The sequence below is a fragment of the Ralstonia mannitolilytica genome, assembly GCF_000954135.1.
GTDB lineage: Bacteria > Pseudomonadota > Gammaproteobacteria > Burkholderiales > Burkholderiaceae > Ralstonia > Ralstonia mannitolilytica.
The window spans coordinates 393,950-450,988 of sequence record NZ_CP010800.1 but is presented as its reverse complement, the minus strand read 5'-3'; the positions used below and the strand labels follow the sequence as shown (position 1 = coordinate 450,988).

Here is a 57,039-nt window from a genome sequence, read left to right as displayed (position 1 = left end):
GGTGACATCGTGGCGCAGCACCTCGAAGCGCGGGTGACCGAGCAGGTGCGCGATGTTGCGTTTGGTGCCGGTATAGAAGTTGTCGACGCACAGCACGTCATGCCCGTCGCGCAGCAGGCGGTCGCACAGGTGCGAGCCGAGGAACCCCGCGCCGCCGGTCACCAGCACGCGACGCTGGTCGCGCCAGTGGTGATGGGGCTCGGGATGGCCGGGATGGTGCGGGTCACCGTGGTGTCTCATGCTGCCTCCTGGCGGTTCGCCATGACCGCATCGAACGCATCGAGCCAGTCCGCCACGAAGCGGTCGATGCCGAAGCGCTGGCGTGCGGTGTCGCGTGCGGCGTCGCCCCAGCGGCGGGCGAGAGCCGGATCGTGCAGCAGCGTGTGCATGGCGTCGGCCAGCGCATCGAGGCGCGTGTCGACATAGCCGTTGTGGCCGCTGTCGATGACGGTGCTCATCTCGGTGGTGGCCAGGCCCACGATGGGCATGCCGATGGTCATGGCCTCCACCACGGCCAGCCCCAGGCTGGTGTAGCGGATGGGGTTGAAGAAGAAGCGGTAGCGCGCGCAGAACGCGGGCAGATGCAGGTTGCCGACCTCGCCGATGCCGCCGGCGTCTTCGGCGCCCATGCCCACCAGGTCGAGCGGCACCTGGCGGCGCAGCGTGTCGAACACGTCGGCGCCGAGCCGGCGCCCGCGCCTGGCCAGGTGGTTGACGACCACGATGCCGCGCGCCAGGTCGCCGCTGTAGCGCGCCGGCACGGGCAGGTGCACGCCGTGCTCGATCACCCGCGTGGGCGTGATGCCGCTGTCCCACATCAGCGCGTTGAACGGCGTCACGTGCACCAGCAGCACGTTCGGATCCTGCACCCAGTGGCGCGTGTTGGTGGGGTGCTCCTGCGGCGGATCGTGTTCGAGATAGATCGTCGGCAGGGCGCGCTGCGCGGGGCTCAGCACCGTGAGGCGGTCCTGCTCCCAGTGCACCCGCGACTGGAACAGCACGGCATCGAACCGCTCGCCCGCCACGGCATCGAACGGCACCTCATGAACGTTGTCGCCCCACGGCAGCGCGCCCACCTTGCCGGCATAACCGGGCGGCACGCAGCCCGATGCGTCAGGCGGACGCGTGACGAGGTAGAAATCGTGCGGCACCTGCGAGAGGTAATACAGGTAGTTGCCGTGCACATGCCACGTCAGAATGCGCAGGCGTCGTGCGGTGGACCGCTTCATGGCGTGGTGCTCCCGAATGTCTTGGATGCGGAGGGCGGGATGGGTGCCGACGCGGCGCGTGTGGGTGCCGGCGGCGACGTGCGCAGTTCCAGCTCGGGGTCGAACAGCGCGCCATAGGCGGCGTCGAGCACCTGCCGCACGCTCACATCGCGCGCGCATTCATGTTGGGTCGGGCACGTCCAGTGCATGCACGGCCGGCACGGCGGCGCGGCCGCCAGCACGCGATGCAGGATGCGGTCTGCCGGGGCCCAGCGCGCCACATCGCTGCCGCACGCGACCACGATGCTCGGCGCGCGCACGGCCGCCGCCACGTGCGAGACGCCCGTATCGTTGCAGATGAGCAGCCGGGCCAGCCGCAGCAACGCCGCCAAGCCGCCCAGCGACGTCTGCCCCACGACCGATGCCGCGCGCTGGCGCATGCGGCTGCGCACGGCGTCCACCAGCTCGGCTTCGGACGGCGCGCCGGTCATCACCACGTGAAACCCGCTGACGATCAAGGTGTCTGCCACCGCGGCAAAGCGCTCGGGCCACCAGCGGCGTGACGGCATGCGGGCGCCGGCATGCAGGCAGACGAGGCGGTCGCGGTCGAGCGCGCGATGGCGCAGCAGCGCAAGCGCCTCGGCGTAGTCCTCGCGCCGCAGGGGAAAGTCCGGGATGGCCGGTACCGCAGGGGCGCCCAGGTAGGTCAGCAACGCCAGCAGGCGCTCGGCCTCGGGCAACTGCGTCGGCCACGGCAGCAGTGCCGGATCGGCCTGGCGCGCGGTCGCCGCATCGGGCTGAAAGCCGAAGACCTGCCGTGCGCCGAAGCGCCGGACGACTTCCGTCGATTGCGGGCCGCTGCCGTGCAGCTGGATGGCCACGTCCAGCCGGCGCGCCTGCATGTCGGCGTAGAACGCCTGCGTGGCATCGGTGTCGGCGGGGCCGGCTTCAGGAAACGCGTTGCCGCCGGGGAAGGGCACGAAGTCGTCCAGCAGATCGGCATATCGCTGCTGGAACTGCCGCGCCCACGGCAGGCCGACGAGCGTGATGTGCGCGTGCGGCGCAGCGGCCCGCAACGCGCGCAGCGCGGGCACCGCGCACAGCATGTCGCCAAGCTGCAAGGCCCGGAACACGGCGATGCGGCGTGCGCCGCGCAGGAGTTCGACAGGCGGCGTCATAGGAACCACACCCGAAAGTGCCACGCACCGCGCAGGCGCCAGTACAGCGCGAGCGGCGGGATGGCGATCGATGTCCACAGCATTTCCAGCACGTGCCGCGGCGAATGCGTGGTGCCCCGCAGGCGCATGGCTGCAAAGCGCAGCGTGAGCGCCAGCCAGAGCAGCGCAGCCCCCGCCGCCACCCACGGCCGTCCCAGCGCGAGCGCCGCAACGGCCACCACCACCGCGGCGCCCATGCCGTAGTAGTGCCATGGCGGCACGGGCCGGATGCGCGTGCGGTAGCGCTGCGGATGCTTCTTGTAGAGCAGCGCGTCGTAGAACACCTTGCGCTGCTGCGACACGCTCACGCCCCACGGCGCCGGCCGCACCGGGTGGTGCATCAGCGCGTTCGGCGCCTGTGCGATGTGCCCGCCCGCATCGAGGATGCGGAACTGCAGGTCGGAGTCTTCGCGCCAGGCCAGCCGGAAGCGTTCGTCAAAGCCACCGATGCGCTCGAGCATCGCGCGCCGCACGAAGCAGTTGGCGGTGACGAACTCGGCGCGCGTGAGGCCGCTGGCGTCGCGTTCGTAATCGGTCGGCTGCGCGGGCAGCGGCATGCGGATGGCGCCCGTGGCGGCATCGGGCGCGGTGCCGCCGTCGGCCGCCGTCATGACGCGCCAGCCTTCGGCCAGCCACGTAGGCGCCGGGATGGTGTCGTCGTCGGTGAAGGCGATGATGTCGCCGCTGGCGGCCTGCCAGCCGCGATTGCGCGCTGCGGCGGGGCCCTGCGTTTCGCGCACGGGCACGTAGTGCACGCGCCAGGCCGGCGCGGCGGCGGCAAAGGCCTCGACGACCGCGCGCGTTTCGTCGTCCGGCCCGTCGTCGGCAACCACGAGCTCCAGCTGGTGCGCATCAAAGGTCTGGGCCAGCAGGCCATCGAGGCAGCGCTGCAGCATCTGCGGTCGCCGCCATGTCGCAATGACGACCGACACGGCGGGCGCACGCCGCCGCAAGGGCACCTGCGACACATCAAACGGCAACGGCTGGTTCATGCGACCCCCGCCAGGCCGGGCACGCGCCGCACGCCGGTAGTGGCGCGGGCCGCGCCGTCCTGCTCTGCGCCGCCTGCGCGCGGTGTCTTGCGCAGCAGGAACGGGCCGATCACCAGCGCATCGAGCGGCGACGTCCAGAACGATTCCACCGCATCGCGCGGGCTGCAGACCATCGGCTCGCCGCGCGTGTTGAACGACGTGTTGACGAGGATCGGCACGCCGGTGCGCTTTTCGAAGGCGGCGAGCAGGTCGTAATACAGCGGATGCTGCCGGCGGTTCACCGTCTGCACGCGCGCGGTGCCATCGACGTGGCGCACGGCCGGGATCTGGGCGGCGCGGTCTTCGCGCACGTCAAAGACGAACAGCATGAAGGGCGCGGGCTGCTGGGCACCGACAAACCAGTCGGCAGCGCGCTCTTCCATCACCACGGGGGCGACAGGGCGGAAGTCTTCACGGTCCTTGATCTCGTTCAGGCGTGCCTGCATGTCGGGCGGGATGGGCGAGGCGAGGATGGAGCGCGCCCCCAGCGCACGCGGGCCGAACTCCATGCGGCCCTGGAACCAGCCGATCACCTGGCCCTGCGCGAGCAGCTCCGCGGTCTGTTCCGCGATGTTGTCCAGGCGCTCGAACGGCAGCTTGGACCACGTGAGGAACTGTTCGATCTCCTCGTCGCTGTAGGCGGGGCCGAGGTAGGCGTGGTCCATCTTCCAGAGCCGCCGCTTGTTGCCGCGCGCCTGGTAGTCGGTCCAGAGCGCCGCACCCAGCGACGTGCCCGCGTCGCCGGCGGCGGGTTGCACCCATACCTGCTCGAACGGGCCGCGGTCACGCACACGCGCATTCATCACGCAGTTGAGCGCCACGCCGCCCGCCATGGCGAGGTTGCGCGCGCCGGTGGCCTGATGCAGCCACTGGGTCATCGTCAGCACGGTTTCTTCCAGCACCTGCTGCAGCGAGCGTGCGATGTCGAAGTGCCGTGCCTCCATCGGGCCGCCACGCTGGCGCGGCGGGCCGAAGCGCGCTTCCAGCCGCAGCGGCGCGACGGTGTAGCGGCCGTCGCCGCTGATCGTCACCATCTCGCGGAAGGCATCGACGTAGCGCGGCTGCCCGTACGAGGCCAGCGCCATCACCTTGTATTCGTCGGACGAGCGCAGGAAGCCGAGGTAGTCCGTCACCTCTTCATAGAGCAGACCGAGCGAGTGCGGCAGGTCCACCTGCTGCAGGCGCGTGTACTCGCCGTTGCGGAACAGGCCGTACGACGTGGTGGCGCGCTCGCCGCGGCCGTCCATGGTGAGCACCGCGCAGTCGTCAAACGGCGCGGCCAGGAAGGCGCTTGCCTCGTGCGCGAGATGGTGCTCGACATACGACCAGCGGAACGGCCCGTCATGCCTGACATTGGCGAAGCGTGCGCGCAGGTGGTGCGGTGCTCCGCCTGCCAGCTGGCGCGGCGCGTTCACCACGTACGACAGGAACAGCGCGTCCCACGGCGCGGTCCCGGGCGCCAGGTCGGTCTGTGCCGACGGCTGCAGCGGCAGGGCGATGTGCGTCTGCCCCTGCAGATCGGCCAGCAGTGCCGGGTCCAGCGAGTAGGCGACGTGGTCGACACGGGCCAGATCGATGCCGGCTTCGGCCAGGCAATAGTCGATGGCGTGATACGGCAGCTGCCAGGTGGAAAACGGCACCGGCCGCTTGGCGTGCTTGACGTGCGTGAAGCGTTCGTCTTCGGCCGCGGCGATCACCACGCCGTCACGCACGAGCGTGGCCGACGAGTCGTGATACGCCGCGTTGATGCCGAGGGTATAGAGCGGTTTGGCTTCCATGCAGGGCTCCGGCAATCGGTGGTGGGACAAGGTAAAGGGCTCAGGCAACCGGTGTGGGTGCGGCCAAGCCCGGTGAGGCAAGTGCGGACCACAAGGCCTGCGCCACGCGCGTCGGCTGCCACAGCGCGTGCGTTGCCGCGATGACTTCGTCTTCCGTCACGCCGGTCAGGCACGCCTGATGGCCGAGCGGGCAGACGCTGCGGTAGCAGTAGCGGCACGGCACGTCGTGCGAGAGCACCGCGTGCGGCACGGCCCACGGCGTGTGCTGCGGGTTGGTGAGGGCGTAGAGGTCGACCACCGGCGTCTGCGTGGCGGCGGCCAGGTGCACCGGCCCGCTGTTGTTGGACACCAGCAGCGCCGCGCCTTCGATGAGCGCCGCCAGCTCGCCGAGCACCAGCGCACCGGCCAGGTTGATCACGCGCCGCCCAGCGGCCTGGCCCGGTGCGCATACCTGCGCCACGAGCTCGGCCTCGCCCGGCGCGCCGGTCACGAGCACCGGGCAGTCGTAGCGCTGCGCCAGCACATTGGCGATGCGGGCAAAGCGTTCGGGCGGATACCGCCGCGATGCCGCGGTCGCCCCGGGATGCAGCACGATCCACGGCGACCGCGGGCCGATGCCATGGGCGGCAAGCTTGGCGCGCACCGCATCGCGGTCGGCCGCACGCACGGTAAAGCGCAGGCGCTGCGGCAGGTGCGCGTGCGTATCGACGACCTGCGCCACGAGGTCCAGCTGGCGGCGCACTTCATGGCGCACGTCGCCGGGGGCCGTGGCGGCGATGCGCGCATCGGCGTCGGCAATCCAGTCGGTCAGCAGGGCATACGGGTTCTCGCGGCAGTGCGCCAGGCGCAGCGGAATGCCCGCCAGGAAGCACAGCATCGCGGCCGGCAGCGGGTTCTGCGTGTGGACCGTAAAGATGACGGCCGCGTCGAACGCACCGTCGCGCAGCGTGCGGATGAGCGAGGTCGTCTGCTCGGCATCGGCGGCGTTGGCATGCTTGGCCCACGGCACGTCGCAGGCGATCACGTCGTCGATGTCGCTCAGGTGCGGCTGGGCGATGGCCCCGGCGTGCGAGGTCAGCAGCGTGAGGTGCCGGTCGGCCGGGCCGCTCGTCTTGAGCGCGTGAAAGGCCGGCGTGGTCATCACCACGTCGCCGAGGTTGTCGGGGCGCACGCACAGGATGCGGGCGGCGTTGGCCCACACGGCGCGGCGCTCGGGGATGCCGGCCACGTTCATGCAACGGCCTCCGCGTGGCGCGCGTGCTGGGCGATGACAATGGCGGCGGCCTCGTCGAAGCGCCCGACGATGTAGTCGGGCACGCGCATCGGCCCGGGCAGCCAGTGCGTTTCGTTGCCGTTGGCGATGAGGATGGTGCGGCAGCCCGCGCGGCGGCCGGCCTCTACGTCGTTGAGGATGTCGCCGATCATCCACGAGTGTTCGAGCGTCACGCCGTGCGAATCGGCAGCCTGCCGCAGCAGCCCGTCGTGCGGCTTGCGGCATGCGCAGCCGGCGCTGCCATCGGGCAGCGGCGCGTGCGGGCAGAAGTAGAAGCCGCCAAGCGTGGCGCCGTGCTGCGCAAACAGCTCGGCCAGGCGTTGCGCCACGGCCTCCAGCGCTTCGATCTGGAAGTAGCCCAGCGCGACGCCGGGCTGGTTGCTGACCACGATCAGCGGCAGGCCGGTGCGGGCCAGCATGCGCAGCCCGTCGCCTGCGCCCGGTGCCAGCGCAATGCGGGCGGGGTCGACGTTGTAGGGCACGTCCTGCAGCAGCGTGCCGTCCTTGTCCAGGAAGACCGCCGCACCCGATGCAGGCAACGTCCGCCGCGCTGGCGCCAGCATCACGGCCATGACGTCTCCCGCATCGGCAGCACCATCACTTCCGGGATCACCGTTTCAGCCGGCTGCAGCAGCACGAAGCGCACGGCCGCCGCCACGTTGGCCGGGTCCTGCAGGTTGTTGACGTCGATGTCGGGAAAGCGGTCCAGCAGGAACGGCGTGCGCATGCCGCCGGCAATCACGGCCGACACCTTGATACCGTGCGGGCGCAGTTCGGCGTGCAGAGCGTGCGACAGCCCGAGCAGCCCCCACTTGGTGGCGTGATAGACCGACGCATTGGGCCACGCGCGGCGTGAGGCGGTGGACGCAATGTTGACGATGGCCCCGCCGGCGCGCTTGCGCATCAGCGCGCTGGCGTGCTTGGCGAGCAGGAAGGGGCCGCGCAGGTTGGTGCGCACCACGCGGTCCCAGTCTTCGACGTTCAGTTCATCGATGGGCAGCGTGATGTCGATGGCCGCGTTGTTGATGACCGCGTCGATACGCCCGAAGCGATCGACCACGTCATCCAGTGCGCCGCGCACGGCCGCTTCGTCGCCCACATCCAGGGCAATGGCGTGCGACTGGCCGCCCTCGGCGATGAGCTCGGTGGCGGTGCGCTCGGCATTGGCGGCGTCCAGGTCGGTGGCCACTACGGTGGCGCCGTCGGCAGACAGCACGCGGCTGATGGCGGCGCCCAGCCCGCGTCCGGCGCCGGTGACGACGATGACGTGGTTGCGCAGCGTGGGCCGTGTATTGGCGTTGGTATTCAAGTCGGTCTGGGTCATGGGAGCGTGTTGCGAAGTGCGAGGAATTGCGAAGTGCGAGGAAGGCGGTTCAGGCGGCAAGCCCCGCCAGCGCCGAGGCATTGGCGACCGAAGGCGTGCCGTTCATCCGGGCGTTGGCGCGGGCGCGCATGTCGATGGCCTTCAGGTAGGCCTTCTCCAGTTGCCCGGCCACCCCGAGCCACGTGTAGAGCATGCGGGCGCGCACCAGGCCGGCCTGGCCGAACTCACGGCACAGCTCGGGCTGTTCCATCAGTTGCAGCAGCCGCGCGGCCAGTGCCTGCGGGTCTTTAGGGGGGACGAGGAAGCCAGTTCGGCCATGGCGCACCGTCGAACGGATGCCGCCCACGTCGGCGCCGATCACCGCGCGGCCGCACGCCATGGCTTCCACCGGCGTGATGCCGAACGGCTCGTACCACGGCGTGCTCACGAAGACATCGCAGGCGCTGTACCACGCGCGCAGGTCGGCACGGCCGCGCTTGCCGACGAATACCGTCTGCTCGGTCACGCCGGCTGCGGCGGCCACGGCCTGCAGCCGGCCGAGTTCCGGCGTGGCGGCCACGTCGGGCGTGACGGTGTTGCCACCCACCACGTACAGGCGCACGCGCTTGCGCGCATCGGGCGGCAGCTTGCCGATGGCCTCGATGACGTTGTCCACGCCCTTGCGCGCCACCATGCGGCCGAGCTGCAGGACGACGAACGCGTCGGCCGGCACGCCGAGCTGGTGCCGGGCCTGAGCGCGGTCGATGGGCGCAAACTCGGCCGCATCGAAGCCGCACGGCACCACGTCGATCCGCTCGGGCCGTGCGTGGTAGAGCGTTTCCAGGTCGGTCTGGTCCTGCGGGCACTCGGCGATGATGCGCTCGGCGCGCTGCACGAGCGTGTCTTCGATCTTGAAGCGCGCATCCGGGAACCCGTCCGCGCTGCCCTGGTGCAGCCGGCGCACGCGGCCCAGCGCGTGGAACGTCATCACGAGCGGCAGCCGCAGCCGCGCCGCGGCGGCCAGCGACGCAAGCCCCGACATGAAGAAGTTGGCATGGATCACGTCATAGCCGTTGCCGGCCGCGTGGGCGCGTGCGCACTGATTCAGCAGGTAGCGGCCAAACGCGTGCATGTGCGGCAGCAGCGCTTCCTTGGGCAGGACGGCGGCGGGGCCGGCCGGCACGTGGATGACGCGGCATCCCGCGTCGAACGGCACGATCTCGGGCTCCGAAGGCCGTTCGCGCCGTGTGAAGACGTCGACCTGGTGGCCCAGCCGGCCCAGCTGCCGCGCCACGTGGCGCACATAGACGTTCTGTCCGCCGCAGTCCACGCCGCCCAGATCGGCGAGTGGCGAAGCGTGTTCACTGACCATGGCGATACGCATGTCGGTTCTCCTCATGTCGTGGCGATGTGGGGGCGATCTGGTGGTCCAGGCCACGTGCGATGCCCTCAGCAGCCCGCGTGCCACGGTCGCCACCTTGTGCTGGTGCGTGCATCGATGCCGGAAGGGAACGGCGAGGAGGAGAACCGCTTTTCGCTTGTCCGGACAAGCGTTTGCAGCGTGCCCCGCGGCGCCGCAGGGGCACGGGCGCGACGCACCGCTGCGGTGTTTGACGCGTGGGGCCGGCGCGCGGTGCTCGTAATTCTTACGCGGCCGACAAGGAGAATCGCAGCGGCGACGGCATCACGCTTGCCAGGTGCAGGGGGGGCTCACGCGAGGCGCAGTGTGCCGGCCGAGGCCGCGGCAGCCTGCTTGGCGATGGCGCGCAGGCACGCGGCCACCACATGCGCGAACGCTTCGTCATAGAACGGCAACGCGCCGCTCACCCCCACCACGATGCCGTCGAGCACCGCGCTGCCCCACAGGTTGGTGTCACCGGCGCGCAGCACATGCGGGCGCAGCGCCTGCAGGGCGTGCGTGCTCATGCCGTGCTGCCACGCCAGGCGCGCCTTGGCCCGCGCGTATGCAGCGTAGTCCGCATCCCAGCGGGTGCGGTCGCCCACCGAGTGTTCGTGCAGCACCGCCTCGTCGAACCTGCAATCGGCGGGCGAGCGTGCCGGGTCCATCACCACGATGTGCAGGAAGCCGCTGTCGCCCACTTCCTGCGGCCGTGTCATGGCCTGCGTGATGAGCGGCAGCGCCATCTCCACGGCGCGGCGTGCCGCGTCGGGTCCGGCAAAGTAAGACGTCTGCGGCTGGGCGCCGGCTGGGGCATCGGCCCGGGTGCCGGAAGCGGTGGAAGGATCAAAATCGGCCAGCATGCTCATGAAGACTCCTGCGTACGATGGGATGAGATGGGGGCATGCGCCACACGCGCGGGTGCGCGGCGCGCACGGACGACACTGAGGATGGCGGTGACCAGTTCGCCGCGCTCCGTCGGCTTGGCCAGGTGAAGCTGGAAGCCGGCCAGCAGCGCGCGCGTGCGGTCTTCGGGCCGCGCATAGCCGGACAGCGCGACGGCAGGCAGCCGTGCATCGAGCGGCATGTCGCGCTGGGTTTCGAGCAGGCGCACCTCGCGCAGCAGGGTGTAGCCGTCCTCGTCGTCGCCCAGGGCGATGTCGGAGACGAGCACGTCGGGCCACGAACTGCTCGGCGCCGCGCGCAGGGCGGAGAGTGCCAGCCTTGCGCTGCCATAAGCGGTGACGGTGGCGCCGTAATCTTCCAGCAGCAGCTGCAGCATCTCGCGCGCGTCTTCCTGGTCGTCGACGATCAGCACGTGCACGCCGGCCAGCGCGTCGGTCGACGGCAGCGGCGCATGTGCGGGCTCGGGCGGGCGCTCCAGCCCCGGTATGACTTCGGCTTCGTCGGGCAGGGCAGGCAGCGGCGCAACGGCGCGGATCGGGAAATCCATCACGTATGTCGTGCCACCGCCATGCGAAAGCGGCACCACCGCAAACCGCCCGCCGTGCTGTTCCACCACCGAGCGAATCCACAGCGGGTCGAGCGTGGGGGTGGCCGTCTTGACGGTGGCTTCGCCGGGTTCGGTGTCGAACGGGCTGGCGGGCTGCCGCAGCGGCGCGAGCGGCTCGACGGGGTCCAGCATGTCGAAGGGCTCGGGGGTGGGCGCAGCGGGCCCGCCCAGGGCGACGCGCGCAGTTTCGGGCTCCGGCACTTCGGGTGGCCCGGGCTGGGACGCGCTCGGGATGGCTGCCTGCGCCGCCGCCGGGACGGGGATCGTGTCGGTCACGCGCAGTTGCGCCATGGCCTCCACGCGTTCGAGCACGATTTCCACACGGCTGCCCGGCTGGCTGGCGAGCACCGCGTGGGTCAGCACATCGCCCACGATGCCCTGCAGCCGGCTCGGGTCGCCGGTGATGCTTGGCGTCTCCGACCGGATGACCGAATACACGGTGATGCGGCGCGCGTCGATGGCTTCGCGCAGCCCGTCGAGCACGCTGACGACCAGCGCCACCAGGTTGATCGGCTGCTGCGCGAGCCGGTGCTGCGCCTGTTCGAGGTCGGACTGTTGGCGCTGCAGCGTCCAGAGCTGCGCGTAGACGCCGCCCGCGGCGAGCAGGTCGGTGTGGCGGCCGCGTTCCACGATGCGGCCCTTCTCGAGCACCACGATCTCGTGCGCGTCCACCACGGTCGACAGCCGGTGCGCGATCACCAGCGTCGTGCGGTGCGCAGACAGCCGGTCGAGCTCGCGCTGGATGGCCCGCTCTGAGCGCGTGTCCAGCGCAGAGGTGGCCTCGTCGAAGATCAGGATCGACGGGTTCTTCAAGAGCGCGCGCGCAATGGCGATGCGCTGCTTTTCACCGCCCGAGAGCTTGAGTCCGCGCTCCCCGACCATGGTCTGGTAGCCCTCGGGCAGCGCGGCGATGAAGTCGTGCACGTAAGCGGCCCGTGCCGCCTCGATCACCTCGGCCATGGTGGCGCCTTCGCGGCCGTAGGCAATGTTGTAGGCGATGGTGTCGTTGAAGAGGATGGTGTCCTGGGGGACGATGCCGATGGCGCGGCGCACGCTCTCCTGCGTGACCACGCGCAGGTCCTGCCCGTCGATCGACACGCGGCCGGACCATGGGTCGTAGAAGCGCAGCAGCAGCCGCGCGAGTGTCGATTTGCCCGAGCCGCTGCCGCCCACCACTGCGACCGTGCGGCCGGCCGGGATGTGCAGCGACAGGTCGTGCAGGATCGGCCGGGCGGCCTCGTAGCCGAATTCCACGTGCTCGAAGTGCACGTCGCCATGCGTCACGCGCAAGGGGGCGGCGTTCGGCATGTCGGCCACGTCGGGGCGCTGGTCGAGCAGGTGGAACAGGCGCTCGGCGTTGATGGCGGCGTCCTTCGCCTCGCGGAACATGAACCCGAGCGCATTGAGCGGCAGGCAGACCTGGATGATGTACGCGTTGATCAGCACGAGGTCGCCCACGGAGAGCACGCCGCGCGTCACGTCCTGCCCGGCGAGCAGCATCACGGTGGCCACCCCGCCCGCGATCACGCCGCTCTGCGATACGTGCAGCAAGGACAGCGCGCGCTGGTTGGCCACGGCCGTGTCGATGCGCTTGCGCAGGATGTCGCGGTAGCGGCGGGCCTCGAAGCGCTCGCTGGTATACACCTTGACCGCCTCGTGGTTGAGCATGCTGTCGAGCAGGCGGCTGCCGGCCATCGAGTCGAACTCGTTCATCTGCCGCTGCAGCCGCACGCGCCGGCGTGTGAGGAGCACGGTGGCGGTGCAGTAGGCCGCGAAGGTCACCAGGATGGTGACGAGGTACCACCCGCTGTAGCGGCTCATCATGATGATGAGCACGGAGCCGATTTCCACCAGCGTGGGCAGGATGGTAAAAAGCGCCACGCCGAGCAGGAATTCAATGCCGGTGGTGCCGCGCTCCACGTCGCGGATCAGCCCGCCGGTCTGCCGGCTCGCATGAAAGCGCGGTCCGAGCTGGTGCAGGTGCTCGAACGCCTGCGCCATGAAGCCCGCCACCGTGGGCTGCGCCACCCGCGAGAAGACCATGTCGCGCAACTCGCCGAACAGCGTGCCGCCAAAGCGCAGCACCGCATAGGCGAGCAGCAGGAAGGCGGGAAACACCCGCGCGCGCGTGGCGTCGCTAAAGCCGTCGACGATCCACTTGAGCACGATGGGCACGCCCACCGCGCAGAGCTTGGCCAGCACCAGCAGCGCCACCGCCGCGAGCACGCGCTTGCGGTAGCGCCAGATGGACCGCCACAGGGCGCCGAAAATGCGCTGCTGCAGGCTGGCGCTCGGCAGGGAGGGGGGCGATGCATTCGTCACCAGTCGTGAGTCTCCGGACACTCTTGCAACGCGAGCGTGCGACGCAAGCCACGTTCCACGCCGCGAGGCCCCGGCGCCCCAGGTGGCCCCCGATTCGCGCGATAATGTCCGACTTTCCGCCTTTTCTGCCGTTTCCTGCTGCCCCCGCCATGACCGGACTGACCACCGCCCTCCTGCACGCCGACCGCGAAGCCGGCGTCGAGCACTACGCCGTCCACAAGCCGCTGCACACGTCGACGACGTACGGCTACTCCACCACGCAAGAGCTGATCGAGGTGTTCCAGGGCAAGCCCGGCTATACCTACGCGCGCCAGGGCAACCCGACCACCGCCGCCCTCGAGGCGAAGATCACGCTGATGGAAGAGGGCCTGGCCACCGCCTGCTTTGCCACCGGCATGGCGGCCATCGCGGCGGTGTTCTCGACGCTGCTGCGCGCGGGCGACCACGTGGTGTCCAGCGCCTTCCTGTTCGGCAACACCAACAGCGTGTTCGAGACATTGCGGAACCTGGGCGTGCAAGTCACGTTTGTCGATGCCACGTCTGCCCAGGCCGTGGCCGACGCCGTGCAACCGAACACGCGCCTCGTCTTCGTGGAAACCATCGCCAACCCGCGCACGCAGGTGGCCGACCTCAAGGGCATCGGCGCGCTCTGCAAGGAGCGGGGTCTGCTGTATGTGGTGGACAGCACGATGACCTCGCCGTGGCTGTTCCGCGGGCGCGATGTGCACGCGAGCCTCGTTGTGCATTCGCTGTCGAAGTACATCGGCGGACACGGCAACGCGCTGGGCGGCGCGGTGGTCGATACGGGGCTGTTCGACTGGGCGGCGTATCCGAACATCTTCCCGGCGTATCGCAAGGTCAAGCCCGAGATGCAGGGCATCCAGCAGATCCGCAAGAAGGGCCTGCGCGACCAGGGCGCCACGCTGATTGCCGATGCGGCGCACCGCATTGCCGTGGGCGCCGAAACGATGGCCCTGCGCGTGGACCGCACCTGCAGCAACGCGCTGGCGTTGGCACGCACGCTGGCGGCCCATCCGAAGGTGGCGCGCGTCTACTACCCCGGCCTGCCTGAGCACCCGGAGCACACCCGCGCCACCGAACTGTTCCGCCGCTATGGCGGCCTGCTCAGCTTCGAACTCGTGGACGGCGCGGATTACATCGACATGCTCAACCGTCTTCGCTATGCCGTGCGCGCCACGCACCTCGGCGATACGCGCACGCTGGTGATCCCCGTGGCGCCGACGATCTACTGGGAAATGGGCGCCGAGCGTCGCGCCTCGATGGGCATTGCCGATTCGCTCGTGCGCGTGTCGGTCGGCATCGAAGACGAGGCCGACCTGCTGGCCGACTTCACGCAGGCGCTGGACGCGACCTCCATCGCCTGACGGCGCCCCGGCTCAGTGGAAGAACAGCAGGCGCGTGCCGAAGGTGTGGCCGGCTTCCGCGGCCATCAGCACCATCAGCACCAGCAGCGCCAGGGGCGGCAGCAGGATGGCGTACACCAGCGCCAGCCGCTCCCACATCATGTGCATGAACACCGAGACGATCAGCCCCGCCTTGGCGATCATCAGCACGACGATGAGCACCCAGCGCGTGAGCCCTGCCACGCGAAAGTAGTCGACCAGGTACGACAGCGTGCTGAGCACGAACAGCAGCCCCCAGATCTTGAGGTACACCCCGATGGAATGATGCTGGCCGTGCGGGGCGTGGGTGCCAGCGGGTTCGGTGTGGTCCATGACATGCCTCACCACAGATAGAACAGCGCAAAGATGAACACCCAGACGAGATCGACGAAGTGCCAGTACAGGCCGGCGATCTCGACGATCTGGAAGTTGCCGTGTTCGGTGAAGCCGGGTTGCACGATCTTGCGCGCAATCACCAGCAGGTAGATCACGCCGCAGGTCACGTGAAAGCCGTGGAAGCCCGTGATCATGAAAAAGCACGCGCCAAACTGCGCCGCGCCAAGCGGGTTGCCCCACGGGCGGATGCCCTCGTGCACGATCAACTTGGTCCATTCGAACGCCTGCATCGACACGAACATCGCGCCCATCAACGCGGTCGCCAGGATCAGCAGGGCGGCCCGCCGCGCGTCGCGCCGGTAGCCGAAGTTCACCGCCATGGCCATCGTGCCGCTGCTGCTGATGAGTACGAACGTCATGATGGCGATCAGCAGCAGCGGCACCTCCACACCGCCCACCGACAGGCCGAACACCTTGGACGGGTCGGGCCACGGCACGGTGGTCGACATGCGCACCGTCATGTAGCCGATCAGGAAGCTGCTGAAGACGAAGGTGTCCGACAGCAGGAAGATCCACATCATGGCCTTGCCCCACGGCACCTTGAAGGCTTCGCGGTCGGCGGACCAGTCGGCGACGATGCCGCGCCAGCCTTGCGGGGCGGCGTCGGCTGAATCGGTGGGGAGCGTGGGCATGCTCATGGCGCGGCTCCATACAGCGGCCCGCAGATCGCGGCGACGAATGCGGGGGTGATCCACCACATCGCTGCGAGCAGCACGAGCCAGACGGCCAGCAGGAAGTGCCAGTACGTGGCACACAGCGTGACGGCGCGGTGGGCGCGCACGCGATGTGCATTCAGGCGCGCGACCGTGATGGCCCATGCGACGAGCCCCCCCAGCACGTGCGCTGCATGCAGGCCGGTGAAGACGTAGAGGAAGCTGCTGGACGGGTTGGCCGTCACGCCTGCGCCATGGGCGGACAGTTGCTGCCACGCCATCCATTGCCCGAAGACGAACAGTGACGCGAGCGCACCGCCGGCCAGCAGCCAGGCGGCCTGGCGGGCCCCGGTGCGCCGCGCCTGCGCCATCGCCAGGCTCGCCAGCACCAGCGCGCCGGTGTTCCACCACAGCAGCATCGGGTGGGGCACGGGCATCCAATCCGGCTCGCGCATGCGCATCGCATAGGCCAGGATCAGCAACGAAAACAACGCCGTCGCCACGGCCATGAAGACGCACAAGCCCACGCGGCCGGCGTTGGGCAGAGCCGGCCCGGTGTCGGGAACGAAGTGGCGGGGCAGGGTCGTCATGCGCGCACCTCATTGCCGTGGGCGACGTCGGCTTCCGTGGGCGGCGCATCGGGCGTACGGGAAGGCGGCTCGTTCTGCGGCACGAAATCATCGCTGCGGCCGGGCGGGCTGTACTCGTAGGCCCAGCGGTGGACCACCGGCAGCACCGGCCCCCAGTTGCCGTGACCGGGCGGCGTCTGCGGCGTCTGCCATTCGAGCGTGGTGGCGCGCCACGGGTTGCTGCCGGCCTGTCTGCCGCGCACGAGGCTCCATGCGAGGTTGAAGAGAAACAGCAGCTGCGCCACCCCCACGATGATGGCGACGGCGGTGATGAACGCATTGAGCGTCTGCGCGGACGGCGGGATGAAGCTGTAGCCCTCGTACGCGTAATACCGGCGCGGCATGCCGAGCACGCCCAGGTAGTGCATCGGAAAGTAGATCAGGTATGTGCCGATGAAGGTGATCCAGAAATGCGCGCGGCCCAGCGTGTCGTTCAGCATGCGGCCCGTCACCTTGGGGTACCAGTGATAGATGCCGCCGAACACCACGAGGATCGGCGACACCCCCATCACCATGTGGAAGTGCGCAACCACGAAGTACGTGTTGGACAGCGGGATGTCCACGCTCACGTTGCCGAGAAAGAGCCCCGTCAGCCCGCCGATGACGAAGGTGCTGATGAACCCGATGGCGAACAGCATCGGCACGCTCAGGTGGATGTCGCCGCGCCACAGCGTGAGCACCCAGTTGTAGACCTTCAGCGCCGTCGGGATGGCGATGATGAGCGTGGTGGTGGCAAAGAAGAACCCGAAGTACGGGTTCATGCCGGCGACGAACATGTGGTGGGCCCACACCACGAAGCTCAGCGCGCCGATGATGAGGATGGCCCACACCATCATCCGGTAGCCGAAGATGTTCTTGCGCGCGTGCGTGCTGATGAGGTCGGACACGATGCCAAAGGCAGGCAGCGCGACGATGTACACCTCCGGGTGGCCGAAGAACCAGAACAGGTGCTGGAACAGCAGCGGGCTGCCGCCGGCGTGCTTGAGCTGCTGCCCCATCGAAACCACGGCCGGCATGAAGAAGCTCGTGCCGAGCGTCTTGTCGAGCAACATCATGAGCGCCGACACGAACAGCGCGGGAAAGGCCAGCAACGCCAGCACCGTGGCCGTGAAGATGCCCCACACGGTGAGCGGCATGCGCATGAGCGTCATGCCGCGCGTGCGCGCCTGCAGCGTGGTGGTCACGTAGTTGAGGCCGCCCATGGTGGCCGCGACGATGAAGATCGCCAGCGACACCAGCATCAGCACGATGCCCCAGTCGGTGCCCGGTGTGCCGGGCAGGATGGCCTGCGGCGGATACAGCGTCCAGCCCGCGCCTGTCGGCCCGCCCGGTACGAAGAAGCTCGCCACCAGCACCAGCACGGCCAGCAGGTAGACCCAGTAGCTGAGCATGTTCAGGAACGGAAACACCATGTCGCGCGCGCCCAGCATCAGCGGGATCAGGTAGTTGCCGAAGCCGCCGAGGAACAGCGCCGTGAGCAGGTAGATCACCATGATCATTCCGTGCATGGTGACGAACTGGTAGTAGTGGTTGGCGTCGATGAAGGCGAACCGGCCCGGAAAGCCGAGCTGCAGCCGCATCAGGTTCGACAGCATGAGGCCCACCAGCCCGATGGCGATGGCCGTGAGCGAATACTGCACCGCGATGACCTTGTGGTCCTGGCTCCAGACGTAGCGCGTCCAGAAGCTTTGCGGTGCATGGCTGGGATCGCCGTGGTGATTGTTGCCGTAGGACATGGCGTCTCCTCGCTACGGTTTCGCCGTGGTGGCTGCGGGCGCGCCGCCTTGCGCCTGGATGTACGCCACCAGTGCGGAGAGCTCCTGCTCGCTGAGGTCGAAGCTCGGCATGATCGGCGCGAAGCCTTTCACCACGCGTGCCTTCGGGTCGCGAATGAATGCCCGCAGGTAGGCCTCGTCGACATGCGCGGTGCTGCCGTCGGCCATGGTTTCGGTCTTGCCGTACAGGCCCTTCCACGTGGGGCCGACGCCGGGGCTGCCGTCCACGCTGTGGCATGCGACGCAGCCCTTGGCCTGCGCCAGCGTCCTGCCCTGCTCGGCCAACGCCTGCGACGGGCCGCCGGCCGATGCCGAAGCGGCCTGGGCCTTGGCTTTCTGGCGTTGCTCGAAGGTGGTCTGCTGTGCCAGCCAGCGGGCGAACGCGGCCTCGTCTTCCACCACGACCACGCCGCGCATGTTGGCGTGGCCGATGCCGCAGAGCTGCGCGCACAGGATGTCGTATCGCCCCGCCTTGGTCGGCGTGAACCAGAAGGTGGTGACCATGCCGGGCACCATGTTCATGCGCGCACGAAATGGCGGCACATAGAAGTCGTGCAGCACATCGCGCGAGCGTGCCAGTACCTGGATCGGGCGGTTGATCGGCAGGTGCAGCTCCGGCGTGTCGATCAGGTAGTTGTCGCGGCCGTTCGGGTCAGCCGGGTTCATGCCGAACGGGTTGTCGTTCGTCATGTAGCGCACGTCGGTCGTGCCGAGCTTGCCGCCGGGGCCGGCAAAGCGGAAGCGCCATTGCCACTGCTGGCCGAGCACCTCCATCTGCAGCGCGTTGGGCGGCGGGCGCACGTAATCGGCATAGACGAAGAGGCCCGGCGCGAGCAGTGCGGCCACGCCCACGGTGGTGACGCCGATCAGCCACCATTCCAGGCGCCTGTTGTGCGGTTCGTAACTGGCGCGGTGGCCGTCCTTGTGCCGGTAGCGCAGCAGCGCGGCCACCACGAAAAGGTTGATGGCGACAAACAGCACCCCGGTGATGACGATGGTGATCGTCAGCGTGTCGTCCATGCGGCCCCAGTTGGACGCGACTGGCGTGATCCACCAGGGGCTGGCAACGTGAAACCCCACCGCCAGCACGACGATCAGAACGAGCGCAATCGCAAGGGCCATGGGCACCTCCCGCGCAGGGACTCCTTCGACCCTAGGCTAGTTCGCGCACCGGGTTCGTGCAAGGCAACGTAAGGACGAGGCGCACCGGGCATGCGGATCGCCTCGATGCGCGCGCAGCCTGTTGCGCTGCAATGCAAAACGGCCGCCTTCGGCACACGTTGCCGCAGGCGGCCGTCTCCTGGTGGTGCCGCTCGACTTGCGGCGCCGCAGGAAAAATGCGGTGCGTCAGCGCATCGTTTCCGGCCCGCGCCGTTCCAGCATGCCGTACGCGATGGCGGCGACCACGCCAAAGAGCAGGTTCGCCAGCAGCGGCCCCGACCCGCGCTCCGACACGAACCACGGGAAGACCGCCGTCATGCCGTAGAAATTGACCACGTACGCGACGATCCCGAACGCCACCCCGATGACCGCGAGCATGCCCGGGCTCGAATCGAAGTGGAACGGCGCGATGATGGCCGCCAGCATCATCCCCATGAGGGCGCCGAGCACGAAGTGCAGCACGAGCGCCACGCCGACGATGCTGAAGCTGAACAGCGCCATGTCTTCCAGCGCCCCGCGGCCCATCACCATGGCCGCGATCTTGTGTGTCGGGCGCCACGGGCTTTCATTGAGCACCATGGTCGACCAGAAGAACTCCAGCACGATGACGAGTGCGCCGCCCACGATCCCTGCCGCGCTCGCGGCGAGCCAGTCGGGCATGCGGCGCTCCCAATGATGCGATTGCATGTGCAGTTCCATACGAACCTCCTGCGGTGTATCAACGTCAGCACTTATGGATCGCACGCGCCACTTTGCGTGCAAGTGCAAATCGTATGGAATTCAGAATGGCAGATACGGGTGCCAACGCAAGGTACAAAAACCCTGCGCATCGCACAGCACCACGGCGTTCTGCTCGAACGTCAGCATCAGCGTGTCGGCGACGGCGGGGTCGTCGATGAACAGCAGCAGGCTCGGCTCCGGCGCCCATGCGTGCGCGGGCATGTCGTCCGGCGGGCCGCCCTCGCCGGGCAGCCAGGCCATGCCGCGTGCGATCACCCAGGCGAGCAGTTCGGCCTGGCGGGCGGTGTTTTCCTCGGCGGACACCGGGCGCGAGAACGGCTGGTGCGCCGTCACGAACACCGCCCACGGCGCGTCGGCCTGCGCGAGCAGCCCCGCAACGCACGGGTTGACGGCATCCAGGCGCAGCAGCACGTCGCCTTGCGGCCCGCGCACGCGATAGCGCGCACGCTGGTAGGCGGCAATGAGTTCAGGCGTGGGTGTGGGTGGAGACCGATGCATTGTTGTGCCGCGCGAACACGGCCATCTGATCTGGCGCAACGAAAAAGGGCTGCCGATGTCACAGAATAGCCTGGGGGCGGACGCTGCTCCAGCGCCGTTCCGACAACCACTCTCCTGCGAGGCTTGAACCATGTACAAGAAGATCCTGGTCGCCGTTGATGGCAGCGACACGAGCAAGCTGGCCCTGGCCGAAGCCATCCGCCTGGCCAAGGCGTTCCAGAGCATCGTGCGCGCCGTCTACATCGTCGACAGCCCGGCGATGCTGTTCGACGTCGGCTATTACGACCCGACGGAGCTGCGCAAGTCGTTCATCGAAGCCGGCACGCTGCTGTTGAAGGAGACCGCGGACGCGCTGGCCGCGGCGGGCCTCGCAAACGAAACCACGCTGGTGGAAACCGAAGGCGTGGGCGAGGATGTGGCCGGTGCCCTGCAGCGCGAAGCCCTGCAGAGCGGCGCCGATGTGGTCGTGATGGGCACGCACGGCCGCCGCGGCCTGGCGCACGCCATGCTGGGCAGCGTGGCCGAAAAGTTCGTCCGCCTGGCGACCACGCCGGTGCTGCTGGTGCGCGGTCCGGCCAAGGGCTGAGCAGCGGTGGTTGCGCGCGCAGGCCGGGTTTGCCCCTGCGCGTGACGGATATCATGTGGGCATCTCGGGTCGCGGGCTGGCAGGCTCGCGGCTTGTTTGCCACAACAGTCTCCGTCGCCACCGCCATGAACGCCAATCCGGACGCCCAGTCACGTCCCCCCATCCGCGCCATCCGGGCGCTCACCGCTCTCGAGGGCCGCGTGCTCGGCGTCCTGGTCGAGAAGCAGCACACGGTGCCCGACACCTATCCGCTCACACTCAACGCGCTGGTTGCCGGCTGCAACCAGAAGACCGCACGCGCGCCGGTGATGAACGTTACTGAAGCGGAAATCCTCACCGCCATCGACGGATTGAAATCGCTGAGCCTCGTGATGGAAGGCAGCAGCAGCCGCGTGCCGCGCTTCGAGCACAACATGGGCCGCGTGCTCGGCGTGCCGAGCCAGTCCGTGGCGCTTCTCACCGCGCTGCTGTTGCGCGGTCCGCAAACGGCCGCCGAGCTGCGCCTGAACGCCGCGCGGTTGCACGCGTTTGCAGACATCTCGTCCGTTGAAGCGTTTCTGGAAGAACTGGCCGAGAACGACCCGCCTTACGTCGTGAAGCTGCCGCGCGCGGCCGGCGAGCGAGAAAGCCGCTGGACGCACCGGCTCTGCGGTGAAGTGGCCCTGAGCGACGTGCGGCCGCGTGATGCGGATGCGCCCGACGAAGCCATTCCGCCTTCCGAATTCGAAGCCCTGAAGGCCGAGCACAAGCAGTTGGCCGACAAGGTGGCAAGGCTTCAGGCGCTGGTCGAGCAGATGGCCGGCGAGCTCGGCATCCCGGTCGACAAGTCCGTGCTGTAAACGCGGCCGGCCTCAGCAGCGAAGACGGCCGCATCGTCATCCGCCTACGCGCCCGGCGACACGAACAGCGTGCAGGCGCCTTCCTCGGCGGCAGACACATTGCGGCGGAAGCCCGAGAACAGGTCGCGCCCGACGCCCGCGTGATAGTGCGAAAGATCCGGCGTGCTGACCTTGCGGGCGTTCCACTCCGCCTCCGGTACGCGCACGGACAGCGTGCCCGCCTCAGCATCCAGCACGACGATGTCGCCATCGCGCACGCGCGCCAGCGGCCCGCCGTTGAGCGCTTCCGGCGTGACGTGGATCGCCGCCGGCACCTTGCCCGATGCCCCCGACATGCGGCCGTCCGTCACGAGCGCCACCTTGAAGCCGCGCTCCTGCAGCACCGACAGCGTCGGCGTGAGCTTGTGGAGCTCGGGCATGCCGTTGGCGGCGGGGCCCTGGTACGGCAGCACGGCGACGAAGTCGCGCTCCAGCTCGCCGGCCTTGAAAGCGTCGATCAGGTCGTCCTGCGCATGGAAGACGCGCGCCGGGGCTTCCACGAAGCGATGCTCCGGCTTGACCGCCGACACCTTGATGACCGAGCGTCCGAGGTTGCCCTCGAGCACGCGCAGGCCGCCGTCCGGCGAGAACGGCTCGGCCACGCCGCGCACGATGTTCGTGTCGAGCGACGCAGCTATGCCGTCGCGCCACACCAGCTTGTCGCCTTCCAGGAAAGGCTCCTGGGTATGGCGGCGCAGGCCCTTGCCCATGATCGTCGTCACGTCCTCGTGCAGCAGGCCGGCGTCGAGCAGTTCGCGGATCACGATCGACAGGCCGCCGGCGGCCTGGAACTCGTTCACGTCGGCCTTGCCGTTCGGGTACACACGCGCCAGCAGCGGAATCACGCCCGACAGGTCGTTGAAGTCGTCCCACGTGAGCAGGATGCCCGCCGCACGCGCCATCGCGATGAGGTGCAGCGTGTGGTTGGTCGAGCCGCCCGTGGCCAGCAGGCCGACGATGCCGTTGACGAACGCGCGCTCGTCGAGCACATCGGCGATGGGCGTGTACTGGTTGCCGCTGTAGACGAGCTTGAGCACCTGGCGCGCGGCCTCGCGCGTGAGCGCCTCGCGCAGCGGCGTGCCCGGGTTGATGAAAGCGGTGCCCGGCAGGTGCAGGCCCATGATCTCCATCAGCATCTGGTTGGAGTTGGCCGTGCCGTAGAACGTGCAGGTGCCGGGGCCGTGGTACGACTTCGATTCGGCTTCGAGCAGGTCGGCGCGCGAGAGCTTGCCTTCGGCGTAGAGCTGGCGCGTGCGGGCCTTCTCGTCGTTGCTGATGCCGGTGGTCATGGGGCCGGCCGGCACGAACACGGCCGGCAGGTGGCCGAACGACAGCGCCCCGATCACCAGCCCCGGCACGATCTTGTCGCACACGCCGAGGTACAGCGCCGCGTCGAACATCTGGTGCGACAGCGCCACGGCCGTCGACAGCGCAATGGTGTCGCGCGAGAAGAGCGACAGCTCCATGCCGTCCTGCCCCTGCGTCACGCCATCGCACATGGCCGGCACGCCGCCGGCAAACTGCGCGGTGCCGCCGGCTTCGAGCGCAGCCTGCTTGATCCACGCCGGAAATGCCTCCAGCGGCTGGTGGGCCGAGAGCATGTCGTTGTACGCCGACACGATGCCGATGTTCGGCCGCTCCAGTGCCTTGAGCCGGATCTTGGTCTCGCCCTCCATGGCCGCGAAGCCGTGGGCGAGGTTCGTGCACGAGAGCAGCGTGCGCTCGACCTTGCGGCCGGCGTTCTTGCGGGTGACGTCCAGATAGGCTTGGCGCGGGCCGCGGCTGCGGTCGATGATGCGCTGGGTGACGTCGGCCACGACGTCATGCAGGCGGTGCTGGGCCATGCGGGTTCTCCAGGAAGTGGGGTCCGGGGTGGGAGGTGTGCTGTAATTTTCCTACAAACACGCCCGTTGTGGGACAGGGTTTTCCACAAGGATGCGTCGTCTCGCAACGGCGTGCACGCGAATTGCGTGCCAGAAGGCGCGCCAGGAGCCACGATCCGCGTCGCAAGTCGGGCAGGAAACCCCTGCTCGGGCAGCGTTGCAGCACCTTGCTCGCGATGTAGTAATACTACAAAATGAGGCCAAAACAGGTGCTGGCCGGACCTGTCGTCCAATCGAGCGGGCGCGCGTTGCCCTGAGCCGGGCCTCTGGGCCGCAACGACGCCATGCGAGCTCAGTGCCCCCTGGCGCATGCCCGTTTCATTGGATGACAGGCTCCAGTCAGCTAGGCTAGCCTAATCGATGGCTCACACACAGGAGATGACGATGTCGGTGCCCGCATTCGACATGGTGTTGTTTGGCGGTACGGGCGATCTGGCCCGCCGCAAGCTGATCCCGGCCTTGTTCGATGCGCACCAGGGCGGCGAACTGCACCCGCGCGGGCGCATCTTCGCCATCGGCACGCAGCCGCTGGAAACCGCCGGTTATCTCGCGCTGCTGGAGCGCGAGACGCGCCCGACCATGCGTCTGTACTCAGGCGCGCCGGTCTCCGATGACGCGTGGGCCTCGTTTGCCGAGCGCATCGTCTATCAGCAGGTCGATGCCCGCAAACCCGAGCAGTTCGATGCGCTGGCCGCGGCCCTCGGCGAAGACCGCGCCCCCGTGACGGTGTGCTACCTCGCCACCGCACCGGGCATCTTTGTCGACATCTGCAAGCAACTGGCCCGTGTCGGGCTGAACACGCCGAACGTGCGCCTCGTGCTGGAAAAGCCGCTGGGCACGGACCTCGCCTCCAACGAGCGCATCAACTCCGCCGTGGCGGAGTACTTTGCCGAAGACCAGATCTACCGCATCGACCACTACCTCGGGAAGGAGTCGGTGCAGAACCTGATGGCGATCCGCTTCGGCAACGCGCTGTTCGAGCCGTTGTGGCGCCGCGAGTGGATCAAGGACGTGCAGATCACCATCGCAGAGCAGCTCGGCGTGGAAAAGCGCGGCGATTTCTACGACGGCGTCGGCGCGCTGCGGGACATGGTGCAGAACCACCTGCTGCAGCTGCTGTGCATCGTGGCCATGGAGCCGCCGTCGAGCCTGTCGCAGGACGCCATCCGCGACGAGAAGCTGAAGATCCTCAAGGCGCTCAAGCCGATCCCGCTGCAGGAGGTGCCCGACAAGACCGTGCGCGGGCAGTACCAGGAGGGCGCCATCGCGGGCCAGCCGGTGCAGGGCTATCTGCAGGAGCAGGGCATTCCGCCGGACAGCCGCACCGAGACCTTCGTCGCCATCAAGGCCGAGATTGCCAACTGGCGCTGGGCCGGCGTGCCGTTCTACCTGCGCACCGGCAAGCGCATGCCGCAGCGGCTGGCGGAGATCGTGGTGCGCTTCCATGACGTGCCACACGCGCTGTTCCCGAAGCCGCTGATCCAGTTTCCGGAGAACAGGCTCGTCATCCGACTGCAGCCGGAAGAGAGCATCCGCCTGCAGTTCCTGACCAAGACGCCGGGCGCGGCGCTGGGCCTGCAGCCGTCCACGCTCGATCTGGATTTCACCGACCACGGCGGCGTGCGCCATGCCGGCGCGTATGAGCGCCTGCTGATGGATGCGGTCAACGGCAAGCTTGGCCTGTTCGTACGCCGCGATGAGCAGGCCGAAGCGTGGCGCTGGGTCGAGCCCATCATCGAAGCGTGGAACGAGGCACGTACGCCGCCCAAGGGGTATACGGCAGGCAGCTGGGGCCCCGCGGCATCGAGCGCCTTGCTCTCGCGCGACAACGCCGCCTGGCACGAGGAGATGTAATGGCAACCCGCTGGCACGCAGCCACCGACGCGGCGGCGCAGGTTCAGGCGCTCGCCACATCCATCGCCAGTACGCTCGCGCATGTGATCGAAGACCAGGGCACCGCGTGCCTGGCGGTGTCGGGCGGGCGATCGCCGATTGCCCTGTTTGCGGCGTTGCGCGTGCTGCCCCTGCGCTGGGCCGATGTGTCGATCACGCTCGTCGACGAACGCGCGGTGCCGCCTGACCATGCCGACAGCAACGCGCGCCTGGTCCGCGAACACCTGCTGCAGGACGCAGCCGCCGCGGCGCGATTCTTTCCGCTTGTGCTGCCGCTGCATGTGCATGGCGGCTCGGTGGACGTCGATGCCTGCGTCGCTACGGCCAACGCGCCGTTCCAGCAGCCCGACGTCGTGATCCTCGGCATGGGCGACGACGGGCACACGGCCTCGCTGTTTCCCGATGCGCCCGAGTTGCCGGACGGCGTGGACCGCACGAAGCCGCCCGGCTACCTGCCCGTGCGGCCGGGCACCGCACCGCACCGGCGCATCAGCCTCAACCTCTCGGCGCTGTGCGCGGCGCGGCGGCTGTTCCTGTCGATCGCGGGGCCGGTCAAGCGCGCGGTGTTCGACACGGCGGCGCAGGACGTGGCACAGCCCGCGCTACCCGTGGGTTATGTCATTCATCAGCGGGAGGTACCGCTCGATGTCTATTGGACTGCATGAAGTGAGCGCGGGCACCGTGGCCGATGTGACGGCCTATCCGCGCCTGGTGGCCGACGTGGGCGGCACCAACGTGCGTTTTGCACTCGAGATGGCGCCCATGCGCCTTGCGCACATCGGCGTCCTCGCCGGCGACGATTACCCCTCGCTCGAGGCGGCCATGCGGGCGTACCTGGCTTCGCTGCCGCCCGAGATTGCCGCAGCGGGTGTGCGCCACGCGGCCATCGGCATCGCCAACCCGGTGCTCGGCGACCAGATCCGCATGACCAACCGCGACTGGGCCTTCTCCATCGAAGCCATGCGGCAGTCGCTGGGCTTCGACACCTTCGTCGTGCTGAACGACTTTGCGGCGCTGGCCCATGCGCTGCCGTTCCTGCCCGCCGAAGAGCTGGAGCAGGTGGGCGGCGGCGCAAGCGTGGCCGATGCACCGCGCGCGCTGCTCGGCGCGGGCACGGGCCTGGGCGTGGCATCGCTGCTGCCGACGGCGGACGGCCGCTACATCGCCGTGGCAGGCGAAGGCGGGCATGTCGCGTTTCCGCCCATGAACGACGAGGAGGTCGCCATCTGGCGCTTCGCGCGCGAGCGCTTCGGGCATGTCTCGGCGGAACGGTTGATTTCGGGGATGGGCCTGGAGCTGATCTACGAAGCGCTGGGCGTGTGCTTCGACCTGTGGCAGCAGGGCCCCGCCGTGCGCCGCGCCGCCGACATCACCGCCATCGCCCTGGGCGAGATGGAAGATGCCGCCGGCGACCACGCGCGCTGCCGCTATGCCGTCGACACGTTCTGCGCGTTCCTTGGCACCATCGCGGCCAACCTGGCTGTCACACTGGGCGCGCGGGGCGGCGTGTATATCGGCGGCGGCATCGTGCCGCGCCTCGGGCCGGCCTTTGCCAATTCGCCCTTCCGGCGGCGCTTTGAAGACAAGGGGCGCTTTTCAGCGTACGTGGCGGCGATGCCGGTGTATGTCATCCACTCGCCGTATCCCGGCCTCATCGGCCTGTGCGCGGCGATGGACCACGCCGTGGCGCAGGGCCACTGACGCCGCGCTATTCCGGCAGCGGATGCCGGGGCGGGACGGCGTTGCCCTTGCGCAGCGCCACCTCGACCACCAGCGCATCGAGCAGCGCAAGGTGCAGCAGCCGCGCCACCATGGAGCGGTCGGTCACGGCATCGTCCACGTCTGCGGGCAGCACCACATCGGCCAGGGCGGCCAGCGGGCTGCCCGGCGCCGTGACGGCAATCACCTGCACACCGAGCTCGCGCACGCGTTCCACTGCCGTCTGCAGCTCGGGCAGCGTGCCGGACTTGGAAATGGCGATCACCACGTCGCCGGCCTGCAGCACGTTCAACGACATCGACACCAGATACGGATCGCTATATGCGTTGGCCGCGATGCCGTAGCGGAAGAACTTGGTCTGCGCGTCGGCAGCGACGACGCCGGAGCTGCCGAAGCCATACAGGTCGATGCGCTGCGCACCGGCGACCAGCGCGACGGCGGCGTCGAGCGCGCGCGCATCGAAACGATCCTGCAACGCGGTGAGCGCGTCGATGGTGTTCTGCAATACGCGCGTGCCGGACGGCGCGGCTGCATGTGCGGCGCGTGCGGCACGGGCGGGCGCCTGGGCCGTGCCTGTGTGGCGTGCGGCCTCGGGGCCGACGTTGCCTTGTGCCAGCCGCAGCTTGAAGTCGGACAGCCCGTGGCAGCCCATCGAGCGGCAGAAGCGGATCACCGTGGGCTGGCTGACGCCGGCCTCGCGCGCAATGGCGGCCACCGGCAGGCTGAGCACCGTGCCCGCTTGGCGCAGCACCCAGTCGGCCACCTGGCGCTCGGCCGGAGACAGCGACGGGCGTGCCGCGCGGATGCGTGCGCGCAGGTCGGTGACGGGTTCGGTGGCGTCGGAGGGCGTGGCTTGCTGGGCGCTCATGTGCGCACGATGTTCGTGACAGGGATCGCGTCACGATAAAGGCAAGCCGTCTGCGGTGCAACCGCGTCATCCAGCGCGCTCCGGCTGCGCCGCGGCGATCGCGCGCGAGGCCGCCGGCCGGGACGTTCGGCCCATGCGGGCATGTGTGACAGCCGTGTCCGGCCAGCATGTCGGCACGCCATGCCGGCAGCGCCGCACAGCCCACCTGCGGGACAGTTCTACAATGAGCCTTTCCCGGCCCCTTATTTCTTCTGCCATGCGGGTGCTTCTCGTAGAAGACGACGACATGATCGGCGAAAGCGTGCGCAAGGGTTTGCGCCACGACGGCTTTGCGATCGATTGGGTGCGCGACGGCGAGGCCGCCGTGCAGGCCGTGACGGCGCCCGGTGCCCACGCCGCGGAGCCAGGCGGTTCCATGTTCGACCTCATGCTGCTCGACCTCGGCCTGCCCAAGCGCGACGGACTGGAGGTGGTGCGCGAGGTCCGTCAGCGCGGCATTGCCATCCCCATCCTGATCCTGACCGCGCGCGATGCCGTGGCAGACCGCGTGGCGGGCCTGAACGCCGGCGCCGATGATTACCTCGTCAAGCCGTTCGACCTCCAGGAGCTTGCCGCGCGCATGCATGCGCTGCTGCGCCGCCAGGGCGGCCGTGCCGATCCGCTCCTGCGCCATGGCGAAGTGCTGCTCAACCCCGTGACGCGCGAGGTGCTGCGCGCCGGGATTCCGGTCAAGCTGTCGGGGCGTGAGTTTGCCGTGCTGCATGCGCTGCTTGCGCGGCCGGGCAAGGTGTGGTCGATCGCGCAGCTGCAGGACAACCTGTACGGCTGGGACGAAGAAGTCGGCAGCAACACGGTCGAGGTCTACATCCACGCGCTGCGCAAGAAGCTTGGCAGCCACTTCATCCAGAACATCCGCGGCGTGGGGTATGTGATCCCGCGCGAGACGCCCACGCCGCCCGCGGAACCTGCCACCGGCGCAGACGCCCAATAGCCCATGCAATCGATCCGAAAAACGCTGCTGTGGTGGCTGGCCGGCGGGCTGCTCGCCGGCATCGTCATTGCCACTGGGCTCATCTATGCGCAGGCGCGCCAGGAGGCCAACGCGCTGTTCGACTACCAGATGCAGCAGGTGGCCGCCGCGTTGCCCAGCCAGTGGATCGACCCGCCCCCGCCCGCGCTGGCGGGCATCGCGCGCGATGACGACGTCGTCATCCGCATCTGGGACGGCTCGGGCCGCAGCCTGTATCTGTCGCATGCGAGGCCGGATCTGCCGGAGCGCGCGGAGCTCGGTTTTTCCGATGTGAACACGCCAGAGGGTGCCTGGCGCGTGTATAGCGTCGCGTTCGGGCCTGCCGTGGTGCAGATCGCGCAGCCCTACAGCGCGCGGCACGAGGTGGCGGCGCGCATGGCGCTGCGGACAGTCGCCCCGCTGCTGATCCTCTTGCCGCTGCTCGCCTGGATCGTATGGCTGGCGGTGGGGCGGGGGCTCGCGCCGCTGGGGACAGTCGCCCAGCAAGTGCAGACGCGCGATGCGGCAGCGCTGTCGCCGCTGCCCACGCATGGGCTGCCTGCCGAGATTCGCCCGCTCACCAACGCGCTGAATGACCTGCTGGTGCGGCTCGGGACAGCGCTCGCGCATCAGCGCGCGTTCGTCGCCGATGCGGCGCATGCGCTGCGCACGCCGCTGGCCGCGCTCAAGCTGCAGCTGCAGGTGGCCGACCGCGCGCAGGACGAGGACGAACGCCGCGCGGCGCACGCCGATCTGCATCGCGGTGTGGAGCGCATGATCCGCCTCGTCGGCCAGCTGCTGACGCTGGCGCGGCAGGAGCCTGGCGCCGCCGATACGCGGCGTGCGCCGGTTGCGATCGATGCGGTGGCGGCCGACGTGGTGGGCGAGCTCTCGGCAACGGCGGTGCAGAAGGGCATCGACCTGGGCATCGCCGTGGAGTCGCAGCCCGCGTCGGTGATCGGCAATGCCGATGCGCTGCGCGTGCTGCTCGTGAATCTCGTCGACAACGCGCTGTGCTATTGCCCACGCGGCGCGCGCGTCGACGTGATCACCGGCCATGCACCCGACGGCGGCGCGCAGCTCGTGGTGGAAGACAACGGCCCCGGCATTCCCGCCGAAGAGCGCGAGCGCGTGCTGGACCGCTTCTACCGCCCCACGCAGGCGCCCACGGGCGGCAGCGGCCTGGGGCTCGCGATCGTGCGCGAGATCGCCCAGGCGCACGACGCCACGCTGGCCCTGGAGGAGCGCGAGGGAGGCGGCCTGCGTGTCGTGCTGCGCTTTCCGTTTCAGGCGCGTGCATAGCCAGGCGGGCGGCATGTGACGCCAGGTGCCGCCCCCGCGTTTAAGTCTCGTTTAAGTCTGGCCGCCTACGATGCCTGCAACCGATGGGCACCGCAGGCGAGTCCGCCCGCCGTGGCCCTCGCACCAGCAAGAGAGGACAAGACAATGACACGTCAAACCCTGGCACGCAGCGCGGCCGGCCTGGCCGCCGTGGTCGCCGTTGCAGGCGGTTATGCGTATCTGCAGAAAGACATGATCACGCGCGCCGTGGCCGCTCCCGTGGCCGCGGTGACAGCCCCCGCCGCTGCAACGGCCCCGGTGGCCGTGCCGGCGCCGATGGACTTTTCCGGCATCGTCGAGCGCTATGGCCCCGCGGTGGTCAACATCAGCACCACCGCGCATGCGCAGCGCACCAGCATGCAGGGGCTGCCGCCCGGCATGAGCCCCGATGATCCGTTCGCCGAATTCTTCAAGCGTTTCATGCCGCAGATGCCGCAGCAGCGCGGTGACCAGATCGTGCGCGGCCTGGGCTCGGGCTTCATCGTCTCGGCCGATGGGCTGATCCTCACCAACGCCCACGTGGTGGATGGCGCGCAAGAAGTGAACGTCAAGCTGACGGACCGCCGCGAATTCAAGGCCAAGGTGCTGGGCGTGGACAAGCAGTCCGACGTGGCCGTGCTGCGCATCTCGGCCAAGAACCTGCCGGTGGTGCAGATCGGCAACCCGGCCAACACCAAGGTCGGTGAGCCGGTGGTGGCGATCGGCTCGCCGTACGGCTTTGAGAACACCGTCACCGCTGGCATCGTGAGCGCCAAGTCGCGCTCGCTGCCCGACGACACCTATGTGCCGTTCATCCAGACCGATGTGGCCGTGAACCCCGGCAACTCGGGCGGCCCGCTGTTCAACCAGCGTGGCGAGGTCATCGGCATCAATTCGCAGATCTACAGCCAGACCGGCGGCTACCAGGGCCTGTCATTCGCCGTGCCGATCGACGTGGCGATGAAGGTGGAGCAGCAACTCGTCGCTACGGGCAAGGTCACGCGCGGGCGCCTGGGCATTGCGGTGCAGGAGGTCGACCAGTCGCTGGCCGATTCCTTCAGGCTGCCCAGGCCCGAGGGCGCGCTCGTCAACTCCGTGGAAGACGGCGGCCCCGCGGCCAAGGCCGGTTTGCAGCCCGGCGACGTCATCCTGCAGATCAACGGCGTGCACATCGATCGATCGGGCGATCTGCCGGAGCAGGTGGCCGACATCAAGCCGGGGACGACGGTACCGCTGCAGGTGATGCGTCAGGGCAAGCCGGTCACGTTGTCGGTGACCGTGGGCGCCGCCAAGGACGCGAAGGTGGCCTCCAGCGACAACGCTGCGCCCAACCAGGGCCGCCTTGGTCTGGCGGTGCGGCCGCTGCAGCCGGAAGAGAAGCGGCAGAGCGGTCTGGCCGGCGGCCTGGTCGTGATGGATGCGACGGGCCCCGCGGCCAAGGTCGGGATCCAGCCGGGCGACGTGATCCTGTCGCTCAACGGTACGCCGGTGTCGTCGGTGCAGGAGCTGCGCACGCTGGTGGATCGCGCCGGCAAGCATGTCGCATTGCTCGTGCAGCGTGACGACACGAAGATCTTCGTGCCGGTGGATCTGGGCTGATTCGGGGCCGATGGGGGCCCGGCCTCTCTCCTGAGCATGCACGTTGCGGCGCGCCCCGCCGAGGGGCCGCGCCGCTGTTTCATGGCGCCGCAGCGCAGCTCAGTGCGCCACGCACAGCCGCGCTGTCGCGCGGTCCAGTGCAATGCGATGCAGCGTGTCGAGCGACTGCTCCCGCGTGACGCGCTCGACTTCCTTTGCCACCTGCACCGGGCAATCCGCGCGGCCGCGTGCCGGGGCCGCGTCGCGCAGCGCTTGCAGGATGGATTTCTGCAAGCCGTCCAGCCTGGGCCGGATGACGTCGCGCAGGCTCCTGCGCTGCGCTTGGGGTGCGGCCCCGGCCCGGCGCCAGTCATTGAGCAGGGCGTACTGCACTTCCTTGTTGGCTTCGATCTGGTCGGCAAACACGCTCCCCACATCGGCGGGGGCCAGCCCGTATGCCGGCGCTTCGCCCGAGACATTGGCAATGACCTGCGCTTCGCGTGCCGCGTCATAGACGGGTTGGCCGCTGTCCCATTTGCTCAGGGCGACCTGGTCTGCGGTGACGAGTCGATCGGCCAGATGGCGGATCAGCGGCGCAAGCGCGCCTTCTTCGGCATGGGCGGGAAGGGCGCACGCGGCAGCCAACAACAGGGCGCACGCGAGTCGGGCGGTTTTGGGAGCGTTGCAGTCGATCTTCATGCGGCTACCGGCCTGAGGGAGGAAGCGGCCATGATACCGAAGCAAGGACGGCCCGCGCGCTGCAACGTTGCGCCGGTGCCCGGCCCGCTTGCGTTTGCACGTGCCGTTGGCCACAAACCCAGGTATCATGCGGGCTACGCGCCGTGAGTGTCTGCAAAGCCAGCGGCGGCGCTAGCTTGAGCGTACGACGATGGATTTCGACCCCGATCTGGAAGGTTTGCCGCTGTTCGCCAAACCCGCATTCGGCTGGGAGGAACCGGTGTCGGCGCCGCCCACCGAAACACCCCCCGCCAAACCAAGTCGCCCGCGCCAATGGCGCGGCCCGATCACGCATTGGGAACGCGGCTATCGCTCCCACTACTACCGCGACAAGCGCGGCAAGAAGCTCGGTGAAATCCACCTCAGCCCGCGCGGTCAGCTGCCGCTGGTCTACCGCTGGCTGGCCGGCACGCTGTCTGGCATCGAGGGTTCGCTGTCGCATGCGCGCATGCGCGTGGAAGAAGCGATCGGGTTCGGGATGCGCCAGATGGCGCTGTTCTGAGTCGCTCACCGGGCACATTGGCGGGCACGGCCGATGCGTCGATGTTCGGGTTCACCAGCCAGGAGAACCCCCATGCCCACCATCGTCCGCATCTTCACAGACTCCGCCGCCGCCGAAGCGGCCCGCCTCGCCGTGCTGAGCACGGGCCTCGCACGCGAGCGCGTGGCGCTGTCGCATCAGGCTGACGAGGCAGGCGCCTTGTGCGGCAACTTCCTCTGCGGCGACTACGAGCCCGGCGGCGAGATTGCCGAGACGTACGAGCGCAAGTTTCAGAACGTCGTGATCGGCGGGCGTTTCCTGCTGACCATCGAAGCCGAGCCTTCGGAGGTGGATGCCGCCGAAGCGGCGCTGCACTCCGCCGGCGGGCGCGCCGTCGACGACTTGGGCCCGGAGCGCTGAAAGCGGGGCGGCGGCGCCGGCGTGCAGCGATGGCACCGCACTGCCGCCAGCGCTGCGGCCGCTGCTACAAGGCCAGCAAATCCTCCGGCCGGCCGAGCAGCGGCGCCCCCGCGTGTTGCTGCAACGCGTCTGGCGCCGTGTATCCCCAGGCCACTCCCCGGAACGCGATGCCTGCGGCGCGCGCCGCATCGGCGTCGCGCATTTCGTCACCCACATACAGCACGTCTTCCGGGCGCACGCGTGTCGAGGCCGCGAGCGCCGCCAGCTTGCGCGCCTTGCCGAATACCGAGATGCCGCAGCTGTAGTGGTGGACCCACCGTGTTGCCGGCCCCAGCACGGCCCGCACGTTGTCCTCGGCGTTGGATGTGGCGATGGCCAGACGCACACCACGCCCTGCGAGTGTTGCGAGCGTGTCCGCGACGCCGTCGAACAGGCGGGTCTGGGCGATGCGCTCACGCATCTGCTGGCGCATCTCGAGGGTGATGGCGGGGGCCTTCCACAACGGCACATCCAGCAGGCGCATGACGTCGCGCGCCGATGCTCCGCGCGCCTGCGCCAGCCGTGCACCTTCGAGCCGGTGGAATCCGTGTTTCGCTGCTGCCGCATTCAGTGCATCGACGAACGCGCCGAAGGAATCGGCCAGTGTGCCGTCAAAGTCGAAGGCGATGAGTCCGTAGGGCATCCGTGCCGGCGTTGGAAAAGGCGGGGCGCCGATTGTAGCGGCCCAGGCATGCGCTGGGGCGACGGCGTCCGTTGCGCCTCAGCCGATCTAAAACTCGCGCGCTGCCGATCCCGTAGCATTGCGGTCCCCCGAACAACAACGAGAGCGCATGCCATGTCCAAGACCCAGTACTACGCCGCCAGCAGCCTCGACGGGTTCATCGCCACGCCCGACGACTCGCTCGATTGGCTGATGCAGTTCGGCTCGCTCGAGGGCACGAGCTACGACGGCTTCATCCGCGAGGTCGGCGCGTTGGCGATGGGCGCCTCCACGTATGAATGGCTGCTGCGAGAGCTCGTCAAGCCGGGCACGGAGCACGCGCAGCCGTGGCCGTATGCGGCGCCGGCGTGGGTCTTCACGTCGCGCACGCTGCCGCGCGTGGAAGGCGCTGACATCCGCTTCGCACACGGCGATGTGGCGCCAGTCCATCGGGACATGCTGGCCGCCGCCAGCGGCCGCACCGTATGGATCGTCGGCGGCGGCGAGCTGGCCGGCCAGTTTCTCGATGCGGGGCTGCTTGACGAGCTGATCGTGCAGGTGATGCCGGTGGTGTTGGGTGGCGGCCTGCCGCTGCTGCCGCGCCGCATCGTCACGCCGCCGCTGAAGCTCACCTCGGCGCTGCCGTACAAGGACACGTTCGTCGAGATGCGGTACGAGGTGGTGCGGGCGTAACGCCAGGGTCCGGGCTGGTTCAGCCGGCAAGGTCATAGGGCCGGGTCATGATTTCCAGAAGGTGCCCGTCGGGATCGTCGAAATACAGGCCGCGCCCGCCGTGGTGCACGTATGTTTCATTGGCCCGGTGCTTGCCGGGGTCGGCCCAGTACGGCAGCCCTTGGGCCTGGATGGAGGCAAACGCGTGGTCGAACTCGGCGTCGCTCACGAGAAAGGCATAGTGCTGCATGGCGATCGGCGAGTCGCTGTCGAAGAAGTCGAGCGACACGCCGTTCGATAGAGGGACGACCAGCATCTGCCCGAACGGAATCGGCTCGGGCAAGTCGAGGATGTCGCGCAGGAAGCGTGTGGAGCGCTCCTTGTTGCGGCACCAGACGATGGTGTGGTTGAGTTCGATGGGCATGCGGCCCCCGCAACGCTGTTCTGACACGATAGGCCATGCAGCCCGGCATGCAAGGCGGTGGGCACGGGGCACCGGCTTGGCCGCGTGCATCGGCCAAAAGGGCATCTGCCCGCACGTTGTGTTCGCGGCTAAGATGGCGGCAGTTCCACTGCCTGCCGATGCCATGTCTTCCTTGCGCGCATTCTTCACGACCGCCTTCCGCTGGCAGCGCGGCCGCCAGGGCACGGGCTACGACAAGATGCTGCTGGCCACCGCGCTGTGGCCGCTCCCGTTCGACAGCTACCTGATCCGCTATCCGGACGGGTCGGAGATTCCGCCACATACCGACCCGGTCGCCGATGGCCGGCACTACCGGCTCAACATCGTGCTGAAATCGCCGCGTTCGGGCGGGGAATTCGTCTGCGCCAGCCCGATCTTCCAGACGCGGCGCATCAAGCTGTTCCGCCCCGATGCATGTGAGCACAGTGTCACGCGGGTGGAGGGCGGCAGCCGCTATGTGCTGTCGGTGGGCTGGGTGCTGGGGCGGCGCCGTGGATAAGGCGGTCTTCTACAGCAACGCCTGGTTCAGCAGCCTGCCGGGCCATGCGGCCGATGCGCTGCTGGAGGCGGCCGTTCCGGTGCCGGTGGCGGCGGGCGGGTTGCTGTTCCGTCAGGGCGATCCGGTCGGCGCGGGTTCACACGCGTTCTTTGGTGTGGCCGGCGGCGTGCTGAAACTGTCGGTCTTCAATGCCGACGGCGATGAGGCCATCCTCGCGCTGGTCGAGCCGGGCAACTGGTTTGGCGGCGTATCGACGCTCGATCAGCAACCGCGCGGCCATTGCGCGATTGCGCTGGAAGACGCCGAAGTGCTGGCCGTCAGCGGGGAGCGCTTCGACGCGTTGATGTGCGATGCCGCCTTTGCCGGCGCGATGGCGCGGCTGGTGGCCACGCGCCTGCGGCTCGCCTATGGTTCGCTCGCCGGTGCGGCGCTGCAGGGCACGCGGGCGCGCGTGGCGAGGCGCATTGCGATGCTCGCCCATGGCGACGTGTCGCAGTCGGCAGAAGGGCGTACGACCATCTCCACTTCGCAGGACGCGCTGGCCATGATGCTCGGCATCAGCCGCCAGACGCTGAGCAAGGAGCTGCAGGCGCTCGTCAAGCTGGGCGCGATCCGCTTGCGCTACGGCCATATCGAAATCGACGACATGGCCTTGTTGGTAAGCGCCACCGCAACGCGCGCCGACTGACGCCGCGCCCTCAGGCCAAGCGCGGCACCTCGTACACCAGCGCGGGCTGCAGCGTGTCGATGGCCTCCACTGGCTCGGGCGGACGCCACATGAACAGCGAGAACGTCATCTTCTCGGGCGTCACGTCGATGATGGTGAAGCCGTTCTTCTCGGTCGGGCGCAGGGCTTCCTGCATGGCGACCGACAACGCCGGCGTCGTCTCGATGCTCCGGAACGCCGACGGAAACGCCAGGTCGCCCGTGCCCAGCGTGCCCGTCATGACCGTGTGGATGGGTTGCGCGAATGCGAGCTCGCCCGAGCGCGACATCGACCCGGCGGCCGATGCGTGGAAGTCTCCCTGCACGATCACGGCGGCGCGGCGCTTCTGCTGCGCCAGCGCAGCGACCAGGCGCTGATGCTGCGCATGCCAGCCGCTCTGCCAGCCGGGCTTGGGCACGTTGCCGACCAGCCGCCCGGTCTTCTTGTCGAGCAGATCCGGATACCAGTCGCCGAGCTTGCCCGATGAATACGCAAACGGCAGCGACGGCACATGGAAGAAATGCGCGGTGTCTTCTGCGCGCGTGCGTGCCACGACCCAGTCTTCCACCCATTGCGGCACCACGCGCGCGTGCATGCCCTTGTTGTCGAGAAAGCGGCGGCAGTCGTACAGCACGGCTTCGAGCAGGGCGCCATAGCGCAGCGTGCCGAAGGCGCTGTTCGTGTCGGCGGGCATGCCGGCCTTGTCGCCGCCGGGCAGCCACACGGGGCGGTTGGCATCGGGCAGGAACTCGGGGTAATAGCGGTGCTGCGTCAGCTCCGCGCCGACCAGGCCGTACGGTTCGGGCGGCAGCGTGGCGACCTTGTCATCGAACTCGTCGTTCTCGAAGGTGTCGTGGTCGTCCGTCAGGAAGTACGCGGGTGTGGAGCGCAGCGTGGTGCCGTACAGACCGGCGATCTGGTAGTCGCACACGCGGGTGAAGATGGCTTCGTTCTTCGGATGCGACATCGGCACCGACATGTCGAGCGCGCCGCCGAACTTTTCCCACATGAGCTCGCGCACCTGGCGCGCGAACGGCTTGTTCTGCGAGGTCTGGAGATCCCAGTAGATGTGGTCGCCGTTGGCGATCACGGTGTCGGGCGCGAACGACATGCCGCGCGCCAGCAGGCGGCGGCGTGCGTTCATGTCGAGCCACGCCGTCTTGCCGGCCAGGGGTGGGCCGTCGTAGCCGCCGGCACACGTGTAGGCCAGGATGCGCAGGCGTGCCGGCGTGGCGCCGGGCGCGGGGAAGGTCTTGAGCGACCAGGCATCGGCCAGCGGTTTGCCGCCGGCATCGACGATGCGCAGCGTGTACGGCGTATCCGCTTGCAGGCTGCGCGCGTCGAAGCGCCAGAAGCGGCCGGCGGTATCAGTCTGCTCGCCGGCGATGCGCTTGCCGTTGACGAGCAGCCACGGCGCACGCGGCAGCGGCGCCTGGAACGATGCCTTGATGAGGAACCGGTTGTGGCTGGCCGCCGGAATCAGGTGCACGAGCTGGCCGGCATGCCAGTTGGCATCGGCAGCGTGCGCGGCTTCCGTCAGGCTCAGGCCCAGGGCGCCCAGGCCCGCGGCGGCGGTGCCCAGCGTCAGGAAGTCGCGCCGGCTGATGCCGTGCGGCGGTGTCGTGTGCGGCGGGGTACGGGAGGGCATCGTCGATCCTCTGGCGGGGTGCGGAGCCGCCATCGTGCCCAGCCCGAGCCGGCCTGAATGTTCAGGTTTTGACAATCTACGGGTTAGCCCTCAACCGCCTGCCCATGACAAACGCCCCGATGGCCGAAGCCACCGGGGCGTTGTCAGGTCAGCGATGCCCGATCTGCGGCTTGCCGATCAGTAGCCCCACACCTGCATCTCGTTCACCGAGTAGCCCCATTGCGTGGCCCGCTGCGTGCCGTACATGCGCACATAGCGGCCGCTGCCCTTCAGGTTGGCCAGCGACGTGTGACCCCAGGACGCCCCGTTCGAGGTCGAGTAGAGGTTGGTCCAGTTCACGCCGTCGTTGGAGGTCTGGATGGAATACACCTTGGCGCCCGCGTCCCAGTACAGGTCGACGCCGGTGATGGTGCGCGTCGTGCCGAGGTCAACCATCAGCCATTGCGTCCCGGCGGCACTGCCTTCGATCGAATCCCAACGTGTGTTGGTGGTGTTGCCGTCAAACGCATAGGCCGGACCCAGGCTCGCGCTGTAGCTCGACGATGCGCTGGCCGGCTTGCCTTGCGAGAGCAGCGTGACGGCCGGTGCCGCCGCCGCGGCGCCGCCGCCGGCGTAGTAGTTCGAGCCGAGCTTCGCCTTGCTGGTATCCGAGTTCACGCCAAACTGCGACAGGCTCCAGCGCTGGCCGGTGGTCACGTCGCCGAGGTAGAGCTGGTAGCCGCCCGCGCTCGTCGACGAGAAGAACACGTAGTTCGTGCCGTTGACGGGGGCCGGGTCGGAGTTGTTGCTGTTGCAGTCGTTGAGCGAGAGCTGGTTCGGCGTGTCGCCCGGGTTGACCTTGGTGTAGATCTGGTCGGCCTGACTGGCAGCGTCGTGCCAGCGTGCGTAGAACACGGTGCCGTCGGCCCGCACGATCGGGTAGTACGTGGCGAGGCCCGCCGGCGTGTCGAAGGCCACCTTCGCGGTGCTGCCCACGGTCTGCTTGTACAGGCCCATGCCCGAGCCGGTGCCCGTGGTGTAGAAGATCGCCGTGCCGTCCGGCGTGGCAAACGGCATCGAGTTTTCCTGCGAAGGCGCCGTGCGGGTCAGGTTCACCACCGAGGTGAACACCGGGCCAGAGCTCGTGTACGACAGCGCGGCCTGCATCACGTCGCCGTTCTGCTTGAAGTACAGCGACTTGCCGTCCGCGCTGAACTTCGGGTCTTCATTGCGCGTCTGGCCGCTGCTGTTGGTCAGGTTGATCGGCATGTTGCTCGTGCCGATCTGCCAGAAGAACAGGTTCCACGCGTTGTTCTTGATGCCCATGAAGGCGAGCCACTTGCCATCCGGGCTGAACACGGCGTTCATCGGATCCTGGATGCCCCAGGTCGCCTTGGAGACTTGCGTGAGCGTGCGCGCAGCGAAGTCGTAGATGAAGATCTGGCTGGTGCCATCGCCGTAGCTCACATAGCTGTGATACGCGAGCTTGCCGGTCAGGCTGGCGGGGAATGTGGCGTTGGATTGCGTGGGCGGATTGGCAACGCAGGACGCTTGGCTGGGCGCCGAAAAAAGCGCAAACGTTGCGCCGGCGATCAAGCCCAGGGAGAACAGACGGGTACGCATGAAACAGGACTTCCTTGCAAGTGGGGCAGTGGCATGGGGGCCACGGCGTTGATCACTCGCCACTTCTCCGGCGTTGGGCAAGGCTCCGCCAATCTCGGGGTGTCCCAAGTTGAAAAAGCGCCACAAGCCGGGGGAGGTGACGAGGCGTGAAGACGCGCCCAAAAAACCCTGTTGCTTCGTACCGTCGTGCTTCTTGTCGGGGTCTCGACTACATCGAAAAGGCGAATCGCGGGCGAGACTGTAAGGGTTTCGCTGACACTCCGAAACCCCAATAAGAAAGCCGTTCTTGGCCTAATTCGCCGGGGTGGGAGCAGGTCGCCACATGGCCGTGTAAATGTGACATGCAGAAAATGCAAAACGTTGAGCGCGCTGCACGTGCATGGACGTTTTTGTCATTTTTACCGCGGCTATTTGCCGCGGCTTCTCGGTGCAAACTTTGCTGACGCTCGCCGGCGCTCTCCTACGCCATGGTGAAGGCCTGTGCAGGGTACATCGCTTCGAGATGGAACCCGCTCTCGCTCTGCTTTGCACGCCGCTTGGCGAGCGCCGCCGCGGTGCCGATGTCGTCGCTGTTGCGCGCCGCGCCGGGATGGACATGCAGGGCCCCCACGGCCATCGTCACAAAGCGGAAGAAGGCGGGAAGGCCCTTGCGGTCTTCTGCGTGAATGCCGCCGGCCGCGCGGTCGGCCTGCGTATACATGGCCAGGGCGTTGGCGTTGAATGCCGCCATCGCCTGCGCGATGCGCGCGCGCCAGTCGGCGCTCTGGAAGAGGATCAGGAAATCGTCGCCGCCCACGTGGCCCAGGAAATCGCGCGTGGGCTCGCACGCGGCGGCCAGCACGGCGGCCATCTTGAGCATCTCGTCGCCCTGCCAGTAGCCGTACTGGTCGTTGAAGGGCTTGAAGTGATTGAGGTCGACGTAGCAGGCGTAGAACTCCGCGCGCGCTTCCAGCAGACGTTCGATGTGCAGGTTCAGCGGGATGTTGCCCGGCAGGAACGTGAGCGGATTAGCGTAGCGCGCGGCCTCGATGCGGATTTCCGTGACGGTGCGCACGAGTTCTTCGCCGGTGCCCAGGCCCAGGTAGCGGCCGTTCTCGGTGATGATGAAGCCGTCGGTCAGGTAGCGCTGGTCTTCGCTCATCAGCAGCGCCGACATGTCTTCGAGCGAGGCCGATTTTTCCACCAGCACCGGCTGCCGGTTGGCAAACGCCAGCGCCGGCTTCTTGCCGTACAGCTCGCGGTGATACGGCATCGCATAGCGGTCGATGAAGGCGCGGCGCGCGATGAGCGCGAGCGGGCGTTCGTCTTCATCGAGGAGCGCCACGGCGTGCAGGTCGGGGTGGCGGTTGAACAGCTGGAGCACGTCGTCATTGCTGCTGCGCAGGGGCAGGGTGGGCGCCACACGCAGCAGCTTGCTGGCCGTGATGGCACGCCACCCCACGCGCACGGCCTGCGGAAACACCGCAATCTGCGAAGACTGGAGCACGCGTGCCGCGTGATTCGACATGTCGCTCGCCGGTGTGTCGTGCGGGCGCGCCAGGAAGAAGCCCTGCCCGAACCGGATGCCTAGGTCGCGCACCACGCCCAGCTCGTCTTCGGTCTCCAGCCCTTCGGCGATGATGCTGGTGGCACCGCCCTTGAGCGTCTGCTGCAAGGAGCGTGCGATGTCGAGCTTGGCGGGATGCTTGGCGATGTCGCGCAGGAAATACTTGTCGAGCTTGATGAAGTCGGGCGTGAGCTCGATGAGCAGGTTGAGGTTGGCATTGCCGGTGCCGAAATCGTCGAGCGCGCATTGCAGGCCGAAGTCCCGCGCCACCGACAGCGCCTGCGCGAAGCTCGGCAGGTCGTCGATGGGCGTCTGCTCGGTCAGCTCGATGACGATGCGCGAGGGGTGGAGGTCGTGGTCGGCAATCGCGTGCAGCAGCCTGGCATGATCTTGCAGCAGCTGCCGCACGCCCTGGGCGCTGAAGTTCAGGAACAGCTTGCCCGGCAGCCGCATGGCCGAGAAGCGGGCGATGGCCAGGCGTGCGGCGGCGGTCTCCAGCGCGATCGCGCCGGCCGTGTCGCGGGCCGCCGCGAACAGCGCCGCGGGTGTCTCCATGGCCGAGCCGACCGGCCCGCGCAGCAGCGCTTCATAACCGAGCACTTCCGCGGTGGCAAGGCGAAAGATCGGCTGGAACACCGTGCGCAGCATCTCGGGAGCGATGCCCGCAGGCAGGGGGAGCGGCGAGGACGTCATGGGTCAGGGCAGCGAGCGCAGGATCGGACATTCTGCTAAACGGTCCCCTGAACATAGTAGAGTTGAATGAACTTTTTGTGACGCCAGCAGCGGCGCGGGCTGGCGGTCCGGATGCCCCACCACGGAGGGGCGTGGCCCAATGACACGTTCTCCGAACGCAAGCGCTTGCGCGCAAAGAAAAACGCCCGCCGGCGAGCCGGTCGGGCGTTGTCTTCGGTGCAGCGGTGAGCCGCCGCTCAGATGCTCTGCGGCACGCCGCGCGGCGCACGTTGGCCGCCGTGCAGCCGGGCCTCTTCGTGCACGCTGTCGACTTCTTCCAGATAGCGCGTGTGCCAGCCGCTGGCCACGCCCCAGTGGTAGAAGACCAGCGAGATGGCCGCCACGATGCCCATGTCCCAGCCGTACGGGATGTAGCCATGGCCGCCGAACTGCGTGCTGCCGCAGTACGACAGCGCGGCGATGGTCGGCAGGTAGGCGATCATCCACCAGGCGCCCTTGAGCTCGGTCTTGAAGTCGGGCCAGCCGGCCTTGGCCTGGTAGTAGAAGTACACGGGCAGGGCCACCAGCATCAGCACGATGATCTCGCCTGTCAGTGGCCACTTGGCCCAGTACAGGATCAGCGACGCACACACGAAGGCGAACGGCGCGATGAGCGACAGGCCCGGCAGGCGCAGCGGACGATGCAGCTGCGGCGAGCTGCGGCGCAGCGACATCACGCTGATCGGCCCCGTCAGGTACGAGATGACCGTCGCCACCGAAATGACAGCCGCCAGCGCACCCCAGCCGCGGAAGAAGAACAGGAAGATGAACGACACCGCGAGGTTGAACCACATGGCCGGGCGCGACACGCCAAACACCGGATGCACGCGGCCGAAGATGGCAGGCATGGTGTTGTTGCGCTCCATGGCGTAGATCATGCGCGTGGTGGTGGCCATGTACGTGCTGCCCGTGCCCGAGGGGCTGACGAACGCGTCGATGTACAGCACCAGCGCAAGCCAGTTCAGGTTCAGCGCGATCGCCAGCTGGGCGAACGGCGAGTGGAAGTTGATGCCGTGCCAGCCGCCGGCCAGCGATTCCGGCGGCACCGCGCCCAGGAAGGCGACCTGCAGCGCCACGTAGATCACCGCCGCCAGCAGGATCGAGCCGATCACCGCGATGGGCACGTTGCGGCCCGGGTTGCGCGCCTCGCCCGCGAGGTTGATCGGGCTCTGGAAGCCGTTGAACGCGAACACGATGCCGCTGGTGGCAATGGCCGTCAGCACGGCAGACCAGCCGTACGGTGCGAAGCCCTGCGCCGTGCCGCTCGCGGCATCGCCCATGCCGAAGTTGCCCGGATGGAAGCCCGCCGCCACCAGCGCCACGGCCGTCGCCGCCGGGATGATGAACTTGAAGATCGTGATGGCGTTGTTGGCCTTGGCAAACACCTTCACGCCCCAGTAGTTCAGCAGGAAGTACACGACGACCAGCACTGCCGAGAGTGCCAGCCCGACCGGCGTCAGCTCACCGTTCTGGAACAGGCCTTGCGCCCACGGCCATGGCCACGAGCTCATGTACTGGATGGAGGCCTCGGCCTCGATGGGGATCACGGTGACGATGGCGATCCAGTTGGCCCAGGCCGCCACGAAGCCGACCAGCGAGCCATGCGAGTAGCGTGCGTAGCGCACCATGCCACCCGACTCGGGGAACATGGCCCCCAGTTCGGCGTACGTCAGGGCGATGGCGAGGATGACGACGGCGCCGATGACCCACGTGAAGATGGCCGCGGGGCCGGCCACCTGCGCGGCATGGCCGGCACCGAAGAGCCAGCCCGAACCGATGATCGAGCCCAGACCGGTCAGCATCAGGGCCCAGGCGCCAAGGTTGCGTTGTACGTTTTTTTCCAAGAGGAGTCTCCACCCCGGCGAGTCGGAGGCTCGACAGGGCATCGCGGTTTGGTGAGGAGTCCGCTTCGTTCTAACGAGGCGATGCGGTTTGGGCATCGCCCACCGTCCCGTGTGGTGGGTGTCACCAGCCTGGGACATGCGGGTGCCGGCTGACGCGAAGCATCAACCGCACCAGTCCGGTCGCGATGAAGGGCGGGGCACGATGCCTGCCCTCCGGGGGGATTCGCGTATAGTCACCGGCGACGTTGTGCGGGGTGCCGCACGTGCCGCTCGATTGCCGGAGCTCGCAATGGGGCGCAATGATAGCGAAATCAAGGGCGGTTGCACCGCTTTTTCACTGTTTCCGCCAGTTTTTTGCCCGCATGGAGTCCTCTTCCGTCACTTCGGTTGCACCTGCATCACCCGCGCAGTGGCACCGGCGCGTGCTGATGCTGGCCTTTCCCATCGTCCTCGCCAACCTGACCCAGCCCATCCTGTCGGCCGTGGATACGGCCGTGGCGGGGCACCTGCCGGGGCCCGAATACATCGGCGGCGTGGCGCTGGGTGGCGTGTTCTTCAACTTCGTATTCTGGGGCTTCGGCTTCCTGCGCATGGGGACGACGGGTCTCGTATCGCAGGCGCACGGCGCCGGCGATACGCGTGCGCTGCGAGCGAGCGTGGTCCGCGCACTGTTGCTGGCGTGGGCCATCGGCGCGGCGCTGCTCGTGCTGCAGGTGCCAGCCATCCGCATCACCCTGGCGCTGCTGGGGGCAAGCGAATCCGTCACGCGCATGGCCGACGTCTATTGCCACGCGCGGATCTGGTCGGCGCCGTTCGCGCTCGCCAACTACGTGGTTCTCGGCACGCTGCTCGGGCGGCAGCAGGTGCGGCGCGCGCTCCTGCTGCAGGTGTTCATCAACGCGGTCAACATGGCTGCGGTGCTGGGTCTGGTGCTTGGGGCCGGCATGGGCGTCGGCGGCATTGGCGCGGCGACGGCGCTGGCCGACATGGCCGGCTTTGCGCTCGGCATGCTGTTGCTGTGGCTGCAGCGGCCGACGGGCTTGCCGCCGCTCACGCGCGCCGAATTGATGGCGCCCGACGCGTGGCGCCGCCTGATGGGCCTGAACACCGACATCTTCCTGCGCACGCTCTGCCTGCTGGCTGCCTTCGGCTGGTTTGCCCACGCGGGCGCCCGGCAGGGCGACGTGGTGCTGGCCGCCAACGCGCTGCTGCTCAACTTCCTGACCTTCATGGCCTATGGCCTGGACGGCTTCGCGCATGCGTCGGAAGCCCTGGTGGGCGCCGCGCTGGGCGCGCGGGATCGGGCTGCGCTGCGCATGGCGATCCGCGTGTCGACGTTCTGGTCCGTGCTCGGGGCGGGCCTCTTCGCGGCCGTGTATGCGCTTGCCGGCGCCGCCATCATCGGCGTGCTGACCGACCAGCCGCCCGTGCGCGAAGCCGCGCGCCATTACCTCGTGTGGGCGGCGCTGCTGCCGGTTGCGTCGGTGTGGGGCTTCCAGTTTGACGGCGTATTCATCGGTGCGACGCGCACGCGCGAACTGCTCGTGACGATGGCCGTGGCGGCGGTGGCGTTCTGGGGGTTGTCGGTCACGCTGCAGCCGTTGTGGGGCAACCACGGGCTGTGGGTCGCCATGCTGGCCTTCATGGCGTTGCGCGGGCTGATGCTCGGGATGCTGCTGCCGCGGGTGTGGCGGGTGCCGCCGCTGCAGGCGGCGTAGCCGGCTCATCTGCGGCGCTACTGCGCATACTCCACCACCAGCAGCGCCGTCGCCACCGTCTTGCCGGCGTTGGAAATCGCGTGCTGCACATCCACCGGATAACGCGCCGATTCCCCATGCCGCACCTTCTTCTCGCTCGGGCCTGACTGCACCGTCAACGTGCCGCTCAGCACGGACAGATGCTCCTTCGCGCCCGCCTCATGCGGTTCGGAGGCCAGCACGCCACCCGGCTGGATCGCGAGTTCATACCATTCAAAGCGCGCGGCCAGCTCCACCGGGCCAAGAATCTTCAATTCGCACTTGCCATCCGGGCTTTTGATGACTGGGATGGAGTGAGCAGGGATGACCGTCACCGCAGGGGCCGCATCCGCCGCGCCGTCTGGCGAGAGGAAATCCGCCAGCCCCACGCCCAGCGCCGTGGCCAGGCGCCACAGCACGGCAACCGTGGGGTTGGCGAGGTTGCGCTCCACCTGCGAGAGCATGGATTTGGAAACGCCGGCGCGGCGCGACAGCTCGTCGAGCGACATCTTGCGCGCCTGGCGCAGCGCTTGCAGCTTGGCGCCCACGGCGGGGGGGCCGTCGGCGAGTACATCGGTGGCAGGGGCTTGTGCCATCGGTGGGTATCTTGTAAATTGAACAAATTATTCGATATATCGAACTTGTTCGATTTATCGATCAGCGCAGTCTACAGGAGGAGCCCCATGGGGACAACGACAGCCAACGCTTGTGCCGACGCCTTCTACACGCACATCCGCCGCGAGCTCGAAGCGATCGAGGAAGCGGGTCTCTACAAGACCGAGCGCATCATCACGTCGCCGCAGGGCAGCGTGATCCGCACGGACGACGGCAAGGAGGTCATCAACCTCTGCGCCAACAACTACCTGGGCCTGTCGTCGCACCCCGAGGTGCTGAAGGCCGCGCATGAGGCGCTGCAGACGCACGGCTTTGGCCTGAGCTCGGTGCGCTTCATCTGCGGCACGCAGGATCTGCACAAGACGCTGGAAGCCCGGCTGGCGAAGTTTCTCGGCACCGAAGACACCATCCTCTACGGCTCGGCGTTCGACGCCAACGGCGGGCTGTTCGAGACGCTGCTCGGCGCGGAGGACGCCGTCATCAGCGATGAACTGAACCATGCGTCCATCATCGACGGCATCCGCCTGTGCAAGGCGCAGCGCTATCGGTACAAGCACAACGATCTGGAGGACCTGCGCGCCCAGTTGCAGGCCGCCGACGCAGCGGGCGCGCGCTTCAAGCTCGTCTTTACCGACGGCGTGTTCTCGATGGACGGCACGATTGCGCGGCTGGATGAAATCCGCACCATCTGCGATGAATTCGGCGCGCTGCTGGGCATCGATGAATGCCATGCCACGGGCTTTCTCGGCAAGCGCGGGCGCGGCTCGCACGAGCACCGCGGCGTGTTCGGCAAGATCGACATCATCACCGGCACGCTGGGCAAGGGCCTGGGCGGGGCGTCGGGCGGTTTCACCAGCGCGCGCAAGGAAGTCGTGGCGCTGCTGCGCCAGCGTTCGCGTCCGTATCTGTTTTCGAATACCGTGGCGCCGTCCATTGTCGGGGCAACGATCAAGGTGCTCGACCTGCTGGAGGCCGATACCGCCCTGCGCGACAAGCTCGAAGCCAGCGCGCTGTATTTCCGCCGCAAGATCGTCGAACTCGGTTTCGACATCAAGCCGGGCGACCACCCCATCGTGCCGATCATGGTGTACGACGCACAAAAGGCGCAGGCCCTGTCCAAGCGCCTGCTGGAACTCGGTGTGTACGTGATCGGTTTCTTCTATCCCGTGGTGCCCAAGGGGCAGGCGCGCATCCGTGTGCAGATCAGCGCGGTGCACGAGCGCGAGCAGCTCGATGCGGCGCTCAAGGCCTTCGAGACAGCCGGCAAGGAACTGGGGATCATCTGATGAGCAGCGGGACTGGAACGAGCGGCACCGCGGGCGCGGCGCCACGCATCCTCATCATCGGCGCGAACGGGCAGCTGGGCACCGAACTGGCGGCCGCGCTGGCCGAGCGCTACGGCAACAACAACGTCGTGACGAGCGACATGGTGCCGCGCGGCCGGCACGCGCAGATCCGCCACGAGACGCTCGACGTGACCGATCGCGGCCAGCTGCGCGAGATCATCGAGCGCCACGGCATCACGCAGATCTATCACCTCGCGGCGGCGCTGTCGGCGGCCGGCGAGCAGTCGCCCACCTGGGCCTGGCAGCTCAACATGAACGGGTTGCTGAACGTGCTCGAGGCCGCGCGCAACCATCAACTCGAGCGGATCTTCTGGCCCAGCTCGATTGCGGCGTTCGGCCCGACCACCCCGCCGGACAACACCCCGCAGAGCACGATCATGGAGCCCAGGACGGTCTACGGCATCTCCAAGCTGGCGGGGGAGGGCTGGTGCCGCTGGTATTTCGAGCACCATGGCGTCGACGTGCGCAGCCTGCGCTATCCGGGGTTGATTTCGTACAAGACCGCACCCGGCGGCGGCACGACCGACTACGCCATCGACATCTTCCATTCCGCCGTGAAGGGCGAGCGCTACACGTGCTTTCTCGACCGCGACGAGGCGCTGCCCATGATGTACATGCCCGACGCGATCCGGGCCACCATCGAGCTGATGGAAGCGCCGGCCGAGCGCATCACCGAGCGCGGCAGCTACAACCTCGCGGGGGTGAGCTTTACGCCGGCGCAGCTGGCGGCGGAAATCCGCAAGCACCGTCCGGCATTCGAAGTGGACTACGCGCCGGACTTCCGCCAGGCGATTGCGGCAAGCTGGCCGAACTCGATCGACGACAGCGTGGCCCGCCGCGACTGGGGCTGGAAGCCGGAATACGGCCTGGCTGAAATCACCACCGACATGCTGCAGAACCTGGCCCCCCTGTCCACGCAATCGGCCTAGGCGATTTCTGTCGGGGGAAATGAACGGCTCGGATGCGGCTGTTCTCGGTTTCGCTTCGGCCGGTTGTGTTCAACAATGCAGCATGGCCATCACTTCTTCCTCCCGCCGCATGTCCTGCCCGACGCCCGACGAACGTGCCAAGAACTCCGAGCCGGCGCCGCGCCATCGCGACGATCCACCGCCCGCGCAGCGGACATGGTGGGTGCCGGTGGTGCGCACCTCGGTCGCGGCGTGTGTGGTGGCGGCCATTCCGCATACGTCGATCCCGCTGCCGTTCCCGGATGGCACGTGGATGCTGCACACCGCCGCGGCGCTGATCTTCATGGTGGGAGCCATCGACAGCCTGTTTCTATTCGTCATGCGCCGCAAGCCGTAACAGCGGCGTCATCCGGCTGTCAACCGGACAGCGCAGGTCCATGCAATGTGGCGTCTGACGGGCGCCTCGGTAAGTTTTAAAACAGGTTGTAAAAACGTTCAGACGACGTCCGCCGGTACGAGCACGCCGACGTCGCACACCGGGCAGACGTAACAGATTCGTTACAGAAACCGGGCGTATTTTCTGCATTGCAGCAATCACTGCATCAGCCCGGCAATCCTTTGCCACTGCGGGTCTCGGCCGCTTTCCCGCCCCCGGCTTTTGTGCCGGAAATGTAAGCAGATGTTGCGCTGCACGCGCCTGGCCCAATGCTTGCTCCATGACGTGCGGTCACTCTGCAAGTGCAGGGCGTATGCATCACACGCGGCACGTGCAGAACACGCTCTTCCTATAAGCGAATCCGGAATCGGATTGTGTCCCCACGGCATTCGCACTTCGCTTTTCCACCGGCGGCTTTGGCCCGGCGCGTGGCAGGGCGCTTTCTCGGACGGTCCCGGGGTTTCGACGGTCATCTGCGCGCGCGCTTGCCGCGGCGGGCGCTTGCGCATGTGTGACCGGAATCGCTTCACAAGAAAACGAGGAAACCATGAAAGCAGTCCTGCTGGAGAATCATCCGTTGTTGCGAGCCGGACTTGCGCAGCTGCTCGCGCATCCCGCCCTGGGCCTGGAAGTCGTTGCTCCCGCACTGCCCGCACGCGCGCTTGGCGAGCTGCAGCCCGTCGATGTGCAGGCCGATCTGCTCGTGATCGGCCTGGAGGAGGCCGAAGCGCCGATCGATGCGACGCTGCTGCGCGAAACCATCGCCCGCAGCGAGGCGCGCCACGTGGTGCTGCTTGCAGCAAGTCTGTCGCCCGAAGAGGCGCACGTTGCCATGACATGCGGGGCAGACGCGTACGCCTCCAAGACGCAATCGCCGGAAGTCCTCCTGGCAACCCTGCAACTCGTGCTGGCCGGCGGCCAGTCGTACCCGCCGCTGATGCCGCGCGCACCGCACGCTGCGGCGCCGCTGGCGCTCGATGCGGCGCAAGCAGCGGAGCGGCTCAATGTGTCGCTGCGGCAGTACGAAGTGCTGGTGCTGCTCTCGCGCGGACATTCGGTCAAGGGTGTCGGGCGCCTGCTCGGCATTTCCGAAGCCACCGTCAAGACGCACGCCTGCACGCTGTACCGCCGCCTGAATGTGCGCAACAAGAGCGAAGCCGTGTACGCAGCCATGCGCCTCGGGATTCCGCTGGAACTGCAGGGCGGCACCTCGCATGAAGCCGCCGCAGGCACGGCGACGCCGCACGTGGCGAGCCGTGTGCCAGAAGACTCTGCCCCGTTTGTCCAGACGGGCGCACCTGCCATTCCCCTTGGCACGCCGGCACGGGATGCCGTGATGGTGTCTTCGTCTGCGCCCGCCGGGGCGCCAGACCTTGGCGCCGAATCGCGCTGGGCTGCCATGACGCGTGCCTTTGGCGGCGTGGCACCCGCCAAGCCGATGCGCGCGCCCCTGCGTGCCGCCAACGGTACGGCCCGCCTGGGCTGACCGGCCGCAGCCGCTTTCCATGCAATGCGGAGAGCGTGCCCATGCACGCGCCGCTTACTGGACACCAGAACAATGACAAACCACGAGCCCACTCTTTGGAGCCTGCCGGCCGAGCGCACGAGCGCGGCCGCGTCATGGCATCCCCGCCGCTGCGCCATTGCCGCCGCCACCGTTGTGGTGGTCGGCACCGCGCCCCTGTTTGCGCACGCAGCGATCGACGACAGCGCCAACGCGGCCACACGCCGCCTGATCGACGCACAACTGAGCAATGCCGCATCGAGCGGCCCCGCCGCGCTGGCCTCCACCACGGTGATGGCCGGTGACGCAGCCTTGCCCGAGCCGCCGGCCGCGGCCTTGCTGGTGGCGCAGCAGCCCGTGCCGCCGGCCGACGCCCCGGCCACGGCAGCGCCCGCCCCCGCGCAGATGCCTGCCGCCGAGGCAGCACCCGCGCCGTCGCCCACGGTGATCCTGCCGCCGGGCGTGCCGTCTCCGGACGCCGCTGCCGCCGCGCCGGCGGGACGGAGTGCCCAGGGCCCCGGCGCGCTCGAACCGCTGCCCGTATCGCCCGAAGCGGCCAATGCCGCCGCCACCCACGCCGCAGGCAACCCGCCGGACAACGCACCGGCCGGCGCCATGCCGACCGACCGGCAAGCCTTTCACGACGAAGTCATGCGCGAGACCCGCGAGGGTGCCGCCACGCTGGCGCAGGAGCACCTGCGCCAGCATCCAGACTGGTTCACGGAGGCCGAGTCCTGGCATGTCGACCATGCCGCCGCCGCGCAGCGCATCCGCTGGGGGCGCCAGCAGCTGAAGGTCATCAACGGGCCGGAGCGTTTCGTCATCATCGATCAGGCCGTGGCCGAGATCGAGGCGCTGATCAAGAAGGTGCCCGACACACCCGAGAACGCCGAATTCCGCCAGGCGATCGTCGCCGACGAGGTGGTGGCGCTGGCCTCGCGCGGGCGCATGAAGGATGCCGTCAAGCGTTATGAGGCGATGTCACAGACGGGCAAGATCCCGGCCTACACGCGTGTGGCCGCCGGCGATGCCTATGCGTACCTGGATACGCCCGACAAGGCTGCCGCCGCATACGCCCAGGCGCTCAAGGATGCCGGCCCCGGCGAGATCGAGACGGGCGACGTGCAGGAAGGCCTGTTCTACGCCTACCTCGACACCGGCCGCTTTGAAGACGCCCGCGCGCTGCTCGACAAGATGAAGGCCGACAACCCGGAGTACGTGCGCCTCGCGCCCGAAGCCGGCACGCCCAACCCCGACTACTCGCGCGTCAAGCGGCTGGAAGCACAGTACCTCGTCCTCACGGGCCGCACGCACGAGGGGATTTCCGAGATGGACAAATGGCGGCACGAAGCGCCGTTTGCGGCCTCGCTGGTCAGCGCGCGCGCCGACGGCGCCATGGTGCAGGCCGAGCCGTACCGCTCGCGCGAGATGTACCGGACCGCGCTCGCCGAACACCCGGACGACCTGAGCGTGGTGGCCGGCTACGGCCGTGCATCGCTGGCGGTGGACGACTTGAAGACCGCCAAGGATGTCGCCAGCGGGCTGGACGAACGCTTTCCCGAGAATGGCTCGGTGCGCGCGCTGCGCAAGGACTTGGACGTCTACCAGAGCCCGCAGCTGATCATCCAGTCGACCGCGGACAAGGGCAACTCGGTGTTCGCCAACAACGAGTTTGGCGTGGACACGAAGGCGTACAGCAGCCCGTTTGCCGATCACTACCGGCTGTTCTTCCACAACTTCTCGGGCCGCGCGAATTTTGACGGCACGTCGCAGAGCCGCGTGCGCAATGGCGCGGGCGTGCAGTGGTTCAACACGGGCGTGGAAGTGAACGGCGAGGTGCACCAGTCGGTCGGCTCGGCCGGCAAGACGGGCGGCACGCTCGATGCCACGTGGATCCCGAGCGACCACTGGAAGGTCTCGGGGATGATTACCAACGACGACCTGGAAGTGCCCTACAAGGCGTACCAGGTCGGCGTGACGGGCAAGACGATCAGCGGCAACGTGCGCTACACATGGGACGAGACGCGCTACGCATCGCTCACGTATGGCGTGTCGCGCTACACCGACGACAACCTGCGCCAGCGCTGGGGCGCGAATTTCTACCAGCAGGTGTTCGTCTCGCCGCGCCACACGCTCGGCGTGCTGTTTGGCGCAGACACCAGCAGCAACACGATGACGGGCCTGAACTACTTCAGCCCCTCGCGCGACTACAGCGGGCAGGCCACCGCCATCTGGTCGTGGACGCCCTGGCGCTACGCCGACAAGTCGTTCACGCAGCGCGTGTACCTGACGGGCGGCGTCTACAACCAGCAGTCGTTCGGCACCAGCCCGATGTATGAAGCGCGGCTGGAGCACGTCTGGCAGATCAATCGCAAGACGCAGGTCTCTTACGGCATCGGCTATGGCCGCCATCGCTACGACGGCCAGCCCGAGAACCGCAAGTTCCTGTATCTGAACCTCAACATTCCGCTGTGATGCCCATGCAAGCTTTCCGACAACCGTCGCTGCGACGACTCTTCGCCTGGATGGCACTGACCGTGGCGCTCGCCCTCATGGCTGCGCGCCCGGCCGCCGCCATCCAGGTGGATTTCCTGCCCAAGCCCGACCCGGACGACGGCAAGACCTTCCGCGTGCTGTGCTTTCACGACATCCGCGACAACCTGCGGGCCAGCTTCGAGACGTTGCCCGACGGGTTCGCCGTCGACACCAAGATGCTGACCAACATGTTCAGCTGGATCCAGGCCAACGGCTATCACCCCGTGACGCTGGCCCAGATCGACGCTGCGCGCAACGGCGGCAAGCCGCTGCCAAAGCGGCCCATCCTGCTGACCTTCGACGATGGCTATGAAAGCCACTACACGAAGGTCTTCCCCCTGCTCAAGCAGTTCCGCTTTCCGGCCGTGTTCGGCCTGGTGACGGAGTGGACCAACGCCCCGGCCGGCGCGAAGATCAAGCTGTCGGACAAGCAGATCGTGTCGCGCGACTTCTTCATGAACTGGAACCAGGTGCGTGAGATGCAGGCCTCGGGCCTGGCCGAATTCGCCACGCACACGCACGACATGCACCACGGCACGCTGGGCAACCCGCAGGGCAACGAAATGCCCGCCGCCAGCACGCACGCCTACCTGCCGAAGCTGGGCCGGTATGAAACCGACGAGGAATACCGCAAGCGCGTGCGCTCCGACCTGCAGCGCAGTGTCGACCTCATCGAGAAGAACATCGGCGCCAAGGTGCAGACCGTGGTGTGGCCGTACGGCGCGCACAACCTGATCCTGGACCAGGAAGCCGCCAACGTCGGCCTGAAGTACATGCTCACGCTGGAGCCGGGCCCGAATACGCCGGACGTGCCGCTCACGGCCATCCGCCGCAGCCTGATGGGCTACGACACCAACACGGGCGACCTCGAGCGTTCGCTGCGCGAGCCCGTCACGCACCACGGCGAGATCAACCCCGTGCAGCGTGTCGTGCAGGTCGACATGGATTACATCTACGACCCGGACCCGAAGCAGCAGGAAGCCAACCTCGGCAAGCTGATCGACCGCATCAAGGACCTCGCCCCGCGCGTGGTCTACCTGCAGGCCTTTGCCGACCCGAAGGGCAACGGCGCGGTGGATGCCGTGTACTTCCCGAACCGCCACATGCCGATGCGCGCAGACCTGTTCTCGCGCGTGTCGTGGCAGCTGAAGACGCGTGCGAAGGTGGAGGTGTATGCGTGGCTGCCGTTGCTGTCTTTCAAGCTGCCGGAGAAGGAACCCGCGGCCACGCACTTCGTGCAGTCGGTGCCGGGCGCACCGCAGCGGCCGGGCACGGTCAAGCCGCCGCGCCTGTCGCCGTTCGATCCGGAAGCGCGCAAGGTGATCCGCGACATCTATGAAGACCTGGCCAAGAACTCGATCATCGACGGCGTGCTGTTCCACGACGATGGCGTGCTCGACGACTACGAAGATGCCAGCCCCGCCGCGCTGAAGGCCTACGAGGCCATGGGCCTGCCCGGCGACATCAACCAGATCCGCCAGTCGCCCGAGCTGATGCAGAAGTGGACGCGCGCCAAGACCAAGGCACTGATCGATTTCTCGCACGAGCTGATCACCGTGGCGCAGGGCTACCAGAACGGCCGCGACATGCTGACCGCGCGCAACATCTTCGCCAGCCCCGTGCTGGACCCGAAGGCCGAGGAGTGGACCGCGCAGAACTTTGACGACTTCCTGCACGCCTACGACTACGTGGCGCTCGAAGCCATGCCGTACATGGAAGAAGCGAAGGACCCGAAGGACTGGATGAAGAAGCTGACCGCCGCCGTGGCCAAGCACAAGGACGGCCTGAAGAAGACCATCTTCGAGCTGCAGGCCGTGGACTGGCGCAACCAGGACAAGCCGATCCCGACGACCGTGCTGCGCGATCAGATGCGCCAGCTGCGTGCCGCCGGTGCGCTCAACTACGGCTACTACCCCGACGACTTCATCGCCGGCCGGCCAGACACCGAGGTGCTGCGCGAGGTGATGTCGCTCAAGACCTACATCGAAACGCGCAAGGCGCAGCCGAGCGCCGAGAAGCTCAACGGCGCGGTGCCGGTGCTGCAGCCCGGCCAGTCCCCTGAGGGCGCGCAGGACCGCAAGCCGGCGGTCACGGAGGCGGCCAACCCGCCGGCAGGCCCCAGCACCAGCACCAGCAACAAGGCGGGAGGCTGACATGTTCGACCCCCTTCTGGTCAAGCGCTGGATCTCCGGCTTCGTCTTCTACTACCCGTTCTTCATGTCGTATTTCTGGATGATCGGCGGGTTGCTGCACTACTTCCTGCTCGAGCGCGGGACGAGCCACGTGCGGCACCCCCTGGCGCTGCTGGGGGTAAAGAGCTACCCCAAGGTGTCGATCATCGTGCCGTGCTACAACGAAGAGGCCAATGTGCGCGAGGTGATCAGCCACCTGGCGCGCATGCGGTATCCGAACTACGACATCATCGCCGTGAACGACGGCAGCTCCGACCGCACCGGCGAGCGGCTGAACGAACTGGCGGCGCAGTACCCGCAGTTGGTCGTGATCCACCAGTCGTCCAACCAGGGCAAGGCCATTGGGCTGACCACCGCCGCGCAGGTGACCGATGCCGAGTACCTGATGTGCATCGACGGCGATTCGATCCTCGACGTGGACGCCATCGCCTGGATGATCCGCCACCTGATCGACAACCCGACCGTGGGCGCCGTCACCGGCAACCCGCGCATCCGCACGCGCTCCACGCTGCTGGGTCGCATGCAGGTGGGCGAGTTCTCGTCGATCGTGGGGCTCATCAAGCGGACGCAGCAGGTGTACGGCCGGCTGCTGACGGTGTCGGGCGTGGTGGTGATGTTCCGCAAGCACGCCATCGAGGAGGTGGGCTACTGGAGCAATGACATGCTCACCGAAGACATCGACATCAGCTGGAAGCTGCAGGTGGGCGGCTGGATCATCCGCTACGAGCCGCGCGCGCTGTCGTGGATCCTGATGCCTGAGACTTTCCGCGGCCTGTACAAGCAGCGTTTGCGCTGGGCCAAGGGCGGCATCCAGGCGCTCATCAAGTACGCCCCCGCCATGCTGAGCCTGCGGCAGTCGATGATGTGGCCGATCTTCTTCGAGTACGCGCTGTCGGTCGTGTGGGCCTACAACATGTTGTTCGTCATCACATGGTCGGTGCTGGGCCTGGTTGTCGACATGCCGCCGGAGTGGCGCATGGAGGCCTTCCCGCGCTGGCACGGCACGTTGCTGTTCATCACGTGCGTGCTGCAGCTGCTGATCGGCTGCTTCATCGACCGCCGCTACGACGACGGCATCCTGCGCTACTTCATCGATACCGTCTGGTACCCGGTCGCGTTCTGGATCCTGAACCTCATCACCACCGTGGTCGGCTTTCCGGCCGTCGCCTTTCAGCGCCAGCGTGCCCGCGCGCGCTGGACAAGCCCTGACCGGGGCATACAACAACAGGGGAATTCGCCATGACCATGCTCGTCATTGATGTCTCGCGCAACTCGATCCGGCAGTCGTTTTCCGACAAGGGGATCGTCGGCACGCTGCACCACGTGCTGTGGTTCCGCATCTTCCGGCCGATCCTGGTGATCTCGATCTGGGGGCTGCTGGGGCTGTACGTCGGGTACTCCATCAGCAGCGTGGGCCCGAGCGGCCTGCCGTTCGAGCAGTTGCGCATGTACGGCAACATCATTGCCGGCATGGGCGGGGTGCTCGTGGTGTGGATGATCCTGTCGCGGCTTGACCGCACCATCCGCCGCAAGATCGCGCGCACCAAGCCGCCGGCGCTCACCCCGAGCGCAGCGGCCTCGCGCGCTGCCATGCAGGCACGCAAGCCGGCCTGGCAACGTCCGCACAACACGCGCCTGCTCGTGGTCGACCACGACGACGACGGCGACATCACGCACGTGCG

General features: G+C 68.0%; 51 protein-coding genes (2 of these 51 only partly in view). 23 read left to right on the top strand and 28 right to left on the bottom strand.

The features are described from left to right. The 11 genes from TK49_RS18705 to TK49_RS18655 form a co-directional block, all read right to left on the bottom strand. On the bottom strand, nt 1-240 hold the start of the coding sequence (locus tag TK49_RS18705; protein ID WP_205624851.1) for a UDP-glucuronic acid decarboxylase family protein. Its footprint begins 783 nt before the window's first position; only the first 240 of its 1,023 coding nucleotides appear in the window; its start codon is at nt 238-240; its stop codon lies beyond the left edge, outside the window. Continuing rightward, nucleotides 237-1,229 (bottom strand): glycosyltransferase, encoded by a 993-nt coding sequence (locus TK49_RS18700; RefSeq protein WP_045218948.1) that lies wholly within the window; start codon nt 1,227-1,229, stop codon nt 237-239. Before TK49_RS18700 ends, TK49_RS18705 begins: the two co-directional genes overlap by 4 nt. Next, entirely contained in the window at nt 1,226-2,386 is a 1,161-nt protein-coding gene (locus TK49_RS18695; RefSeq protein WP_045218945.1) for a glycosyltransferase family 9 protein, read from the bottom strand. Before TK49_RS18695 ends, TK49_RS18700 begins: the two co-directional genes overlap by 4 nt. Continuing rightward, nucleotides 2,383-3,417: a glycosyltransferase family 2 protein gene (locus TK49_RS18690; RefSeq protein ID WP_045218943.1), complete on the bottom strand. Its 1,035-nt coding sequence runs from the start codon at nt 3,415-3,417 to the stop codon at nt 2,383-2,385. The genes TK49_RS18695 and TK49_RS18690 overlap by 4 nt, the downstream gene beginning before the upstream one ends. Next, nucleotides 3,414-5,234: a carbamoyltransferase family protein gene (locus tag TK49_RS18685; RefSeq protein ID WP_045218942.1), complete on the bottom strand. Its 1,821-nt coding sequence runs from the start codon at nt 5,232-5,234 to the stop codon at nt 3,414-3,416. The genes TK49_RS18690 and TK49_RS18685 overlap by 4 nt, the downstream gene beginning before the upstream one ends. A gap of 40 nt (nt 5,235-5,274) precedes the next feature. Next, nucleotides 5,275-6,468: a lipopolysaccharide heptosyltransferase II gene (gene waaF / locus TK49_RS18680; protein WP_045218940.1), complete on the bottom strand. Its 1,194-nt coding sequence runs from the start codon at nt 6,466-6,468 to the stop codon at nt 5,275-5,277. After that, nucleotides 6,465-7,079 carry a D-glycero-alpha-D-manno-heptose-1,7-bisphosphate 7-phosphatase gene (locus TK49_RS18675; RefSeq protein ID WP_045218937.1) on the bottom strand — a complete coding sequence of 205 codons (615 nt, stop codon included), beginning with the start codon at nt 7,077-7,079 and terminating at the stop codon, nt 6,465-6,467. Before TK49_RS18675 ends, waaF begins: the two co-directional genes overlap by 4 nt. After that, entirely contained in the window at nt 7,070-7,831 is a 762-nt protein-coding gene (locus TK49_RS18670; protein ID WP_045218935.1) for an SDR family oxidoreductase, read from the bottom strand. Before TK49_RS18670 ends, TK49_RS18675 begins: the two co-directional genes overlap by 10 nt. Before the next feature lie 49 nt (nt 7,832-7,880). Further along, nucleotides 7,881-9,194, bottom strand: coding sequence for a glycosyltransferase (locus TK49_RS18665; protein ID WP_045218933.1), 1,314 nt, complete (start codon nt 9,192-9,194; stop codon nt 7,881-7,883). A 326-nt stretch (nt 9,195-9,520) separates the two neighbouring features. Continuing rightward, nucleotides 9,521-9,955, bottom strand: coding sequence for a hypothetical protein (locus TK49_RS18660; protein WP_240480095.1), 435 nt, complete (start codon nt 9,953-9,955; stop codon nt 9,521-9,523). Nucleotides 9,956-10,074: 119 nt separating this feature from the next. Continuing rightward, complete coding sequence (locus TK49_RS18655; protein WP_045218929.1) at nt 10,075-13,044, bottom strand: ABC transporter transmembrane domain-containing protein; 2,970 nt, start codon at nt 13,042-13,044, stop codon at nt 10,075-10,077. Nucleotides 13,045-13,193: 149 nt separating this feature from the next. On the opposite strand from TK49_RS18655, the gene TK49_RS18650 reads away from it, so the two are divergent. Continuing rightward, nucleotides 13,194-14,429, top strand: a complete 1,236-nt coding sequence (locus tag TK49_RS18650; protein WP_045220328.1) for a cystathionine gamma-synthase family protein — start codon at nt 13,194-13,196, stop codon at nt 14,427-14,429. A 12-nt stretch (nt 14,430-14,441) separates the two neighbouring features. Here TK49_RS18650 and TK49_RS18645 read toward each other — a convergent pair whose 3' ends face one another. From TK49_RS18645 to TK49_RS18615, 7 genes are all read right to left on the bottom strand, one after another. After that, nucleotides 14,442-14,780: a cytochrome C oxidase subunit IV family protein gene (locus TK49_RS18645; RefSeq protein ID WP_045218928.1), complete on the bottom strand. Its 339-nt coding sequence runs from the start codon at nt 14,778-14,780 to the stop codon at nt 14,442-14,444. 8 nt (nt 14,781-14,788) lie between these two features. Then, complete coding sequence (locus tag TK49_RS18640; RefSeq protein WP_045218927.1) at nt 14,789-15,481, bottom strand: heme-copper oxidase subunit III family protein; 693 nt, start codon at nt 15,479-15,481, stop codon at nt 14,789-14,791. Then, nucleotides 15,478-16,086, bottom strand: a complete 609-nt coding sequence (locus TK49_RS18635; protein ID WP_045218926.1) for a cytochrome c oxidase subunit 3 — start codon at nt 16,084-16,086, stop codon at nt 15,478-15,480. The genes TK49_RS18640 and TK49_RS18635 overlap by 4 nt, the downstream gene beginning before the upstream one ends. After that, the gene (ctaD, locus tag TK49_RS18630) at nt 16,083-17,861 is read right to left on the bottom strand and encodes a cytochrome c oxidase subunit I (RefSeq protein WP_045218924.1); all 1,779 of its coding nucleotides are present in this window, start codon (nt 17,859-17,861) and stop codon (nt 16,083-16,085) included. The genes TK49_RS18635 and ctaD overlap by 4 nt, the downstream gene beginning before the upstream one ends. A gap of 12 nt (nt 17,862-17,873) precedes the next feature. Beyond that, the gene (locus TK49_RS18625; protein ID WP_045218923.1) at nt 17,874-19,022 is read right to left on the bottom strand and encodes a c-type cytochrome; all 1,149 of its coding nucleotides are present in this window, start codon (nt 19,020-19,022) and stop codon (nt 17,874-17,876) included. Nucleotides 19,023-19,247: 225 nt separating this feature from the next. Continuing rightward, nucleotides 19,248-19,760, bottom strand: a complete 513-nt coding sequence (locus TK49_RS18620) for a hypothetical protein (RefSeq protein WP_045218921.1) — start codon at nt 19,758-19,760, stop codon at nt 19,248-19,250. 81 nt (nt 19,761-19,841) lie between these two features. Continuing rightward, on the bottom strand, nt 19,842-20,300 hold the full coding sequence (locus TK49_RS18615; RefSeq protein ID WP_045218919.1) for a DUF3293 domain-containing protein: 459 nt from the start codon (nt 20,298-20,300) through the stop codon (nt 19,842-19,844). Between the two features lie 130 nt (nt 20,301-20,430). Between TK49_RS18615 and TK49_RS18610 the strand changes: the two genes are divergently transcribed. Together TK49_RS18610 and TK49_RS18605 are read left to right on the top strand one after the other, a co-directional pair. Beyond that, on the top strand, nt 20,431-20,886 hold the full coding sequence (locus TK49_RS18610; RefSeq protein WP_045218917.1) for a universal stress protein: 456 nt from the start codon (nt 20,431-20,433) through the stop codon (nt 20,884-20,886). 125 nt (nt 20,887-21,011) lie between these two features. Next, entirely contained in the window at nt 21,012-21,725 is a 714-nt protein-coding gene (locus TK49_RS18605; RefSeq protein ID WP_045218914.1) for a YceH family protein, read from the top strand. A 44-nt stretch (nt 21,726-21,769) separates the two neighbouring features. Here TK49_RS18605 and edd read toward each other — a convergent pair whose 3' ends face one another. Beyond that, nucleotides 21,770-23,608, bottom strand: a complete 1,839-nt coding sequence (gene edd / locus TK49_RS18600) for a phosphogluconate dehydratase (RefSeq protein ID WP_045218912.1) — start codon at nt 23,606-23,608, stop codon at nt 21,770-21,772. 423 nt (nt 23,609-24,031) lie between these two features. Between edd and zwf the strand changes: the two genes are divergently transcribed. The 3 genes from zwf to TK49_RS18585 are packed head-to-tail and all read left to right on the top strand — an operon-like array spanning nt 24,032 to nt 27,241. After that, the gene (zwf, locus tag TK49_RS18595) at nt 24,032-25,501 is read left to right on the top strand and encodes a glucose-6-phosphate dehydrogenase (RefSeq protein WP_045218911.1); all 1,470 of its coding nucleotides are present in this window, start codon (nt 24,032-24,034) and stop codon (nt 25,499-25,501) included. Continuing rightward, nucleotides 25,501-26,205 (top strand): 6-phosphogluconolactonase, encoded by a 705-nt coding sequence (pgl, locus tag TK49_RS18590; RefSeq protein WP_045218910.1) that lies wholly within the window; start codon nt 25,501-25,503, stop codon nt 26,203-26,205. Before zwf ends, pgl begins: the two co-directional genes overlap by 1 nt. Further along, complete coding sequence (locus TK49_RS18585; protein ID WP_045218907.1) at nt 26,186-27,241, top strand: glucokinase; 1,056 nt, start codon at nt 26,186-26,188, stop codon at nt 27,239-27,241. Before pgl ends, TK49_RS18585 begins: the two co-directional genes overlap by 20 nt. Before the next feature lie 7 nt (nt 27,242-27,248). Here the strand turns inward: TK49_RS18585 and TK49_RS18580 are convergent, their stop codons facing one another. Further along, nucleotides 27,249-28,127, bottom strand: a complete 879-nt coding sequence (locus TK49_RS18580; protein ID WP_045218905.1) for a MurR/RpiR family transcriptional regulator — start codon at nt 28,125-28,127, stop codon at nt 27,249-27,251. A gap of 256 nt (nt 28,128-28,383) precedes the next feature. Here TK49_RS18580 and TK49_RS18575 point away from each other — a divergent pair, with 256 nt between their 5' ends. The 3 genes from TK49_RS18575 (at nt 28,384) to TK49_RS18565 (ending at nt 32,055) form a co-directional block, all read left to right on the top strand. Further along, the gene (locus TK49_RS18575) at nt 28,384-29,118 is read left to right on the top strand and encodes a response regulator transcription factor (RefSeq protein WP_045218903.1); all 735 of its coding nucleotides are present in this window, start codon (nt 28,384-28,386) and stop codon (nt 29,116-29,118) included. Nucleotides 29,119-29,121: 3 nt separating this feature from the next. Further along, complete coding sequence (locus TK49_RS18570) at nt 29,122-30,438, top strand: ATP-binding protein (RefSeq protein WP_045218901.1); 1,317 nt, start codon at nt 29,122-29,124, stop codon at nt 30,436-30,438. 144 nt (nt 30,439-30,582) lie between these two features. Next, entirely contained in the window at nt 30,583-32,055 is a 1,473-nt protein-coding gene (locus tag TK49_RS18565; protein WP_045218900.1) for a DegQ family serine endoprotease, read from the top strand. A gap of 99 nt (nt 32,056-32,154) precedes the next feature. Here TK49_RS18565 and TK49_RS18560 read toward each other — a convergent pair whose 3' ends face one another. After that, nucleotides 32,155-32,733 (bottom strand): chorismate mutase, encoded by a 579-nt coding sequence (locus tag TK49_RS18560; RefSeq protein WP_045218898.1) that lies wholly within the window; start codon nt 32,731-32,733, stop codon nt 32,155-32,157. 190 nt (nt 32,734-32,923) lie between these two features. On the opposite strand from TK49_RS18560, the gene TK49_RS18555 reads away from it, so the two are divergent. Then, nucleotides 32,924-33,274 carry a hypothetical protein gene (locus tag TK49_RS18555; RefSeq protein WP_045218896.1) on the top strand — a complete coding sequence of 117 codons (351 nt, stop codon included), beginning with the start codon at nt 32,924-32,926 and terminating at the stop codon, nt 33,272-33,274. 72 nt (nt 33,275-33,346) lie between these two features. Continuing rightward, nucleotides 33,347-33,673: a hypothetical protein gene (locus TK49_RS18550; RefSeq protein WP_045218894.1), complete on the top strand. Its 327-nt coding sequence runs from the start codon at nt 33,347-33,349 to the stop codon at nt 33,671-33,673. Nucleotides 33,674-33,737: 64 nt separating this feature from the next. Here TK49_RS18550 and TK49_RS18545 read toward each other — a convergent pair whose 3' ends face one another. Further along, nucleotides 33,738-34,355, bottom strand: coding sequence for an HAD-IA family hydrolase (locus TK49_RS18545; protein ID WP_045218892.1), 618 nt, complete (start codon nt 34,353-34,355; stop codon nt 33,738-33,740). Between the two features lie 153 nt (nt 34,356-34,508). Between TK49_RS18545 and TK49_RS18540 the strand changes: the two genes are divergently transcribed. Further along, nucleotides 34,509-35,066, top strand: coding sequence for a dihydrofolate reductase family protein (locus TK49_RS18540; RefSeq protein ID WP_045218890.1), 558 nt, complete (start codon nt 34,509-34,511; stop codon nt 35,064-35,066). Nucleotides 35,067-35,085: 19 nt separating this feature from the next. Here TK49_RS18540 and TK49_RS18535 read toward each other — a convergent pair whose 3' ends face one another. Then, nucleotides 35,086-35,469: a VOC family protein gene (locus TK49_RS18535; RefSeq protein WP_045218887.1), complete on the bottom strand. Its 384-nt coding sequence runs from the start codon at nt 35,467-35,469 to the stop codon at nt 35,086-35,088. Nucleotides 35,470-35,632: 163 nt separating this feature from the next. Between TK49_RS18535 and TK49_RS18530 the strand changes: the two genes are divergently transcribed. Both TK49_RS18530 and TK49_RS18525 read left to right on the top strand, forming a co-directional pair. Beyond that, nucleotides 35,633-36,007 (top strand): 2OG-Fe(II) oxygenase family protein, encoded by a 375-nt coding sequence (locus TK49_RS18530; protein WP_045220326.1) that lies wholly within the window; start codon nt 35,633-35,635, stop codon nt 36,005-36,007. After that, nucleotides 36,000-36,695, top strand: a complete 696-nt coding sequence (locus TK49_RS18525) for a Crp/Fnr family transcriptional regulator (RefSeq protein WP_240480049.1) — start codon at nt 36,000-36,002, stop codon at nt 36,693-36,695. The genes TK49_RS18530 and TK49_RS18525 overlap by 8 nt, the downstream gene beginning before the upstream one ends. Before the next feature lie 10 nt (nt 36,696-36,705). Here the strand turns inward: TK49_RS18525 and TK49_RS18520 are convergent, their stop codons facing one another. From TK49_RS18520 to TK49_RS18505, 4 genes are all read right to left on the bottom strand, one after another. Then, complete coding sequence (locus TK49_RS18520) at nt 36,706-38,361, bottom strand: twin-arginine translocation signal domain-containing protein (protein ID WP_045218883.1); 1,656 nt, start codon at nt 38,359-38,361, stop codon at nt 36,706-36,708. A gap of 177 nt (nt 38,362-38,538) precedes the next feature. Next, nucleotides 38,539-39,963 (bottom strand): discoidin domain-containing protein, encoded by a 1,425-nt coding sequence (locus TK49_RS18515; RefSeq protein WP_045218879.1) that lies wholly within the window; start codon nt 39,961-39,963, stop codon nt 38,539-38,541. A gap of 460 nt (nt 39,964-40,423) precedes the next feature. Next, complete coding sequence (locus TK49_RS18510; RefSeq protein WP_045218878.1) at nt 40,424-42,202, bottom strand: EAL domain-containing protein; 1,779 nt, start codon at nt 42,200-42,202, stop codon at nt 40,424-40,426. A gap of 236 nt (nt 42,203-42,438) precedes the next feature. Continuing rightward, nucleotides 42,439-44,085 carry an APC family permease gene (locus TK49_RS18505; protein ID WP_045218876.1) on the bottom strand — a complete coding sequence of 549 codons (1,647 nt, stop codon included), beginning with the start codon at nt 44,083-44,085 and terminating at the stop codon, nt 42,439-42,441. A 362-nt stretch (nt 44,086-44,447) separates the two neighbouring features. Here TK49_RS18505 and TK49_RS18500 point away from each other — a divergent pair, with 362 nt between their 5' ends. Beyond that, the gene (locus TK49_RS18500; RefSeq protein WP_045218874.1) at nt 44,448-45,803 is read left to right on the top strand and encodes an MATE family efflux transporter; all 1,356 of its coding nucleotides are present in this window, start codon (nt 44,448-44,450) and stop codon (nt 45,801-45,803) included. 17 nt (nt 45,804-45,820) lie between these two features. Here the strand turns inward: TK49_RS18500 and TK49_RS18495 are convergent, their stop codons facing one another. Next, nucleotides 45,821-46,417, bottom strand: a complete 597-nt coding sequence (locus TK49_RS18495) for a helix-turn-helix domain-containing protein (RefSeq protein WP_045218871.1) — start codon at nt 46,415-46,417, stop codon at nt 45,821-45,823. Between the two features lie 87 nt (nt 46,418-46,504). On the opposite strand from TK49_RS18495, the gene kbl reads away from it, so the two are divergent. The 8 genes from kbl to pgaD all read left to right on the top strand — a co-directional run. Then, nucleotides 46,505-47,722: a glycine C-acetyltransferase gene (gene kbl, locus TK49_RS18490; RefSeq protein WP_045218869.1), complete on the top strand. Its 1,218-nt coding sequence runs from the start codon at nt 46,505-46,507 to the stop codon at nt 47,720-47,722. Next, a complete protein-coding gene (locus tag TK49_RS18485) occupies nt 47,722-48,711 on the top strand; it encodes an L-threonine 3-dehydrogenase (RefSeq protein ID WP_045218867.1) in 990 nt (329 codons plus the stop codon). The genes kbl and TK49_RS18485 overlap by 1 nt, the downstream gene beginning before the upstream one ends. Nucleotides 48,712-48,793: 82 nt before the next feature. After that, nucleotides 48,794-49,087: a hypothetical protein gene (locus TK49_RS18480; protein ID WP_233902547.1), complete on the top strand. Its 294-nt coding sequence runs from the start codon at nt 48,794-48,796 to the stop codon at nt 49,085-49,087. Between the two features lie 586 nt (nt 49,088-49,673). Next, complete coding sequence (locus TK49_RS18475; RefSeq protein WP_045218862.1) at nt 49,674-50,612, top strand: LuxR C-terminal-related transcriptional regulator; 939 nt, start codon at nt 49,674-49,676, stop codon at nt 50,610-50,612. 72 nt (nt 50,613-50,684) lie between these two features. Then, nucleotides 50,685-53,105: a poly-beta-1,6 N-acetyl-D-glucosamine export porin PgaA gene (pgaA, locus tag TK49_RS18470; RefSeq protein ID WP_045218860.1), complete on the top strand. Its 2,421-nt coding sequence runs from the start codon at nt 50,685-50,687 to the stop codon at nt 53,103-53,105. Between the two features lie 5 nt (nt 53,106-53,110). Further along, complete coding sequence (pgaB, locus tag TK49_RS18465; RefSeq protein WP_394372273.1) at nt 53,111-55,318, top strand: poly-beta-1,6-N-acetyl-D-glucosamine N-deacetylase PgaB; 2,208 nt, start codon at nt 53,111-53,113, stop codon at nt 55,316-55,318. A gap of 1 nt (nt 55,319) precedes the next feature. Beyond that, on the top strand, nt 55,320-56,600 hold the full coding sequence (gene pgaC, locus TK49_RS18460) for a poly-beta-1,6-N-acetyl-D-glucosamine synthase (protein WP_045218856.1): 1,281 nt from the start codon (nt 55,320-55,322) through the stop codon (nt 56,598-56,600). After that, a protein-coding gene (gene pgaD / locus TK49_RS18455; RefSeq protein WP_045218854.1) for a poly-beta-1,6-N-acetyl-D-glucosamine biosynthesis protein PgaD crosses the window boundary here: on the top strand, nt 56,597-57,039 show its 5' end (the start). The gene runs 529 nt beyond the window's last position; the window shows 443 of its 972 coding nt (coding positions 1-443); it begins with the start codon at nt 56,597-56,599; the stop codon falls past the right edge of the window. The genes pgaC and pgaD overlap by 4 nt, the downstream gene beginning before the upstream one ends.

Coding starts and splice junctions, on each gene's coding strand:
- TK49_RS18585 (WP_045218907.1), top strand. CDS start 26,186: ATGTCTATTGGACTGCATGAAGTGAGCGCGGGCACCGTGGCCGATGTG.
- TK49_RS18700 (WP_045218948.1), bottom strand. CDS start 1,229: ATGAAGCGGTCCACCGCACGACGCCTGCGCATTCTGACGTGGCATGTG.
- TK49_RS18675 (WP_045218937.1), bottom strand. CDS start 7,079: ATGGCCGTGATGCTGGCGCCAGCGCGGCGGACGTTGCCTGCATCGGGT.
- pgaB (WP_394372273.1), top strand. CDS start 53,111: ATGCAAGCTTTCCGACAACCGTCGCTGCGACGACTCTTCGCCTGGATG.
- TK49_RS18520 (WP_045218883.1), bottom strand. CDS start 38,361: ATGCCCTCCCGTACCCCGCCGCACACGACACCGCCGCACGGCATCAGC.
- TK49_RS18635 (WP_045218926.1), bottom strand. CDS start 16,086: ATGACGACCCTGCCCCGCCACTTCGTTCCCGACACCGGGCCGGCTCTG.
- TK49_RS18670 (WP_045218935.1), bottom strand. CDS start 7,831: ATGACCCAGACCGACTTGAATACCAACGCCAATACACGGCCCACGCTG.
- TK49_RS18555 (WP_045218896.1), top strand. CDS start 32,924: ATGGATTTCGACCCCGATCTGGAAGGTTTGCCGCTGTTCGCCAAACCC.
- TK49_RS18660 (WP_240480095.1), bottom strand. CDS start 9,955: ATGGCGCTGCCGCTCATCACGCAGGCCATGACACGGCCGCAGGAAGTG.
- TK49_RS18535 (WP_045218887.1), bottom strand. CDS start 35,469: ATGCCCATCGAACTCAACCACACCATCGTCTGGTGCCGCAACAAGGAG.
- TK49_RS18530 (WP_045220326.1), top strand. CDS start 35,633: ATGTCTTCCTTGCGCGCATTCTTCACGACCGCCTTCCGCTGGCAGCGC.
- TK49_RS18485 (WP_045218867.1), top strand. CDS start 47,722: ATGAGCAGCGGGACTGGAACGAGCGGCACCGCGGGCGCGGCGCCACGC.
- TK49_RS18575 (WP_045218903.1), top strand. CDS start 28,384: ATGCGGGTGCTTCTCGTAGAAGACGACGACATGATCGGCGAAAGCGTG.
- zwf (WP_045218911.1), top strand. CDS start 24,032: ATGTCGGTGCCCGCATTCGACATGGTGTTGTTTGGCGGTACGGGCGAT.
- pgl (WP_045218910.1), top strand. CDS start 25,501: ATGGCAACCCGCTGGCACGCAGCCACCGACGCGGCGGCGCAGGTTCAG.
- TK49_RS18560 (WP_045218898.1), bottom strand. CDS start 32,733: ATGAAGATCGACTGCAACGCTCCCAAAACCGCCCGACTCGCGTGCGCC.
- TK49_RS18695 (WP_045218945.1), bottom strand. CDS start 2,386: ATGACGCCGCCTGTCGAACTCCTGCGCGGCGCACGCCGCATCGCCGTG.
- TK49_RS18570 (WP_045218901.1), top strand. CDS start 29,122: ATGCAATCGATCCGAAAAACGCTGCTGTGGTGGCTGGCCGGCGGGCTG.
- kbl (WP_045218869.1), top strand. CDS start 46,505: ATGGGGACAACGACAGCCAACGCTTGTGCCGACGCCTTCTACACGCAC.
- waaF (WP_045218940.1), bottom strand. CDS start 6,468: ATGAACGTGGCCGGCATCCCCGAGCGCCGCGCCGTGTGGGCCAACGCC.
- pgaA (WP_045218860.1), top strand. CDS start 50,685: ATGACAAACCACGAGCCCACTCTTTGGAGCCTGCCGGCCGAGCGCACG.
- pgaC (WP_045218856.1), top strand. CDS start 55,320: ATGTTCGACCCCCTTCTGGTCAAGCGCTGGATCTCCGGCTTCGTCTTC.
- TK49_RS18645 (WP_045218928.1), bottom strand. CDS start 14,780: ATGGACCACACCGAACCCGCTGGCACCCACGCCCCGCACGGCCAGCAT.
- TK49_RS18685 (WP_045218942.1), bottom strand. CDS start 5,234: ATGGAAGCCAAACCGCTCTATACCCTCGGCATCAACGCGGCGTATCAC.
- TK49_RS18610 (WP_045218917.1), top strand. CDS start 20,431: ATGTACAAGAAGATCCTGGTCGCCGTTGATGGCAGCGACACGAGCAAG.
- TK49_RS18580 (WP_045218905.1), bottom strand. CDS start 28,127: ATGAGCGCCCAGCAAGCCACGCCCTCCGACGCCACCGAACCCGTCACC.
- TK49_RS18510 (WP_045218878.1), bottom strand. CDS start 42,202: ATGACGTCCTCGCCGCTCCCCCTGCCTGCGGGCATCGCTCCCGAGATG.
- TK49_RS18550 (WP_045218894.1), top strand. CDS start 33,347: ATGCCCACCATCGTCCGCATCTTCACAGACTCCGCCGCCGCCGAAGCG.
- TK49_RS18615 (WP_045218919.1), bottom strand. CDS start 20,300: ATGCATCGGTCTCCACCCACACCCACGCCTGAACTCATTGCCGCCTAC.
- TK49_RS18545 (WP_045218892.1), bottom strand. CDS start 34,355: ATGCCCTACGGACTCATCGCCTTCGACTTTGACGGCACACTGGCCGAT.
- edd (WP_045218912.1), bottom strand. CDS start 23,608: ATGGCCCAGCACCGCCTGCATGACGTCGTGGCCGACGTCACCCAGCGC.
- TK49_RS18640 (WP_045218927.1), bottom strand. CDS start 15,481: ATGAGCATGCCCACGCTCCCCACCGATTCAGCCGACGCCGCCCCGCAA.
- TK49_RS18565 (WP_045218900.1), top strand. CDS start 30,583: ATGACACGTCAAACCCTGGCACGCAGCGCGGCCGGCCTGGCCGCCGTG.
- TK49_RS18475 (WP_045218862.1), top strand. CDS start 49,674: ATGAAAGCAGTCCTGCTGGAGAATCATCCGTTGTTGCGAGCCGGACTT.
- TK49_RS18605 (WP_045218914.1), top strand. CDS start 21,012: ATGAACGCCAATCCGGACGCCCAGTCACGTCCCCCCATCCGCGCCATC.
- TK49_RS18665 (WP_045218933.1), bottom strand. CDS start 9,194: ATGCGTATCGCCATGGTCAGTGAACACGCTTCGCCACTCGCCGATCTG.
- TK49_RS18500 (WP_045218874.1), top strand. CDS start 44,448: ATGGAGTCCTCTTCCGTCACTTCGGTTGCACCTGCATCACCCGCGCAG.
- TK49_RS18495 (WP_045218871.1), bottom strand. CDS start 46,417: ATGGCACAAGCCCCTGCCACCGATGTACTCGCCGACGGCCCCCCCGCC.
- TK49_RS18515 (WP_045218879.1), bottom strand. CDS start 39,963: ATGCGTACCCGTCTGTTCTCCCTGGGCTTGATCGCCGGCGCAACGTTT.
- TK49_RS18625 (WP_045218923.1), bottom strand. CDS start 19,022: ATGGCCCTTGCGATTGCGCTCGTTCTGATCGTCGTGCTGGCGGTGGGG.
- TK49_RS18690 (WP_045218943.1), bottom strand. CDS start 3,417: ATGAACCAGCCGTTGCCGTTTGATGTGTCGCAGGTGCCCTTGCGGCGG.
- TK49_RS18540 (WP_045218890.1), top strand. CDS start 34,509: ATGTCCAAGACCCAGTACTACGCCGCCAGCAGCCTCGACGGGTTCATC.
- ctaD (WP_045218924.1), bottom strand. CDS start 17,861: ATGTCCTACGGCAACAATCACCACGGCGATCCCAGCCATGCACCGCAA.
- TK49_RS18480 (WP_233902547.1), top strand. CDS start 48,794: ATGGCCATCACTTCTTCCTCCCGCCGCATGTCCTGCCCGACGCCCGAC.
- TK49_RS18650 (WP_045220328.1), top strand. CDS start 13,194: ATGACCGGACTGACCACCGCCCTCCTGCACGCCGACCGCGAAGCCGGC.
- TK49_RS18620 (WP_045218921.1), bottom strand. CDS start 19,760: ATGGAACTGCACATGCAATCGCATCATTGGGAGCGCCGCATGCCCGAC.